We start from the raw sequence: 57,671 nt of genomic DNA on the forward strand, positions 1-57,671 counted from the left end.
AACGATTTAATTAAAGCGGGCTCAATTCAATCTGCTATTGCTGGTGGCATGGAGAGCATGACAAATGCACCGTACTTTATACCAAAAGCGCGTGGCGGTATGCGCATGGGACATGGCGAAATAAAAGATCACATGATGAGCGATGGCCTTGAAGATGCTTACGACAACAAAGCAATGGGTTGTTTTGCACAAGACACCGCCGACGAATACGGCATTGGCCGCGAGCAAATGGATGCGTTTGCATTAGGCTCATTAAGTAAAGCAAAAGCAGCAATACAAAATGGTAGCTTTGATAACGAAGTTGCACCCCATACAATGCAAACACGCAAAGGCGATGTAACAGTATCGATTGATGAGCAACCAGGTAACGCCCGCCCAGAAAAAATCCCTACCTTAAGTGCAGCTTTTAAAAAAGACGGCACTATTACAGCGGCTAATTCATCGTCAATTTCAGACGGTGGCGCAGCGCTTATATTAATGAGCGAATCAAAAGCAAAAGAGCAGGGCTTAACACCGCTTTGTAAAATTGTGGCGCACAGCACGCATTCTCAAAAACCAAGTGAATTTACAGTAGCGCCAGTAGGGGCTATGAACAGCGTGCTTGAAAAAGCAGGTTGGGCTGTAAACGATGTTGATCTTTGGGAAATTAACGAAGCATTTGCCATGGTAACCATGCTGGCTATTAACGAGTTAAAACTTGATGAAAGCAAAGTAAACGTTAATGGCGGTGCATGTGCATTGGGTCATCCAATTGGTGCAAGCGGCGCGCGTATTTTAGTAACGCTTATTCATGCCCTTAAAAACCGAGGCCTTAAAAAAGGCATTGCGTCTTTATGTATTGGTGGCGGTGAAGCGGTTGCTATGGCCGTAGAAGCGTATTAACTAGGTATTTAATAGTTATAAGAAAGCTGTACGAATAACTATAAAAGCGCTGCACTAATAATACTAACAAAGCGGCGCTACCAATTTTAAAAGAGAACACACAACTCACACACTAGGATTTAATCATGCACCAAGTACCACTACTTATTAATGGCGAATTTATTCAATCAGCATCAAAAGAGCTTATCGATGTTATAAACCCAGCAACTCAAGAAGTACTTGCACAAGTGCCATGTACCACAGAATCAGAAATGGACGCGGCAATTGCCTCAGCTTCTGAGACGTTTAAAACATGGAAAGACGTACCTATTACTGAACGTGCTCGCATTATGATGAAGTACGCGGCGCTATTAAAGGAACATCATGATGAGCTTGCTACCATTATTTGCCATGAATTGGGTAAAACATTTGAAGATGCAAAAGGCGATGTTTGGCGCGGTATTGAAGTAGTAGAACAAGCAGCAAACGCACCATCATTAATGATGGGTGAAACAATGGAAAACGTAGCGCGTAAAATCGATACGTATTCTTACATGCAGCCACTTGGCGTATGCGCGGGCGTAACCCCGTTTAACTTCCCAGCAATGATCCCTCTTTGGATGTTCCCGCTCGCTATTGTGTGTGGTAACACCTTTATTTTAAAACCGTCAGAGCAAGATCCACTTACACCAATGCGCTTAGCTGAGCTATTTATTGAAGCCGGCGCACCAAAAGGCGTATTACAGGTTGTTCATGGTACAAAACCACAAGTAGACCGCTTACTAGAAGATAAAGCAGTGCGTGCTATTTCGTTTGTAGGCTCGTGTGGTGTAGGTGCTTATATTTATTCTAAAGGCACACAAAATCTTAAACGCGTGCAAGCGTGTGTTGGCGCTAAAAACCACATGGTTATTATGCCTGATGCAAGTAAATCGCACGTTGTAAACAACCTAGTAGGCGCATCTGTCGGTGCTGCTGGCCAGCGTTGTATGGGTATTTCGGTTGCTGTGTTTGTAGGTCAAGCAAGTCAGTGGGTAGATGAAATAAAAGCAGGCTTTGAAAATGTACGCCCAGGCGTGTGGGATGATGCAAACGCGGCATACGGTCCACAAACATCAAAAGCAGCAAAGGCACGTATTTTATCACTCATTGCTGGTGGTAAAGAGCAAGGCGCTACCTGTTTAATTGATGGCTCTGACTTTACGGTTGAAGGGTATGAGCAAGGTAACTGGGTTGGTCCGACGTTATTTACCGATGTAACCAAAGAGATGGATTTATACAAAGAAGAAATATTTGGTCCAGTACTAGCGTGTATGTTTGTAGACACGCTTGAAGAGGCAATCGCCCTTATTAACGACAGCCCTTACGGTAACGGTACCTCGTTATTTACGTCAAGCGGCGCAGTGGCTCGTAAATTCCAACACGAAATTGAAGTAGGCCAAGTAGGTATTAATGTGCCAATTCCGGTGCCACTTCCGTTCTTTTCATTCACTGGTTGGAAAGGCTCGTTTTACGGCGATACTCACACGTACGGTAAGCAAGGTATTCGCTTTTACACAGAAACTAAAACAATTACATCGCGTTGGTTTGAAGACGACATTGCGTCGGGCCCAAACATGAGTATTAACTTAAAATAATCGTAATTAAAAAATGAGTAAATAAAAGAATAATTAATAAAAAAGATGGGCGCGAAGGCTACTTCACACACAACACACATAAGCCTTCGCCGCTCGTCACAAACTATCCCTGTAACGGGAAACACTAACAACACAACTAACACAATTAAAGAGGTCTACCATGGACTTTAACTTATCTGAAGATCAACAAGCCTTTGCACAAACTGCACGTCAATTTGCCGAGTCAGAACTTGCGCCCCATGCCGCAAAATGGGATCGCGAACATATCTTTCCTAAAGACACGATTAAAGCTGCGGGCGAGCTTGGTTTTTGTGGTTTATACACGCCAGAGGAAGCAGGCGGCCTTGGTTTATCTCGTTTAGATTCGAGCATTATTTTTGAACAACTTGCTATGGGTTGTACCGCAACAACGGCCATGTTAACCATTCATAATATGGCCACCTGGATGGTAGCAAGTTTTGGTACCGATGCCGTAAAAGACAAATACGTTGAGCAATTAGTAATGGGCGAGTTACTTGCCTCTTATTGTTTAACTGAGCCAGGGTCGGGCTCAGACGCCGCATCACTTAAAACCAAAGCCGTGCTTGAGGGCGATGAGTACGTTATTAACGGCTCAAAAATGTTTATATCGGGCGCTGGCGAAACTGAAGTGCTAGTTGTAATGGCACGTACAGGCGGCGAAGGCGCTGCGGGTATTTCGGCATTTGTAGTGCCTGCCGACGCAAAAGGCGTTGAATACGGCAAAGCTGAGGAAAAAATGGGTTGGAACGCACAACCAACACGCCTAATTAGCTTTGAAGATGTACGCATTCCTGCGCATAACTTGTTAGGCGCAGAAGGCGAAGGCTTTAAATTTGCGATGCAAGGCCTTGATGGCGGTCGAATTAACATTGCCACATGTTCAATTGGTACAGCGCAAGCGGCGCTTAATACAGCCCGTGAATATTTAAAAGAACGTACACAATTTGGTAAACCATTGGCTGCGTTTCAAGCATTGCAATTTAAAATTGCCGATATGAACACCGAACTTGTAGCTGCGCGCCAAATGGTAAGGCTTGCTGCATTTAAACTTGATAATAACGACGTTGAAAAAACCACTTACTGCGCCATGGCTAAACGTTTTGCTACCGATGTTGGCTTTACTGTGTGTAACGACGCACTGCAAATTCATGGTGGTTACGGGTATATAAAAGAATACCCGCTTGAGCGCCATGTACGTGATGTACGCGTTCATCAAATTTTAGAGGGCACTAACGAAATTATGCGTGTGATTATAGCGCGCCGTATTTTGGCTGAGTCTGCAAGCGACGTTTTATAAGGAGCAATGTATGTCAGAATCTAAATCTAATCCGAGTATTGAACTTACAACCGAAGGTCATGTTGCTATTTTAACTATGTCTAACCCGCCAGCAAATACCTGGACAAAAGACACCCTAGTTGATTTAAAAAATACCGTTAATGAGCTTAATAATAATAAAAATATTTATGCATTAGTACTGACTGGTGAAGGCGAGAAGTTTTTTAGCGCAGGTGCCGACCTAAACGTATTTGCTGGTGGCGATAAAGGCGTAGCCGCCGATATGTCGTGTGTATTTGGTGAAGCATTCGAAGCGCTTACTAATTTTAGAGGCGTGTCAGTCGCTGCCATTAATGGCTATGCAATGGGCGGCGGGCTAGAAGTGGCGCTTGCGTGCGATATACGTATAGCTGAAGAGCAAGCACAAATGGCGCTCCCTGAAGCTAAAGTTGGCTTATTACCCTGTGCGGGTGGTACACAAAATTTAGCATGGCTAGTAGGCGAAGGCTGGGCAAAACGCATGATTTTATGCGGCGAGCGCTTAAAAGCTGATAAAGCCCTACAAATTGGCTTAGTAGAAGAAGTAGTACCACAAGGTGAAAGCTTTGCGGCAGCACTAAAACTTGCCAACCAAGTGGCCGATCAAAGCCCTACCTCAGTTGCTGCGTGTAAAACATTGATTCAAAAGGGGCGTCATCAAGCAATGGCAAGTGTATTGCCTCTTGAGCGCGAGTTATTTGTTGGTTTATTTGATACCGAAGATCAACAAGAGGGCGTAAATGCCTTTTTAGAAAAACGCCACGCTAACTGGGTAAATGGCTAATGAGTGCTTTAACATTATTAAATAGCGCCGATGAGCCCGTGGTATTTGAAACCGCAACCGCAGAAAACGGCAGTTTAATTGGGCTTATTACACTCAATGCGCCAAAAGCCTTAAATGCACTTAATTTTGAGATGATCAAATTACTTGAGCCGCAATTGCGAGCTTGGCAAGACGATGATGCTATTGCAATGGTGTTGTTAAAAGGCGCAGGCGATAAAGCATTTTGTGCAGGCGGCGATGTTGTAAGCCTTCATCATGCAATGGCGCAAGGTAAACCAACAAGCTTAGTTGAAGAGTTTTTTACGCTTGAGTACAAGCTTGATTACCTTATTCATACCTTTGATAAACCAATCCTTGTTTGGGGTAACGGTATAGTGATGGGCGGCGGTTTAGGGTTAATGGCCGGTGCTAGCCATCGCGTCGTAACCGAAACATCTTGCATTGCCATGCCAGAGCAAACCATAGGTTTATACCCAGATGTAGGCGGCAGTTACTTTTTACATAAAATGCCACAAAACGTGGGGCTATTTTTAGGGTTAACGTCGGCATCAATTAACTGCGACGACGCGCGTTTTGTATCACTTGCCGATCACTTTATCGACAGCACTAAATATGATTCCATGCTTACGCAAATTTTAACTGCAAAGTGGGGCAAAACCGCAAGTTTAAATCATGAGCGTTTAACTAAGTTATTAACCGATTTAGACAACCAATCTGCGCGTATGCCAAAAGGCAATGTAAAAGCTAATCTCAAAACGATTCAAAAGCTGGGTGAGTTTACAACTTTGCAGGAGAAGGTAGATTATATTTTAGGGCTAACCACTGACGATAAGTGGCTACAACGCGCTCAAAAATCACTTAAACATGGCTGCCCACTAAGCTGTGCACTCGTTAGTGAGCAATTAAAAACAAGCAAAGGCAAAAGCTTATTAGCGTGTTTTAAAATGGAGCTGGGTATGTCGTTGCGCGCTGGCGAAGTAGGTGAATTTCAAGAAGGCGTAAGAGCGCTATTAATAGATAAAGACGGCGCGCCTAATTGGCAGTACAAAACACTTAGTGATGTACCACAAACAATAATCGACAGCTTTTTTGCTACCCGCTTTGGCGAAAACCACCCTCTCAATGGCTTAGACACGCCATCACACACATAAAGGAAAGACGATGACTAAACTCAATATCGGTTTTATCGGCTTAGGTAATATGGGCGGCCCAATGGCGGCTAACTTAATTAAAGCTGGGCATACTGTGAGTGTGTTCGATTTAAACCAGTCGGTCGTAAATAAGCTTGCAAGTAAAGGCGCAAAAGCAGCCGTTGATGCAAAGCAGTGCGCAACTAATGCTGACGTACTTATTAGTATGTTACCTGCGGGCAAACATGTTAAATCGCTTTATTTGTGTAATAACGACGACAGCGGTTTAATTAATGTGCTGAGCAAAAATACATTAGTAATTGATTGCTCAACAATAGATGCAGAATCAGCACGCACTGTAGGCAGCGCACTTGGCAAACAAGGCATAAGCTTTTTAGATGCACCGGTATCGGGCGGCGTTGCAGGCGCAACTGCTGGCACTCTTACATTTATTGTAGGTGGCGAAAAAGCAGCGTTTAATAAAGCAAATACAGTGCTTAGTGATTTGGGTAAAAACATATTTCATGCAGGCGATATTGGCGCAGGGCAAGTAGCAAAAATATGTAATAACATGCTACTCAGTATTTTAATGGCAGGCACCAGCGAAGCACTGCAAATGGGTATAAATAACGGCCTCGATCCTAAAGTACTTAGCGACATAATGACCGCAAGTTCGGGCCGTAACTGGACGCTTGAACTTTACAATCCTTGCCCAGGTGTAATGGATGCAGCTCCTGCAAGTAACGATTACAAACCTGGCTTTATGGTTGATTTAATGGCTAAAGACCTAGGCCTTGCCATGGAAGCCGCGCAGCAAAGTAATTCAACAACCCCAATGGGTTCAATGGCTAAAAATTTATACACTATGCTGCAGCACCAAGGTGCGGGTAGTGATGACTTTAGTGCCATTTTTAAACTGTTTTCTAAGTAGGAGCAACGCGTGGAAATTAAAAATAACACGGTAGTAATAACCGGTGGCGCACAAGGCTTAGGCTTTGCAATGGCGCAAAAGTTCGCTCTTATGGGCGCTAACATTGCTTTAATAGATATGGCACAAGACTTATTAAACACCGTATGCGAGCAACTCATGCAATTAACACAGCTTGAAGGTGTAACTAGCAATATTAAAGGCTATGCCGCAAACGTAACAAATGAGAGCGAAGTAGAGAACGTATTTAATACTATTAACAGCGATTTTGGCCACATTGGTGTGCTTATAAACAACGCTGGTATTTTACGCGATGGCATGTTTATTAAGGCTAAAGACGGCAAAGTCGTTAAAAAAATGTCTCTTGAGCAATTTCAATCAGTGATTGATGTAAACCTGACCGGTGTGTTTTTAGCAGGGCGCGAAGCTGCAAGCCACATGATTGAATCAGGCAAAGGCGGCGTAATAGTTAATATGTCGAGCGTAGCGCGCGCAGGTAACATAGGCCAAACAAATTACGCTGCATCAAAAGCTGGCGTAGTGGCACTTACCACCACATGGGCTAAAGAACTTGGCCGCTTTGGTATACGTGTAGGCGCTATTGCACCAGGTGTTATAAGCACCGCCATGACCGACGCCATGAAGCCCGAAGCCAAACAGCGTATGCTCGCAGTAACGCCAGTAGGGCGCTTAGGCGAAAGCGACGAAATTGCCCATACTGCACAATACATAATCGAAAACGACTTTTTTACCGGTCGCGTGGTTGAAATAGACGGGGGTATTCGTTTGTAAACCGAGCTAGATTAAGGTTGATTTAAAAAGCATGGCGCTTGTGGGCTATGCTTTTTTGTTTTAAATCGGGGAGATTTATAAACTTGAAAAAGGGCTGATGACGGCGTTGGCATTTTGTTGTGAAATTAGTTGCTCATTTGCTCTTAATAAAACCTAATGAGAGTGGCTTTTTAATCACTTCTTTAAATAAAAAGCTCAACGCATTTAAGGCTTGTGTTTGAGGTTATGAGCAACATTTTGTTGGTTGACTAAACGAGTTTAAAAAAGCTAAAAAAAGTTCGACCTCATTATTTCCCATCGTTGTTGGGTGCCTCATAGAATTAAATCAAATAAACGAAGCTATCCAGTATAAGTACGCTTTAATAGTACTTTTAGCATAACGCTTTAGATACATTTGTTCGGCTATCATAGTTAAAAAGGTGATTTCATGATATGAATCTCTAGTAAAAGTTAACTGTATATACAGACAGTGCTTGTTATTTTATCCAATATTACTGATCTCCACCATTTCGGTGCATTTGTGCATTGATTAAAAATATTTTCCAGTTAACTAATTGTTTACAGGTGTTTATTTGATGGTTAAGATAAATGCACTGTAATATATGGACATTTGTCGGTTTATAAAACGACAAATGTCGTAGACAAAATTGTTATGTGTGTATCAACTTTGAGCACCTGAGGTCTATATAAATGACAAAAGATGAAGTAGTCGTTTCAGATGCACTAGTTACTCATTACTTAAATAATGGTCATAAATCTGTAACTTATAGTGAACCACCACAAGATCCACCTGATGTTATTTTAAATATCGATCAGGTTAGTTATTCGGTAGAAATTACTAAAGTTGACGAAAACTCTATAAACAGGAGAACAAACTTAGCACATAGTTATCATGGTTTTATTAAAGAAGTGATTGCTAAAAAGCAAAGCGTATTGCCGAAAAATATTAGTTACTTTATTAGCGTTCGTCACTCAGGTATAAAAGTTGGAAAAATAAGAAAAAAATTCATTCGTTTCTTTGAACAAAGGGTTTTAGCTCAAGGGTTTTCAAATGATGAATATATATTTTTTGAAGACAGTGTGAAAATAACATTTAAAAAATTCAACACTTCAAAAAATGGTCAACATTTCCCTATGTCTTTTTCAAATTCTCCCATAAGAAAAAGCAATGACATTAATAGTTTTTTAAACAATATGATACAACCGTTAGACGTTATATTTGAAAGTATTGTTAGAAAAAGCATTTGTGTGAAAAAACAAAAATGTAGTGAAGTTAAGCCACCAGTTTGGCTTGCATTACATGATTTTTATGCAAACAAATTTAGTGACGACGATAATGAGCAAATATTAATGTATCAAGAGGCTATTGATAACATAATTGAAAAGAATTACTTTGATCGTGTATTAGTTGTGCTGGAAAGCGGTGTTGTTGCAAGTTTGTTCGATAAACACACATAACAAGACCTTCAAACGGACAAAAAACAGTTTGCTGTTTTCACTCCGTTCAACATTTTAGCAAACAATTTTTTGCCGCTTAAGGTGGCGTTATAACCAAAGGAGCTGTAGTGGATGGAATCAAAAGTAAAGTTAACTGGTGGCACGTTATTCGTAATAGCGTTAATTGTTCTCTTTTTGGGGAATGCACGTTCCATAGAAATTGTAGAAAAACTAGATGAGATACAGTCTGATGTTTCTAGTTTAAAAAGTGAAGTTGCATCTTACAAGCAGCAAGTTGAAATATTGAAAAATGAAAACCTTAACTTAAAAGAACAGCTTAGAAGTGGTAATTAGTTATAACAAGCTGTTAAACAAGGACAATGCTCCTGACCCGTTTTAGTGGACACCTCCTCATCACTTTGAGGAAAATAATGATTAGGATGACACCTATCCTAATCATTAGGAAAAAAGCCAACAAAAACAGTATGAAGAGTGCACTATTATAAATAATGAATCACGCAAAAAGCTGAGCTATGTAGACAAAATGAAAGTAAAAATAGACAGCACAATCGGGCTACGATATCTGTTTATTAAAGAATGGCAAACGACTCGGCTGTATTAAACCGGCTTTCCTTTAAATAAAAAGCGGAATATTACAGTGAACAAAGGCATGAATAAACTGACCTTACGGGGGCAAGCGAAAGTCAATGCCTTTACTTTATTGTGTGGCAACTGTATTGCCTTGCTCATAATATAGAAAAGCTGCAAAACACGATGAATTAAGAAGGGTAAGCCCTCTTACTCTAAATAAAAGCCACTCAACCACCCTTAATCCCTTCCAAAACGCCAATTAAAACAATATCAAACACTTCTATATTCTGTGTAAAAAGACAGTAATCAATTGAACCAAAATAGGAACTCAGCTATGGTTTGCTTATCAATAAAAACAAATAGAAACGAGTTAATCTACAGGCTCGTTAGGTAATTAAATGAATACTGCCATCGATGAAGTCACAAATAATTACCAAGACTGGAGCTTAGACAAATTATCGTATGTTGATGGGTTACTAACACTGAACCTTAAAACTTATATAAAAGGCGATGATCCCGTAAGGTTTATGGTTGTGTTTACGAATACCGTTTTATTTGAAACTTATGATGAAAGTAGCCATTTTCATGACTATCATCAAAACCGTGATTCGGGCGTAATCGGCGTGTATTCTGATTCAAGCTTATTGGAGTATGCTCAAACTAAAACGAATACTTTCAGTTTAAACAACAATAAGCTGTTTCATTATTCAGTAATGACTACAAATGAAATCATCCATGTTTTAACAAATATTGAGCCTCAGGTGATAAACGTTACCTAACAAAACGCGCTGAGGTGGGCGACTAGTAAAATTTGGCTATTAATTGTGGGAAGCTGAAAATAGTAAGTAAGATTTTAAAAACTTTATAACAAGGAACGTATATGAATTTATCTGAAGGCAAAACTGTAATTGAGTTTGAAATATCAGAAACAGGCCACCAAATTGTTGAAGCTAAAATTAACGGTAAATTGTTACGTTTTATTTTAGATACTGGCGCTGGAACATCTGTTTTAGACAGGGGATGCCTAAGTGAGTTAGGCATTGAAGAGACACTAAATGTTGAGAATGCAGCAGGCTTAGGCACTTCGGATCACGCTATGGGAGATATAGAAGTTCATTCAATTGAGTTTGGAAATGCCTTGTTTGAAAGTCCTGACTTTGTGTCACTTAATCTTGACCATGTTCAGGTAGCGGGTGGTGAAAAGGGAGTACATGGCTTGTTAGGCTCTCCCTTTTTTACCAAATACCAAGCAGTTATCGATTTTTCAAAAAATAGATTAGAGCTTTTTAATAAAAAAAAATAAAATAACTAACCTAAACTTTGTTCTTTAGTCGGTTTTAGCTAACGCACCATGTTTATGGATTTTACTATGGCATGGTGCGACAGTTGTTATTGTTTACAATTTGTATTTTAAAGCTACTTTTCTAGTTCTTTTCTTATAATTTCAGCCCCTGCGCTCAAGGCATTTAGTTTACCTCTGGCTATATGGTGAGGCAGTGGAGCCATGCCGCAGTTTGTACACGGGTAGAGTTTGTCGGCATCTACGAATTGCAGTGCTTTACGTAGCGTATTAGCTACTTCTTCTGGCGTTTCGATAGTATGATTTGCTACATCAATAGCGCCTACCATTACTTTTTTACCGCGAATGAGTTCTAGTAAATCCATTGGTACATGTGAGTTATGGCACTCTAGTGAGATAATATCGATATTAGAGTGCTGAAGCTTAGGGAATGCTTCTTCGTACTGTCGCCATTCATTGCCGAGTGTTTTTTTCCAATCTGTATTGGCTTTAATGCCGTAGCCATAGCAAATATGCACTGCGGTTTCGCATTTAAGCCCTTCAATTGCGCGCTCTAAACAGGCGATTCCCCAGTCGTTCACTTCATCAAAAAATACGTTAAACGCGGGCTCATCAAATTGAATGATATCAACGCCTACGGCTTCTAATTCTTTAGCTTCTTGATTAAGAATTATGGCAAATTCCCACGCTAGTTTTTCGCGGCTTTTATAATGATCGTCGTAAAGCGTGTCAATCATTGTCATTGGGCCTGGCAATGCCCATTTAATAGGTTGTTTGGTTTGCTTGCGTAAAAATTTAGCGTCTTCAACAAACACAGACTTTTGACGGCTAACAGGGCCAACAACTGTAGGTACGCTTGCGTCGTATCGGTCACGAATTTTTACTGTTTTACGTTTTTCAAAGTCAACACCGTTTAGGTGCTCTATAAATGTAGTTACAAAATGCTGCCTTGTTTGCTCACCATCGCTAACAATATCAATACCTACTTGTTGTTGGTCGAATAATGACAAGCGTAGGGCGTCGTGTTGTCCTTGGGTTAATTCATCACCTTGTAATTTCCAAGGTGACCAAAGTGTTTCTGGCTCTGCAAGCCATAAAGGCTTAGGTAAACTGCCAGCGGTAGATGTAGGTAGTAATTTTTTCATAATAAATAATGCCGTATATTTTAGTTAATTATTAAACGTATTGTTAAGCGCGTTATTACTGCTTGTTACTATTAGTTGTTATGACAGATAGCGAGTAGAGAATTGCTCAAGAACTCTTTGGTACGGCTTGATAAAATGCTCTTGCGCAAACTTGCCTTGCTCGTTTGCTAACTTGCCGCGCTCTTCTCGGTCATACACAATTTGCGTTAGTGAGTGGTCCAAGTTTTTTAAGTTTGGTTTATATGATTTACCCGCTGTTGCGTTGGCATTATAAATCTCTGGTCTGTAGATTTTTTGAAACGTTTCCATCGTACTAATGGTGCTTATAAGCTCAAGATTGCTGTAATCATTAAGTAAATCACCAAAGAAAAACAATGCTAAAGGCGCGGCACTATTTGGTGGCATAAAATAACGTACCTGTAAGCCCATTTTTTTGAAGTATTGCTCAGTTAAAGACGATTCATTTGGTTCGTATTCAACGCCAAGTACCGGGTGTTGGTTTTCAGTGCGGTTGTAGGTTTTGTTATCTGACACACTTAGGCATATAACCGGTGGTTTTTTAAAGTTTTGTTTATATGTATCCGAATTTACAAATGACTGAAATAGCTTGCCATGTAAAACCCCAAAGTCATCAGGAATACTAAATTGAGGCTTGCCTTTATTGTGCTCTTGTAGAAGTACGCTAAAATCGTAGTCGCGCACATACGATGAAAAGTTGTTTCCTACAATGCCTTCAATGCGCTTATTAGTTTTATGATCAACAATATTTGTTTTTAATATTTCGATTGATGGGAAGCTTTCGCCGCCGTCTTCAATACCTATCTCAACAGACACAATTTCAAGCTCAACAGCATAACGCTCACCTTTGGTGTTATCCCAATGGGCTAGGGCATTAAAACGGTTGTTAATCATGTTTAAGGCGTTACGCAAGTTTGCTTTGCGGTATTCACCTCTGGCTAAATTAGCAAAGTTGGTTGTGATACGCGTATTAGTTGATGGATGATAATTTTCGTCGAGTGAAACGCTCTTAATATTAAATGTAAAATCTTTTTTCATCGTGTTTATATCCAATTTTATAATTTAAACCTGATTGATGCTCTGCGCTTTATTAGCCTTGCAACTTACTTAGCTGGCTTAGCTGGTTTAGGTATTCAGCGGCTTTAAGTTGTTAGTAATAGTGTTTAGCGCTAAGGGATGAGTAATTTATACGTGGATTGGCATATGAAGAAAAACGGTTTAATTTCACATAAAACATGAGTCATATTCATTACACATTATTGTTAGATGCGATTACGTAGTAATTGACGAAAAAAAGGCATAAATCGATAAAAATAAAGGATGGATGTTTAGCCGTTTAGACTTCCTTTGTGTTAATGTGTACTTTATTCATGTTAAACGTGAGGAATATTCAAAGAGTTTTTTTGTAGCTATATCAGTGTATTAGTTGGTTTTTAGCATATTGCATCGCTGTTTATAATAAATGTCGTCACGGGTAAGTTCCAGCTAGCTATATAAGTAGATACCTTAGCTAATCTAATCTCAAAAGATAAACCGACTTTTCTGAGTACGTATATAAATGCCTGTAAATTAATAAAAGGCTATAAATCATATTAATAGCCATGGCAGTACGTTAAGTAAGTTATACTCGTTTTTCATCACCTCACCTATTGAGTATTCGTGGATATCAAAGGCACTTGTATTGCATCAACTATTGATGAGCATGGCCCTGTTTATGTATATCAAACAAAAAAGAATCTTATTCTCAGCTTTGACGGAAAAATTTATCAAAGCTGTATTAAATTAAATAATATTAACGGGTTAAGCTTAGCTTATACGCAAGCTATGATGGCTGCGCTTTTTTTTATACCGCACTTAAAAATCGCGATGATAATGGGGCTTGGGGCGGGCTCTATCGCAAAAAGTCTTTATCATGCGTTTCCCGCGCTGACTATACATACAGTTGAATACCGTAAAGCTGTTGCTGATATGGCTAAAAAATATTTTGAAGTTCCCGTGTCAGAACGTTTGTTTATTCATATTGATGATGCGGCAAACTACATGAAAAAAACGCAGATAAAAACGGACGTTATTTTTTCTGATTTATATAGCTCAGAAGGGATGGAGTCAGATCAGGTGCAATCATCCTACTTACGTGATTGTAAAAATGCGCTCACTTTAGATGGTGTTTTAGTACTTAATATTTGCCATACCAAAATTGGGCAAAGGGAAGTGTTTGATCAACTACTTGAGAAAGAATTTGCAGGAAAGATTCTTAGTTTTATTATTGAAGGCGGTAATAAAATTGTGTTCGCTTTTAACAATAAAATGCCTGCACTTAGTGAGGATGAATTACTGGTAAAAGCTCACGCGTTACAAAAATTAATAAACGTACCAATGACGCGCTATGCAGAGCTTTTATTCAATTAAAATGGTTAGTTTGATGTACTGTTAAATGATGCGTTTAAATCCATTCATCTATCTGTTGTTCATTTAAACTTGGTTAAACTAATCATACTCTGAATAAAAATAATAAAGTACGTACCCGTACGGAAACACTCATACATGGATTACTGTAAAAATATAATCGCTAAGTTTATAAGCGCGATGCAAAAGCGGCCTGGATTATTGGCTGTGCTGGCGTTTTTGTCGGGCGTTGCTAGCTTTGCACTTGTAGATAGAAAAGAGTCTTTTTCGCAATTTATTGCGATATTTTTACTTATTAGTTGGTTGTGGCTAATTATTGATAATTGGCTGCGTGATAAAGTAGAAGAAAAGTTTGGTGTGGCTGTATCTCCTAACGTAATGCGTTTTGCGCTACAAATGGTGCAACAAGAAAGCCTATTTTTTGCGTTGCCATTTTTTTTAGCGGTTACGCAGTGGGATCATCCTCAAGCAATTTTTACTTCCCTTATTGCTTTGTGTGCAGTTATATCGGTTATCGATCCCTTTTATTATAAAAAACTTGCTAGAAACCGCACGCTATTTAGCGTGTTTCATAACTTTTCTTTATTTGTTGTTTTGCTTGTTACGTTACCTATTTTGTTAAACCTTACAACGAGCCAAAGTTTAGCTGCAGCTCTTGTAACGGCTGTAGTGGTTACTCTTCCGAGTTTAAACAATTTAATGCCTAATGCTCGCTGGTGGCGTTTTCCTATTCTTGTATTGATTTTATGCGCTTTAAGCACAGCAGTGTGGCAATTAAGAAGCTATGTGCCTCCTGCAGCGCTGCGATTAACCGATATTACATTAGCTCATGAAGTTGATTTACAGCATAAAAAGCCAGTAGGGAGTATTAAACAGTTAGATTCTTATACGCTGCACCATCAAGGTTTATATAGTTGGACTGCTGTTAAAGCACCGAGAGGCTTAAACGAAAAAATATTTCATGTGTGGCTTCATAATAAAAAAGAAGTTGATCGGATCACGTTAAATATAAACGGTGGGAGAGAACTAGGTTATAGAGCGTGGACACACAAAGTAAACTTTCCTAAAGACTCTGTTGGTAAGTGGCAAGTAAAAGTAGTCACCGAATCAGGTCAGTTAATAGGTTTAACGAAATTTACTGTTACACCTTAATGATGGTAATAGGTTTGTAATCTAATAAATATTTGATAGGCTATTTTTACAGTGTTTATTGGATGAACGTTATGAGTTTTGCATTTGATCTGTTTATTTGGTTAATGGTAGAGACTATTTTAGGTTTTTTTATTTACTCAACAGGTTGTACTATTTTAAAAATAGTTACCTTTGGTAAGTTTAAAAGCGATATTACCGATTACGTATCGTTTAAGGCGAATAAAGCTAAAAATGTTTATTTAATTTGTGTGCTCGGGTTTAGCTTTTACGTGCTATTAATTGGCTTTGTTGCCTACATGAGTCATTAAATTATAATTACATGAATAACAATACGTTATTTACAGCAGGCATTTTAAGCTTTATAGCATCACTTTTACATGTAGCCTGTGTTTTTGGAGGGCCTGATTGGTATCGCCTTTTGGGTGCTGGTGAGCAAATGGCTCAAATGGCAGAGCAGGGCAGTATGTATCCTACTTATGTAACTTTAGCTATTTCAGTTATTATTGCTATTTGGGGCTTTTATGCGCTCTCTGGTGCAGGCGCCATTTTAAAACTGCCATTTTTAAAAACTGCACTCGTATTAATAACCGCAGTGTATTTAATACGAGGTATTGCGGGTTTAATCATTCCTTTTTTAACTTCAAGCCAAATCGTTCATCAGAATTCTATTCAATTTTGGATTATAAGCTCGATAATCTGCTGCATTTATGGGTCATTTTACTTATTTGGTACCCTTAAATTGTGGCGAATAAAAAATGTATGAATGCTAGATTTCCTGATCTTTTAAATTCAAATTATTAAATACTGATAGCTTATTTTTATATTGCGAAATACTATGTGCGACTATTTTTTACGCGCATATATTTTGGCTTTAGGTATCTATAAATGAATAAAACGTTATTGAGTACTTTGCTTGCAGCTCTTATTTGTACATCTCTTTTAGCTAAAGTGCAGGCCCAAGACGTTCATGCACTTGAGCCTGAATTAGGTGTTGGCGGAAATATTAAGCTAGATGAGGCAAGTACAGCTTATGTTGATGACGGTTTTTATTTTCATGTGCATCCACTTTGGGAAAGCCGATATGTAAGTGAGGGCCGTGACCATTTAGCGGGTAAAGGTACTGCCTCAATCGCAACTGAATTCAATTATAATGAAATAGCTATTATTCCGTGGGTTGCAACGGGTGTTGATAGCGATTATACCGAGTTTAACTTAAATGCTATTTATGCAACTCAGTTATTTAATACCGTTGATATGTTTATTGGTTACAACCATTTAAGATCGCGTGAAAATACCTCTAATGATCACGACAATGAGGTTAGCTTAGATTTTTCGTATTTTTACGATGATAAATTTCAGCTCACTAGCAGCGCATATTATTCGTTTGATTCTCAAGGCATATTTATAGAGCTTACGATAAATAAAGGCTACGAGATAAATGAAGCTGTTAATATCGATTTTCAAACGGGGCTAGGGTTTAATGCAGGTTATGTAAGTGATGGCCATAATGGTATTAACAACCTTAAGCTTACAGCTGACGTGTCGTATAAAGTTATTAAGCAGCTTGAAGTATACGCATATACTAGCTACACCATGGCAATTAATAAAAACGCTGAGCGCTTTGTGGGTGATCAAACCTTTAAAAACGTGTTATGGAGTGGTATTGGTCTGAGCTATCTATATCGTTAAAAGTTAGCAGCACAATAAAATGGTTGTGCTGCTTATTAAGAGTTTATCAATAAAAACTAGCCCTAAATTTACATAGCTTTATTAACGTTGGTTTTTGACTCATTCTTTTCTTTTACGTGAGTGTGGCTTTTTATAGGGGCGGAAATTCCATTATCAATTTTTTGAATCGGCTGGCTTCGTACACACATTAAATCATCAGCCATATACTGGCAGCTGCCAATATATAAATCGTTATGGCCGCCTTCGTATTTACATGATTGAGATTTTACTTTATCTGCGCAGGCTTTAACTGCAACACCATTTAACGGTCCTGAATGAGCATTTAAAAATGTGGGTGCTGCAAGTAAAGCCATACCAAACAAGCTTAAACAACTACTTTTTATAAACATAACAACTCCTTTTTAATGTTTTTCAGGATCATGGCCTGGCGGTGGACCATTATGATCACCCGGTGGTCCACCTGCAGGCCTAACTGATTCTCCATGTAGGCAGCCTATAAACATATTTTCACTAGGACTAGCTGCGTGGTAGTGATAACCCCTTACTTCATCTGTATTACCTCGGCATTCATCAAGTAACTCTTCTTTACCGCTTGTATCACGCATTGCATAAATACCATAACCGTCTATTGCATAACCTATAAGAGGTGCATGTCCAACTTCTGTAGCAGCTGAGTCAGTACAACCAGTGGTAGAATGATAGTGATAACCTTGGTGTAAATTTATATGGCCACCACAATCATCAAATGCCGCAATGGTATAGCTCTCTAAAATTGCATTAATTGGAGCAGGTCCAGATAGTTCAGTACCGTCTAGTGCTATACCTACTGTTCTTAAGCGGCCAGTATCAGATGTTGGAATAGGTGTAACAGGAATTAAATACGTTAATGAAAAATTATCTTCTAAATACGAAAGTTCACACTCAATACAATTTTGTTTATATTGCTCTTCAACATCAGGGCGAGCTGCACCAGCGCAAGACTCTTTTGTAGCTGTATATCTAATTTCATTTGTTTTAGTGTCGTAAAGTACCCACTTTTCATCGCCGTAGTATTCATCAAGCTTTAGGACAAATTGGCCTGTTAAATCAACTAAATCACCAGTACCTTCTTTACTAAACCAACTGCCAGTTACATCAGCGCCATCGGTCGATGTGCGCGGGCAAAATGGACCCGGCTCTCTTCCTGCAGGTGCGCCTGATGTAATTAACTCATAACACTTAGTTTTAGTTCCTTGCGCCGTTTCGCAATCAACAATGTTAGGCTCAGATAAAAAGGCCCCTTTTTTAAACATAGATAAATTTATTGTTTGATTCGTTTTTTGTACTTCACTAAGGGAGCTACTGACTTGCTTAGTATTTTTATTAGTTGGTGAGTCGTCGCAGCCACTTAGAGTTAAAACTGTTGCGGTAATAATGATTGCAAACGCGCTGTAATTATTTGAGCCCATTACTTGTATCCTTTTCAGTATAGGTTTTGGTGTACTTATACTGTGGCATATTACTGGCTAAATGTGCAAAAAGTATGGAGAACGACAAAATAAGCACATGATAAAAAACCTTTAACAGTGTGTGGTTGCTAAAGCGCAGTTTTAAATTTAATTATTAGTGTTCAAAATTAATAAAAACGGATATGTGTAATACACATTAGCTAAAAGTGTTAGTGTTTAGATGTTATTCAAATACATATGAGGATTACATATGAAGTTTTTAGTGTTTTTAGGGACAGTGCGTAACAGCACGCCACCAAAACCTGCTCGCTTAGGTGAGAGAGTGTCTAAAGCCTGCATGGAGTGCTTAAACGAGCAATTCTCCGAACATGAGTTTGAGCTTATAGATGCACTTGATTACCCAAGTGAGCAAGTTTTTAAACCACATTTTGCCTATGCTCAGGGTAAGGCGCCTTCAATGCTAAATACTTTAGCTGATAAAATTAAAGCGGCTGATGGATATGTAATGGTTAGCCCTGAGTATAATCACAGTATGAGCCCAGCCCTCGCTGACTTACTTAATCACTTTGGTAGCTCACTATTTTCATATAAGCCCAGTGCTATTGTTACTTACTCTGCTGGGCAGTGGGGTGGACTCAGAGCGGCAATTAGTATGGGCTCGTTTTTATCAGAGCTTGGCTGTTTGCCTGTATCTGCAATGATCCATGTTCCAAAAGCGCAAGAAGTATTTAATGATAATGGCTCTGTGCAAGTTGGTGAAGAGCAGTCATCGTGGTTTAATTATTTTCACCGTACTTTTGGGCAATTGGTTTGGTGGGCGCAAGCGGCTAAAAATCAGAGTGGCGTTGAAGATCCTGAGCAGATGCTAAAAAGCTTTAAATCAAATCCATCGCAGCGAAATGCCCCATAACGAATACTTTTAAAATATAACTAATTTAGCCTTTAATTGGGCTAAATTTGTTTCTTTTATAGAAACTTAAAATATATAAATGTTACTATTAACATCTACTTATAAAAAAGGATGTTATATCTTGAAATACCTTACTCTTTTAAGTGTATTAACACTTAGTGCTTGCAGCTCTGTACAACACTTACCGGCGCTTGGCGAAGGCACTATTGCTAATATGAATTTAATAGCTCTTTCGGAGCAGAGCGCGCCACAAGGTGTTAGCGGTACATTTCAGTTTTATATTAAAACTGCAGGCTCTCAGTACGGTGACGTATTTTTAAATACCGAAGCTGACTATCGTGATCGACGTGCTATTACAATTTCAATTGATTCAAAAGTAGCAGCTAAACTCACAGAAAAATACGGACAATCAGCAGACACATTTTTTATTGGTAAAACAATTGAAGTAACAGGTGAAGCGAAGCGGGTAACTATCGACTTTTTAAGTAAAGGCAGAAAAACCAATAAATATTACTATCAAACACATGTTGCTGTTAACTCAATAAATCAACTTCGCATTGTTGAGTAACATCAGCTAGCTTGTTGAGGCATCGGATTAATTACTAAGATACTTATTGGCTAAGGGTATGTTTTACAGTGGCACTGTTTTTATATACAGTGCCACTGTAAATCTCAATGAATACTAAAATAACAAGCTTAATGTTAGTCGCGCTGTTCTTGGCTCTATTGGATGAAAGTGGTTATCTTCAACGCCTTGTGCTGATTCGCCAGGTAAACGCGATGCATAATAGTAATCTATATCGTGGTCGGTACTATTAAATAAGTTAAGTAATTCAAAGTTTACTTTCCAGTGAGTCTGCTCATAGCTAATAGCGCTATTTACTACTGTTAAAGGCTCCGAACGCTCGTCACCATCGCTAGTTAATGTACGTTTGCCAATATGGCGAACTCTAACTGATGACTGCCATTGCTCACTTAAGTGCCAATTTAAACCTGTACTTGCAACAACCGGAACAGCACCTTCTATATAATCATTATTGTCATTAATATCTAAACGCGAATGCGTAAACGAGGCTTCTGCGTCGATACTAAAGCTGTCGTTAATCCAATAATAAGCGCTTATTTCTAATCCGTAACGCTTAGATGCATCACTTGGTTCTGTATTACCCGCATCGCCAACAAATAAAAGCTCTGAGTCGAGTGTTAGCCACCAAAGTGCAGCTGATAGATTAAACTTTTGCTCATCAGCAAATCGGACGCCTATTTCAGCGCCTTCACTTTTAACTAATAAGTCAACTTGCTCTGTTTGATCACCGGTAACGGGGTCAATATTAATAGTAGATCCGCGCGCATCATTTGAATGAAAAGATTGTCCCCAATTAGCATATGCAGCTACTAAATTTGTAAAACGGTAATTTAAACTCCCTTTAAAACTTACTAAATCATCCTTTGCTTTTCCTGAATTTACGGCGGTAATACTAGTCACGTTTGTATCAAAATAGTCGTACCTAACGCCAACGGTTGCTTCAAGTTTTGGAGTAAGTAAAAGTTTAGACTCCCAAAAGCTTGAGTAGCTCGTTTGCTTTAGTTCATCTTGCCTAACCGTACTAAGTCGCTCTCTTGCTTGTGTGTTATAAAGCCCTACGTTATCTATGTCGTCGTGGCGAAGCTCAATACCTACGGTATGTTGTATGTTTATATCTGATGTTTTGGTTTCAAACTGGTAGCTTATATCTGTTCCATAAATATTTCGGCTATCTTGCTGATTAAACTGATCGCCATTAATTGGATCATTTAAAAAATAACTAAAATTAGAATACAGGTTTAAATCGTAATTAATTACATAAGCGCTGGCTTTTATATGCTCGCCCTGCCAGTTACTCGATAAGCTATAACGGCTAGAGCTACCGCCAAGTGTGGTGTCAAGAGAGCCTAATTGAGTAATTAAATTTTGTGATATAGCGCGCTGTGGAATTTGATCTGCTGAATTCCATGTATTGTCGTACGCCATGGCACTTATTGATAAGTCACCATCAAAAGCTTTACCAACATAGCGCAGTAGGGCATTCTTTTTATTTACATCTTCGTTTATATCATCCCATGGGCCGTCATAGCCTTGCCATTCTGCCGCTGCAATGAGCTTGCCTGTTGCAATGTTAGTAGATCCCAGTACAACAGCGCGTTTATAATTATCTTCTCCTATGCTGAGTTCAACTTGGTGATGTTTTAGGTTATCAGCAAGTTGAAATTGAGCACTACCAGCGGTTGAAAAGTCACCTTGGCTTGCGCTATATGAGCCTTTTTGATAGTTAATAGTTGAAATAGACTCAGGGATTATAAAGTTTAGGTCGGTGTAACCTTGTCCGTGGCCATGGCTGCGCATATTAATTGGCATTCCATCTATGCTGGTGGCAAAGTCGGTGCCGTGATCTAAATTAAACCCCCTAATAAAGTACTGATTAGCTTTACCAGAGCCGCTATGTTGAGTGACCGCCATACCTGGGATTAACTCTAACATTTCGGCGCTTCTTAACATTGGGCGCTGCTGAATTTCACCTTGACCAATAATACCGCTAGATGCGCTGATTGACTCACCAATTAGCCCATCTCTGTGACCATAAACGGTTAATTTTTCTATGTTTGCATAGCTATAACCACTATACAAAGTGCCTAGCGCTAAAATTGCTAATGTTCTCATGACTAAAATCCCTATCTAATGTATTTGTTATTAATGCAGCTATGTTAAATACGGCTTAGATAATTTATTGGATGCAACATTTGTTGGTTATTTGTAATTATTTAGGGGTGAGTAAAGATGGGTAACTTAAAAACTACGCCGCACGCTATTGTAATCTTATTACATAAAATTAATAATCGAGTGCTTTAAATGACTACATAACACTAACAAAATAGAGAGCCCGTATTGAAAGCCAAAGAAATCCGCAATTTTTACATTAACGAAGAGCAATCTGTTTATTTGCTTTCGCACCGCGATGCTAAAAAACACCGTCAGTGGCTTAACATTTGTATTAAGCAGTTAACAGTGTTGGGCTATAAAAACGTTGAAATGATTGGCTCGGGTGCTTTTGGTTTTGTGTTTGCAGGAGATGACGATAACGGCTTACCTTGGGTATTTAAGTTTTCGCGTATTACCCTTGCCCAAAGTGTGCGTGACCGCTTAGAAGATGAAGCGTATATGCTTTCGCAAATTGATAATCCGTTAGTGCCTACCTTTTATGCTTTTGAACGTATTAAAAAACAAGGGATTTTAATGATGGCACGCGCCATTGGTGAAGACCTTGAAAAAGTATCGCTTAAAACAGGGCGCTTTAGTGCCGCGCAAATAATGGCGCTCGCGGTTAGGCTTCGTAATGTGCTAGTTGATTTACGCAGTCATAAAAATGGCATTAGCCCACAACCTATAGTGCATGGCGATATAAAGCCTTCAAACCTTGTATGGGATGCAAGCACTGATGCGCTGTCGTTAGTGGATTGGGGTAGCTCTGTGTATGCACAGTTAGATAGTGATGGTAATCCTGTTGCGAGTAACTTTATGGATTTAATGTCGGGCGATTTAAGCACAACGAATGCGCGTATGGGCGATGTGTACTTTATTGGTGAAGCGCAAATGTCGGGGGAGCAATCATCCCCACGATTTGACGAACAAGGTGTAGCCGCTACGTTATATGCGCTAGCGTCGGCGCAGTCGTGTCGCTTTGGTGCACAAGCTATCCCAGCAAGCAGCTTAGGACTTCCAAAAGAGCTGGCTAAAGTCATTGACGGTATGCTTTCTAAAAGTAAAGCTCAACGTGATGGTGCTGGTGATTACTTTATGCGTAACATTACAACTATGGCGAAAGCGTATTTACCTGAGTTTGCTAAAAAACAAAAAAAAGCAGATATTCCTTTTTGGTATGGTAGCGATGAGCAGCCAGATACGGTTGTGTATAGCTCACGAAAACAATTTTTACGCCAGGCTGATCATAATCAACAATTACTAGATATAAACGACGCGCAACTTGACCGTTATTACAAAGAGTTTTTGTTTGATACAGGCGATACCGAAAAAGCATTTTTAGCATCAATAAGCCGATTAGCTAAGTATCCGGTGGTTGGTGGACTTAGTTTTCATTGGAGGGATGATTCGTTGTTTGTTGAATCGTCTTTAATTATGCATGACGAATCATTGGGTGATGCGTTTAGTGATGCGATTAATAACACGGTGATGCTTGCGCAAGCGATTAATCAAAAAGGGCTATTTAAGTGCTGTTTGTTTGATGCCCGTAAAACTATTCAACTAGAGCGAGATGGCACGGGGGCATTTAAGTTTGATAGCCTACCAGAGCTTGAATACGAAGTAGTAAGTATGAAAGCAAATGACATAACCCGCCCGCATTCATACTTTGAAGACGGTAAAGACCCTGACGAGCAACTACAGCTACCTAAAAAAGTTATTAAGTGCGTATTTGAGCTTAACCAAATTCATCATACCGGCTGTATTATTTTTGAAGCACTGCCGGACAGAATGAAAATTCACCATTACTACCGATTACTCGATTCGACCAAAGAAGTTGAGTTTAAACGCCTTCTTAATAAACTCATGCAATACGCGGTAAATATTACTGACGTTGGTGTTGCGGGCTTTATGAAACTCCCTTATAAAAACACCCGTGAGTTTAGTTTATGTGAGCAGCAAGAAGAGTATTACTTTCCTAAAAATCCCAAGCTTGTACCTTTGCAGAAATAGCCCTTAAATAAAGAGAGCTGCATAAAAAGACAAAGATAAAAAAAAGAGCACAAGTTTGTTCAACTTGTACTCTTTGCTACTTAATTATTTGGTAAGTATTACTAATTATTAAAACACCTTACTAAAGGGCGACGTTGGTGATAGCTCAAATTGGTGAGTAAGTTTTTGCGTTTTATTAGTCGCTGTTATTTGATAATGCTGCTTGTGCTCATTGTTACTAAATAGCTTAACGTTAAAGTTAACTTTGGTTAATTTACTGGGCATAGAGTAGCGCCCAGTAATGGTTACTTGGTCTATATTGTCGCTTTTATGTGTATGCGACGCTTCTGGGTTTAGCAAAAGTCCGTCAATAGTAAATTTATACTGATGATCCGCTAAATAAACGTTCTTTGTAACTCGCTTACTTATTTGTTTTTTGTGAGCATTAAACTCAACTATTGATATTTTGCCATCTTTATTTTCATCAACCCCTTTAAAAGCCGACATAGGGATTGAAAGTACAATAAACACGTTATTATCTACAAAGTTTAGCGTGCCGTGCTCTGCAACCATTAAATGTGCGTTTGCTAAATTTGGCATAATCAACAAACCCAAGGTAGTCATACTTAGCAGATGTGATTTTATATAAGGCATAGCTTACTCCTAACTAAACTTCGCCTTTAACGCAGCGTTGAAAAAACGGGTAAGTGTCTGTTGCGTAATAGTGGTATATCCCATCGGGAAACTCAGGTGTTACACCAACGCGGCCATTACATTCATCTAAATCACCAGAGCCTGCTATGTATTCCCAATCTTGTCCAAATGTACCTAAGGGATATATATCGGTAGAAGGGCGGTTTGCGCTTACGGTTGTTACGTGTTGGTAGCTACCGGTCATTGCAGTTAGGGCTGACGTTGCATCACTTGAGTCCGAATAGCCGTAACGTGCATAAATAGGAAAGCCGTCTGCTGCCCAGCCTATTAAAGTCATAGTGGTGCTATTGCCACCTCGCAGTGCTACAAAGCCTTCAGGCATACCGTGATAGTGGTATGTACCATCGGGTTGCACGTGTGCGTTGTTGTCGTCTGTTCCAAAACTAAACGTGTCTTGGCTTAGGGCTTCAATGTTCCAGTTTCCGCTGTTGTCGCCCAAATCGCAATCGGTGCCCGAATCATCGCAACTCCCGCCTGTGCCTGCGTCTATTTTAATGCCGTTAAGTACAACGCCTATCATTCCACGAGGACCACCAAGCATAGTTGCTTGTGTTGTTTCTATAGGCTCAAGTGTGTAGCTTTCATTTACTGATTGTTCAGAAATAGTATTTGGGTTATCGGCATTAGGGAATGTACCTACTTCGTGATCAGGTATGCCATTAGCTACTAAGTCACGTGTAGTTCCTGTGCATGACCAATCTGCCACGCTGGTGGCCTGTACTGACTCTGACTCGTTATATTCACTGTAGCTATATTCACAAAACACGCCTGGGGTTGAGCTACTCGTACCTGTACCGTTATCTGAGGTGGTTGATGATGAATCTGTAGTTGTTGAGGTATCAACTATGCCTTCTTCACCTCCACAAGCAACTAACGGTAAAACAACTAGAGCCAAGGTGCTTAGCTTTATAGCATTTACCCTATTTGAGTTTTTAATATTAAGTGCGTGTAGTTTCATTGCTGCTTACCTGATCAATTAAGTTACTTAAACAATAATCAGCAATTGTGCAAATAGTGTGTAAACAATGATGACAAATTAGCAATGATGTAAATAGGCGAAGTATTAAAGCTAAGTTGAGATTTAACTTTATTGGATTGTGTTTTATTTTAAAATTTCAAAAAGTTAAACTAATGCAAAAATAGCTAATATAAAAGGTTACCTTAATGGCTAAAACAAAACCTGTAGTGACGTTACAAAGTCACGGTATTTACTCTAAGTGGGACAGCGAAAGTAAAGCATTGCCACAAATAGAGCAATTTACAACAAATGTAATAGCTGAGGTAGATGTTGAGTTTGGCTTAATCGTAAATATTAAAAAGGGTAAAGGCGAAAAGCTTCACTATTGTATATACCATCCAGATATTCCAGACAGTGAAGGTGATGTAATGGACCCCTTTGAAGGCGATGTATACGTTAAAAACAGTGATTGGAACTTTTATTTAGGCGACACGCTTTGGTTGCCAATAGAGAATAAATTGGGTGATTGGCGTATGACTATTGAGCTAAATGGGAAAATTATTGCTGATAAAACTTTTAAGGTGGCATTAGAGGCAGAGCGTACTGAAACAGATTTTTGGAAAAACCGAGGGTATTGATTTCTATTTGTTAGCTATATGGTGTGGATGTAATAAAAATTAATAAAAGAGAATTGTAGAGCCATTTAAAATAGCTCTACAAAATTAAATTAGCGTGTTTAGTTACCCCAAGGGTTACTAGAATTAGAGCGTTGTTTACGATCGCGAGCACGTTGCTTTGATGCTTTTTTTTCCATAATACGTTTTGCATCACTAAAACTTAACTCACATGGCTCACCAGGTTTATGATCAGCTGGGATCACGCGATCGCGTGGCGGTAATTCGTATTGCACATCATCAGGTCTAGGTAAGTTTTTAAGACGATAAAGGTAAAAGTTATCTACTTTTTCTTGTGCCCATTGTGTTTTACGTAAAAATTTAACCGCTGACTTTATATCAGGATTGTTTTTAAAGCAGTTAAGTTGTAAATAAGCGTGTAGGAGCTCCCACCCGTATTGTTCAACCAGCTCTTCAACCACTTGTTCTAATTTAACGCCTTGCAGTGGATTATTACTGAAAAGTTCTTGGTTGCTCATAGGTGTTGCCTCGTTATTAAAATACAAATTGCATTATAAATTTAATAACGAGGCTTTAACAGAGTAAATAGCTTAACTTTGACAATTAACTACAACACGACCGCGAATTTTGCCTTGCATAAGTAGCTCTGCGTTATCAATGGCGTGTTCTAGTGATATTTCTGTCGAAATTTTATTTAAGTAATCAGCGCTAACTAATTTTGCTAAACGATCCCACGCTTCAATTCTGTCGGCTTTAGGGCGCATTACGCTATCAATGCCTATTAGTGACACTCCACGTAATATAAATGGGGCAACTGAGGCAGGTAAATCCATGCCTTGGGCAAGTCCGCAGGCGGTTACTACACCACCATATTTTAATGATGCACAAATATTGGCAAGTGTATGGCTACCTACTGAATCTATTGCCGCTGCAAAGCGCTCTTTTTGCAAAGGCTTACCAGGATTTGAAAGCTCGTTTCTGTCAATTACCTGTTTAGCACCTAACTCTTTTAAATATTCACTTTGATCTAATCGAACAGTAGCTGCTGTTACGTTGTAGCCAAGCTGGTTTAATAAATAAATAGCAAAGCTGCCTACGCCACCATTGGCACCTGTTACCAGTATTTCGCCAGATTCAGGAGTTATTCCTTGTTTTTCAAGTGCTATAACACTTAGCATAGCGGTATAACCGGCTGTACCTATTTGCATCGCTTGTTTTGGAGAAATACCTGCAGGCAAGGGGATTAGCCAATCGCTATTAAGTGCCGCTTTTTGAGCAAGCCCGCCCCAATGTTTTTCGCCTACACCAAAGCCATTTAATATTACGTTATCGCCGTTTTTAAATTCATCGCTGGTGGAATTTGTAACCGTACCCACTAAATCGATACCTGGCACCATTGGAAAACTGCGTACAACGGGGCCTTTACCAGTAATTGCTAAACCATCTTTATAGTTAAGTGTGCTGTATAGCACGTCGATAAAGACGTTTTCGTTTGGTAAATCACTGCTTTCGATAGTCGATAATGAGGCGCTGTAGTTATTATCTTCTTTATTAATAACAATGGCTTTAATTGCGTTATTCATAGGATATCCTTTTAGACCGATCGTCTTTTAATTGGTAAATAAAAACGCATTAGGTTAGTAATGCGCGTAAAAACATTTCTGTATATAAAGTAAGTGGGGTATTTGATTTTGTGAGCTTGGCGCGCATAACCGCACCTTCCCAGCCAATCCAAAAGTACTCACTCATCAATTTTGTATTTACATGGCTTGCAATAGTGCCTTGTTGCTTAGCTTGGTTTAAGCAAACCTCTACATGGTTTTGCCAAGCGGTGTAGCTTTGCATTAATCTGGCTTTAAACTCACCACTTAAATGGTTAAGCTCTTGATTTAAGTTACCGACTAAACAGCCACGTTTGTAATCGTATTTTTTCATTCCTTTAATTGCGCTTTGGGTAAAATTAACGATTCGCTCAAGTGGGGGAATATCTTCTTGCTGTAGGTAATGGGTAAGCTTTGCAATAAAGTAACTGTCGTATGCATCAACGAGGGCAATGCCGTAGGCTTCTTTACTTTTAAAGTAATGATAAAAGGAGCCTTTAGGTACAGCCGCTTTTTTTAAAATAGTATCGAGCCCCGTGGCGCTAAAGCCAAATTCAGTTAAGGTTTCTAGGCCCGTGCGAATAAGTAACGCTTTGGTATCGGCGTTCTCTCTGGCTATTTTAGGTGGGCGACCACGGCGTATTGGTGTTGATGTATTTTTGTTCATGCACACATATTAGACCGGTCGACTTTAAATAATCAAGTATAATATTTAATTGTTCAAAAAGAATGCAAATCGGGTGAATAAAAATAACTGAAATAAAAGTGTCACGATTACATTTTTGTTTGGAACTTAGTCAATATTAGTCGGTCACAAATAAAGCACATAAGTGCTTTTTAGCGATTATTGAGTCGCATTTTATTTAGCATAAAACCGGTCAAATTAAATGTTGTATGACCACTTACTTTTTTAAATGTTAATTCATTTTTGCATCAGCAGCTTAGTTAAAGTCAAACAATTTAATTGCTTTTACGATTTGAATTTTACATTTTTATTAACTATTCATTAAATGTAGATTTCACTAATGCTACACAATATACAAATAAAAAGGTGAGGATATTACCGATGAAGAGACAGAAAAGAGATCGTTTAGAAAGAGCTCATTCTCAAGGTTTTAAAGCAGGTTTAGCAGGTCGCTCAAAAGAGCTATGCCCTTATCAACAAGTAGATCCCAAATCAGAGTGGTTAGGAGGTTGGCGTGAAGCGATTGAAAACCGCAACATGTACAAAACCTAAAATCAATAATCGAATTTAAGCAAAAAGGCCTCCACGTTGGAGGCCTTTTTGTACGCATTTAAAAATTAAAATGCACTAGTGTCTTGGAACAAGCCCACTTTTAAATCTTTTGCTTCGTAGATTACTCGGCCATCTACTTCTACAGTGCCATCGGCAACGCCCATAAACAATTTACGTTTAATTACGCGTTTCATTACAAGACGGTAAGTTACTTTTTTATTAGTTGGTAAAATTTGGCCAGTAAATTTAACTTCACCCACACCTAGGGCACGACCAAGACCAGGGCCACCAGACCAACCTAAGTAAAAGCCAACTAGTTGCCACATAGCATCTAATCCTAAACAACCTGGCATTACTGGGTCGCCTTTAAAATGGCAATCGAAAAACCACAGGCTAGGGTCAATATCAAGCTCAGCAACAATTTCGCCTTTACCATGAATTCCGCCATCAGCAGTAATAGAGGTAATGCGGTCCATCATTAACATGTTGTCACTTGGTAAACGGCAGTTGCCTTCACCAAACATTTCACCTTGACCACACAGGATCAACTCTTCTTTTGTATAGCTATTTTTAGGTTCCATAACACTTATCTTCGCTTAGAAATTGCCAAGTACTTTAGCGTACACTTGTACGCTAAACAACTCGGAGCAGTTAAAAAATCAAAATATTGCATATTAAATCATCAATCAATCAACGCGATTGGTTTTTGCACTATAAAACCGCGCAATTACAATCAGAAATCATTATAATTAACGCTGTCTTATAACCAGTCTAAAGGAAGTTTATGATCCTTTTTGTTAACTCACTAACTGTGATTGATTTTTCTTACTTATGTAACAAACGCGGCGCCGTTGGCGAGAGCTGGATTGTTGATTTAACTTTGCACGGTAAACTTAACGAAGAGTCTATGGTTTTAGACTTTGGTTTAGTTAAAAAGCAAATTAAAGGCATTATAGATGAGTGTATTGATCACCGTTTAGCAATTCCTACGGGCCTTAATGGCACTGTATCTGAATTTGACGAGCATAAAACACTCGACTGTACATTTGGTGAAAACAACCACTTAGCTATGAGTGCTCCTCATCAAGCTTATTGCATGATTAACGCAGACGAAGTAACGGTTGAATCGGTTACTGAATTTTTAATTGCGACTATTTTACCGAAGCTACCAGATAACATTGAAAAAATTGAGCTGTCTCTTAAGCCAGAGCACAGCCAAAGTTTTTACTATCATTACAGCCATGGCCTTAAAAAGCATGACGGTAATTGCCAGCGTATTATTCATGGGCATCGTTCTCAAATTGGTATTAGCCTAGATGGCATCTCTATGCCGCGCTTGCAAAAAGAATGGTCTCAAAAGTGGGAAGATATTTACTTAGCCACCAGTGAAGATCAAATTAACGCAGCTGATTTAAAACACATAACAGCCAAAGCGGGTGATGTATGTTTTGCTTATACATCGGCACAAGGCTATTTTGAAATGGCTATTAGCGAGTCTCGTTGCGATATTTTACCAGTAGATACCACTGTAGAATGTATTGCTGAACATGTAGCTGGCCAAATTAAAGCCCAATATCCAGAAAAAGCAGTGAAAGTAACCGCTTATGAAGGTGTTGGAAAAGGATCGATTAGTTATGTTTAAAACACTTTTAGCAACAGCGCTTGTTGCCTCTGCTAGTTTTAGTGCTATGGCGCTTGAGTTAAAAGGGCATTTAACTCAGGGCGGTTTAGTTACTGGAAAGTTAGAAAATGTTAAATCAGTAAGCTTGGATGGCAAAGACTTAAAAATTTCAGCAAATGGTGATTTTGTATTTGGCTTTGGTCGTGACGCTGATACTACTCATACTTTAAAATGGGTAGATAACAATGGTAAATCGCATTCTCAGCCAATAGCTATCACTAAGCGCGAATATAAAATTGATAAAATTACCGGCGTAGCTAAAAAATATGTCTCTCCGCCAAAAGAAGTTAGTGCGCGTATAAGCCGCGAAGCAGTTGCGGTACGAAAAGCCAGAGAAGTAGAGTCTGATTTATTGTACTTTTTAGATCCTGTTTTAAAGCCTGCAGAAGGGCGCATATCGGGTGTTTATGGTAGTCAGCGCTATTTTAATGGCGAGCCTCGTCGTCCGCACTTTGGCTTAGATATTGCGAATAAAACAGGCTCACCTGTTTACGCGCCTATTAGTGGTACCGTGGTATTTGCTGAACCTGATTTATACTACTCTGGCGGTACATTAATTATTGATCATGGCCATGGTATTACCTCAACTTACATTCACTTAAGTAAGCTTGATGTAAAAGTGGGTGATAAAATTGAGCAAGGTAACAAAGTGGCTGAAATTGGTGCAACAGGGCGTGTAACGGGTCCTCACCTAGATTGGCGTTTTAACTGGAAAGGCGAACGCCTTGATCCTGCATTACTAATGCAAGATACATTAGCAAACAAAAAGTAGAGATTATGACTGACGTAAATCGCGATGCAATAATTGCTCAGCGTATTGAAGACTCAACCACATCGGTAACTAAAACCGTGTTTCCAGGGCGTACTAATCATCACAATACTTTATTTGGTGGTGATGCACTGGCGTGGATGGATGAAGTGGCATTTATAGCAGCGACTCGTTTTTGTCGTAAGCCTTTGGTAACTATATCTTCTGATAGAGTCGACTTTAAAGAAGCCATACCAGCAGGTACTTTTGCAGAGTTAATAGCTAAAGTAGTGCATGTAGGTAACACCAGCTTAAAAGTTGACGTAGATATATTATTAGAAACCATGCACAAAGACGATAAGCATTCAGCCATTAGTGGCAGCTTTACGTTTGTTGCAGTTGATGATAACCACAGACCGACTCCGGTAGTATGCGACAAAATGATTTATGGTTTTGATTAACTTAAAGCTTTGAATATGCGCTAAAGTAAATTTATATAAGCACCTTAATTGGTGCTTATATAAATCCTTTAAAAGAACACATCATACTAGGTGTTCATTAAATATAACCTCAACAACAGAGTTAGTATTAACTAAAAAGTAATCATACAAGGGGGATTGATAGGGGTGAGAGTTGTTGGGTTTGGATACTAAAAAGGTATGCTTTTAACATACCTTTTTGGTTATATTTAGCTTTTAATTACATTTATTAAACTTACATAAATGTGATTAAAGTACCATTGCTGCAATCCAGCCAAATATCAGCAGCGGAATGTTAAAGTGAATAAACGTTGGAATAACAGAGTCTCTAATATGGTCGTGCTGGCCATCGGCATTTAAACCCGATGTTGGGCCAAGCGTTGAGTCTGAAGCAGGGGAGCCTGCATCACCTAGAGCGCCCGCAGTACCAACAAGCGCAGCGGTAGCCATAACAGAAAAGCCAAGGTCTAAACATAAAGGAACAAACAAAGTTGCAATAATAGGCACTGTTGAAAACGAACTGCCAATTCCCATTGTAATTAATAACCCGACTAACAAAATAACACCAGCGGCCAAAGGTTTATTACCATCAAAAAGGGCGGCTGCGCTGTGTACTAAGCTTGCTACATCGCCAGTGGCTTGCATAACCGATGCAAAACCTTGTGCTGATATCATAATAAAGCCAATCATGGCCATCATCGCAACGCCTTTACTAAATACGTCGCCGTTTTCTTCCCACTTAACTACACCAAAAACACTAAATATCATTACACCTACTAAGCCACCTAAAATCATTGAGCCACTTAGGTTTTGTGCAACAAGTGAGGCAAGTACTGCAAAAAGTCCTACAATCATTACTTTTTTAGGGTTTTCTACCTCAGCCGATTTACTCACAGTTGTTAATGGGAGCTCTGTGTATTCGCGGCGTTTTTTGTAGGTAATAAATACCGCAATAAGTAATCCAATAAACATACCTAATGCAGGAATTATCATCGCCACGGGTACTTGGGTATTTACAATATCTAGGCCGTTATCAACTAGGTTTTTGTGCAAAATAGAATATAAGTAAATCCCCCCAAAGCCATAAGGAAGCACCATGTAAGACGTTGCTAATCCAAATGTTAAAATACACGCTATAGCACGCCTGTCTAATCTTAGCTGATTAAAAACAACGAGTAACGGCGGGATTAAAATAGGAATAAACGCTATGTGTACAGGGACTAAGTTTTGTGAAGAAATTGCACAACCCAAAATAATTAATAAAATGAAGTAACTTAAAAATGTTTCATTACCGCAGCCTTTTGCATTTACTTTAGCAAGTAGCTTATCAGCGAGAATGCGTGTTAAACCCGACTTAGAAATAGCAACGGCAAACGCACCGAGCATAGCATAACTTAGTGCAATTTCAGCTCCGGCAGAAAGGCCAGAATTAAATGCATCAACACTTTCTTTTATACCCAAGCCTGCGGTTAAACCAGCAACTAAAGCACTTATGATCATGGCAACAATGACGTTAACGCGAGCCAGAGATAGCCCGAGCATTAAAATAACGCCTATAACAACAGCATTCATAGTATTCTCTATTTGGAAATTTTGATTAATTTTATCAGATCTTTAGCCTGAGTTTTACGCTCTTTCGTAAAAGGTTTTTTACTATAGCGTACTTGGTTAAATAACTGACTAAATGTGTTTATAGATTGTGCAGAATGAGGGAATTTGTCAGAAAAAAAATGTAATTGCTGACTCGGTGTTAAATTATCGGGTGTATTTATTTTTTGTTTTTTAGCCCATGTTTTTACTTCATAAAACTCTTTAACCATAGGCGCTAATTTAGCCGGGCGTTTTGGTAAGTTTAAATAAACAAAATAACCTACAAAACAAAAACCAGCTGTTAGTAAAACCATTAATGGTACAAGCCAAATATTTTTACTACCAAAAATTGATTTTAAAAAATCATTTTGTTTTTCTTCGTCAAAACCAAGTACCCAGCTAGACCATTGATAATCGAGGTTTTCAAGTTCCAACCTTAACCAATTAATAGCGGGGAAATTACTTAAACTCACTAAACCAAAATCAAGGTTACTTTTAAATTCGTCATTCAGCTCTTCGTTTTGCGAAAGTGAGCCATTTAAACGCTCCGGTGCTACAACAGCGGTTGCATCAAAAATAACCCAACCTTCGTTTTGTAAATATACTTCTACCCACGCATGCGCATCGTACTGGCGAACTGTTAGCGTATTATTATCTTGGTTTAATTCACCGCCTAAATAACCACTTACTAATCGAGCGGGTATACCTGCGGTTCTAAAAATGTACGCAGCGGCACTGGCATAGTGGCCACAAAAGCCACGTTGATTATCAAATATAAATTGATCTATGGTGTTATCGCCGCTCATAGGAGTGGGTGTTAATGTGTAAGTAAATCCCGTACCTGCAAAGTATTGTAATAAGCGGTTATAAAAATCGCGATCAGAGTGTGTATTTTGCTTTAAGTTTTTAGCAAGTAATGATGTTTTTATATTCTTTTTATAAGCGAGGTATTTGTAGCGTTTTTCTTCAAATTCGCCAAGCGGTAAAGCTGTGAAGTTAAAGCTATTTACATCGTATTGTAAGTTTTTAGCTTGGCGACTTTTTTTACGCAATAAACCTAGTGAATTACCTTCAACATTTGGTGAGTTACTACTGGAATACGCTAAACCATAGAGCCATTTTTGTGTCGCAGGCTCTGTAATAACTGAGTAGCTTGCAATAAGTTGCTCATCATTTTCGCTCTGCGTATTTGTTTTTACATTATTATATTTTAAAAAGTCAGACGTAAGCCACGCATTACCATTAAACTCATCATGGACTATTGCTCGCCAATAATAAGGCGCTACAGGTTTTTCTTCGTTAAATTTAGTTCTAAACACAAGTTCATCTGAGTTTGAAAGCTTTGCAATATCGAATGGATCGACTTGTTCAGAAAGCCCTGTTTTAGCAAGCTTAGGCCCAGGAAGCTGCCAAAAGGCGGGCATTTTTGGCAAAAAAAGCAGTAAAAATATAGCTAAAGGAAGCGCTAAAAGTAGCAGTTTACCGCTTTGTTTAGAGGCTATTTTTAAATTATGTTTGGACTCGAGTAAGCCAAGTACTGCAAAGTTTAATATGTATAAACCACTTACAGTTAAAGTTGTTAAAATGCTTTGGTTAAATAAATACACCGATGAGAGTGAAAAAAACGTAAGCGTTGTAATTACATGATAGTGTTTTTTGGTTTTAGCCTGTAGCAGTTTAAATAAACTAGCAAGTAGCAGCATGGCCACAAATAAAATAACCGTATCCGACATGCCTACTGTGTAGAGCATTAAACCGAGTGACACACCTGCGAGTATATTTGCCAGCCAAGCATTTGGCTTTGGTTTATTACTCAGCGTTATGTAAAAGTTCCATGCACAAATAAGTGAAAGTACACCTACAAAAACAAGCGGTAAATGTGATACAAAAAATACAATCAAACATGCATATATAAAAGACAGCGAATAATTTATTACTTTTTCGTTTTTAAGTATGTCCATTACGCATCACCATTAAATGAGCATAATACTTCTAAGCATTGCTGCTTATGATGCTGTCCGGTATTTGTATTTATTGTTTTATTCGGTAGCTTTAACATAAAAGGGGTGTTTTTCTCGGTTGCTTCACACACTAAAAAGCATAACTGGCTTAACCGTTGTTCTGTATCTCCATTCATTAACGTAAAATCGAAGAGTGCATATGCTGTTTTAAAGTCTACAAATTCTTTAACTAACAACTGCTGTGTTTTTGCGTAATGCTTCCACGACACTCTTTGCAAGCCCATTTCAGGTAAATGTGGGATAAGAGACTCAAACTCTTCGCTACCAGATTGTGTAGAAATACCTTTATCGGCTTGCTCATCAAGCATAGAAACATGCGCGTCACAGTGAACTTGTTCAAGCGACGGGTATACAAATACATCTTCTTGTAATTGAATGTAGCTCCAAACAGTTATCAAACCAAAGGGATAGTTACTCGCTATTTTAATACGTTGCACTGAGTACTTACCGCGTGAGCTGTAAGGTAAGTGGAGTGTAAGTAACTGAGGTTTACTATCACCTTGGCCGGTATATTTGTGAGTTTGCTCACTCCCTTGATATGTTAAATTAATAGATTGGGTTACTGAAGGGCTTTGTAATTCAAATATAATACTCGGTTTTTGAGGAGCGTAGCTATTAAATGCATCTTTAAATTTAACTGTTAAGCCTTTAGCGTTACTGTAGCCCATTAATACAGCAATAATCATTACCACAAACATAAGATAAGACATTATTAAAATTAAATTATTTTGATAATTAATGCCCATCACAAAGTTTAAAATAGCTACAACTATAAAATACCAACCAAGGGATGATGGCAATACATAAATTGTTCTGTGTTCAAGTGTAATTGAGTTTTTTAAATGTTTATTTTTTAATAACTTATTAAATACACTTTGCTTAAATGATTTAAATAAAGAAGGGCGCTTAGCTGTTTTTTTTGGCATAAAAGTTTATACCGGAACTAATACGTTTTTTAAAATATCGTTTACTTGCGCTTCACCTGACTCATTATGCAAACCTAATCGATGCTGACACACACTTGTAAAAACGGCTTGAACATCTTCTGGCATTACAAAATCACGACCATCAATAAAGGCCCACGACCTAGCCGCTTTAGCCAGAGCCATACTAGCACGAGGTGATAACGATGATGCAAAAGCGTTGCTTGTGCGTGTGTAATTAACAAGCTCTATAATGTAGTCAATAACCGGGCTACTTAAAGTAATTTGGCTTATCTGGGATTGAATTGCCGCTAACTCTTGTTGGTTAATACGCTTAGGTAATTGGCTGTAATCTCGTTTTTGCATATTCAAAATTAAGCGTTTTTCGGCTTCTTTAGGTGGAAAACCTAAGCTAATGCGCATTAAAAATCGGTCTAATTGCGACTCAGGTAACGGGTAGGTACCTGATTGATAAAGCGGGTTTTGTGTTGCTATCACAAAAAATGGATTTGGCAGCGTATATTTTTTTCCATCAACTGTCACTTGTTGCTCTTCCATTGCTTCAAGCAACGCACTTTGTGTTTTGGGCCCTGCGCGGTTTATTTCATCAGCTAAAACAACTTGGCTAAAAATAGGGCCTTTATGAAATGTAAAACTGTGCTCAGTAGAATTAAACACGTTAGTACCCAAAATATCAGCAGGGAGAAGATCACTGGTAAATTGTATACGCTGATACGATAAGCCTAACACAGCTGACAATGCATGAGAAAGAGTGGTTTTTCCCATGCCAGGCAAATCTTCAATGAGTAAATGCCCTTCGCTAAATAAGCATGTAAGTGCCAGTTTTATTTGTTGTTGTTTACCAAATATAACACTCGAAAGATCGTCTATAATCGCAGTAACAGTACTATGCATGCTAACCTTATTATTATTCTATTATTTCAAGACGCTTCATTACAGTGTCTACTTTTTTTGTATTAAAAGGTTTTGCAATAAAACCTTTAGCGCCCATTTCCCACGTGTTTTGTACGTTTTCGAGACTATTGTGGCCCGAACACATAACAACATGAGTGTGTGGGTAAGCACTATTAATGTATTCCAATATCTCTGCACCGTTAGAGTCTGGTAAATCTACATCTACAAATATAACGCCTGGCGGTTTATTGTCCATAATAGGTTTGGCAGAGCTAAAATCAGCACTTTCTAATATATCTTCAAACCCTAAGTCAGTTAAAATTTGGTTTAGATAATCACGAATTTCCTTAACGTCATCAATAATGAGGATGGGCTCTAGCGGGCGAACAAATTCCATATGTAGGTTACTTCTATTTTGAATACATCTAAGTGCTTTAATACTAAGCTAACCCCATCATAAGCTCAAGAACGTTACTTAAAAAACACCAATAAATAAACTGTTTATAGGTTTGCCCAACAACGTATTTTTAAAGGATTATCTGCTCTCATATCTTCTACTAACTTATATTTTCATTAATTGTAATGAACAATAATGACGTATTCATAAGAAATTCCTTAATCCAATACAACATTCCATCAAAATTTGATGTAACAAATTTGCTACTTAACTTATTGATTCAAAAATATTTACATATGAATTCGATTTTTTATAAACGTTTTGTAATAAAAAATCGTTGACCTTCTAAATTCATTCTGTGATTATGCTCAGTAGATGGGCTTATGCTCACAAGCGCAGTTTCATTAACTACTCAATGTTTTGCTCAGTCAGCCTCATCTATACACACTGAATTAATACCAATTTCATTAAATGAAAATGCAATTTAATAAAGTTGGCATCACACACCACACTAAATAAAGAGCTTATTATGTTGAATAATAAAAAGACTAAATTTGCAATTTCTCTCATAGCGGCAGCTATGGCTACATCGGCTCCAGCACAGGCTGATATTTCTGAATATTTAGATCGCGTTGACGTAGACTTTTTACTAATGCAAAACTTTCAGTCAATTCAGGCTAAAGATGGTGCATTTCGTCCAGAAGATGAGAAGAACAAGAATCAGGATTTGGCCGTATTAGAGCTAATCTAATGCTTAAATTTCATATTAACGAGTTCATCACTGCCGATATAGATATTGCAGAAGAGCCTAATGACTTTGGTGGCGAAGATCGTGACTTTTCATTTCACAACGATTTTGCAGGTGTTGAATTTGACTTACTAGGTCTATATGGCACACCAAAAGAAAACGCAAATTTAACACTGCGTTTGGGTAATATTGGTGGCTCACCATTTCAATTTAAAGGCTTTCAAGACGGCGCAGATAACCAAAGTAATGCACTTATTGGTAATGGTATTACCGATTACGCAACCGCAGAAAACGGCGCACAGCTAAGTTACAGCGAAACTTTCGATAGTGGTGTAGTACGTGCTTATAATGTTACAGGTCACATTACGACTTCAAGTTTCGGTGAAGCATTTCAAGAAGACAGAGGTTATAACTACCGACTTCAAGGTACTCTAGAATTTGAAGGTGGCTTTAAAGCAGGCTTAAACTTATTAAAAGCGAATCAAGGCGACCAGTTACGTTTTGAAAATGGCGTAGCAAGTCTTGATGGTGTAACCTCAACAAACTAGCTTAATTTTTATGGTTGGTAAATCGTCTGATGATTACACATTTGCAGATGCCGCTGGTAATGCAGTTGCCGGTATTACCTACTTTGGTACAAACGGCATAGCTGATGAAAATGGCACTACTTTTGATTCAAACAGTGTAATAGAAGGCGACTCATCGGTTGAGTACTTCGTGTTTGAAGCACAACAATATCTAATCCCTAAAAAGCTATATGTAGCGGCTCGTTATGCAGAAGCCGATAACACTTCCGACTTAATTGAACAAACAGACAACACAGTAGAGCGTATTCAAGTAGCCGCAGGTTACTGGTTTAACGATAAAACGCTTTTAAAAGTTGAGTATGTTAACCAAGAAGAAGGTGTTAATTCGGGCGGCCAAATCGGTAAAGGATTTGACGGCTTCACTTCTGAAATATCTGTTAAATTTTAAATCATTATCCAACTAGTCTAACTATTTAAACAAAGGACCTAAAAAGGCACTTTGCGGGCAGTTTTATGCGTTAAAACTGCCATAAATAGAATTGGTAATAGATTGAAATTTAATAGCACTTGTTAAAACATAACGTGTATGGGGAATACCCGATGAAAAATAAATTAATTATGCTCGCGTGTGGCTTTATAAGCATGGGCGCTGCGGCAAAAGAAACAATCACAATAGCGACTGTTAACAATGGTGACATGATCACCATGAAAGAATTAAGCAGTGACTTTACCAGCCAAAACCCGGATATAGATCTAAAATGGGTTACTCTAGAGGAAAACATTCTTCGCCAACGTGTCACAACCGATGTTGCAACAAAGGGCGGCCAATACGATGTTATGACCATAGGTACTTATGAAGTACCAATTTGGGGCAAGCAAAATTGGCTAAAAGAGCTGGATAATTTAGGTGAAAACTACGATTTAGACGATTTAATTCCGGCAATTCGAAGCGGTTTAACGATTAACGACAAGCTTTATGCTGCGCCATTTTATGGCGAAAGCTCAATGGTTATGTACCGCACTGACTTAATGGAAAAAGCAGGGCTGACAATGCCTAAAGCCCCAACATGGGACTTTATACGCAAAGCTGCTAAAGCGATGACAGATAAAAAAGAAGGTGTTTATGGCCTTTGTCTACGTGGTAAAGCAGGTTGGGGCGAAAACGTTGCGCTTATTACATCCATGGCAAATTCGTTTGGTGCGCGTTGGTTTGATGAAAATAGGAAACCTCAGTTTAATACCCCAGAGTGGGAAAATACCCTTCAGTATTATGTCGATGTGATGAAAGAATCTGGTCCTGCTGGTTCATCTGCAAACGGTTTTAATGAAAACCTTGCACTTTTTCAAACCGGAAAATGTGGTATTTGGATTGATGCAACCGTTGCAGGCGCATTTGTTACTAACAAAAAAGATTCAGAAGTTGCCGATAAAGTAGGGTTTGCACTTGCGCCAGATAACGGTCTAGGTAAACGCGGTAACTGGTTATGGTCTTGGACTTTAGCCGTACCGGCAAGCAGCAAAAAACCAGATGCCGCAATGAAATTTATTAGCTGGGCAACATCTAAAGAATACACACAACTTGTAGCCGATAAAAAAGGTTGGGCAAAAGTACCGCCAGGTACACGTAAATCACTTTACAGTAATCAAAAGTACATGGACGCAGCACCGTTTGCGCAAATTACTTTAGATTCTATTCAATCTGCAGATCCTAAAAATCCAACCGTTAAACAGGTGCCTTATGTAGGTATTCAGTTTGTTGCTATTCCTGAGTTTCAAGGAATTGGTACAGCTGTTGGGCAACAATTCTCAGCAGCATTAACTGGCCAAATGACCGTTAAGCAAGCGCTTAGTACGTCTCAGCACCTCGTTGAGCGAACAATGCGTAAAGCTCGCTATCCTAAATAGCATGTAATGGGCGGGTAAGTACTCAAACTTACCCAATATTTTATGTCAATTCTATTTACTTGTTAGTTATAAACGCTATCAAGGGTTTCTGATTTTCACTTGATAGTTAACAAGTAAATAGAATTGGCTTTTTTAAGGTCACCTTTATGGCAACAACTAACTCGCGCACGCTTGCTCGGTTTATGCTTCTTCCAACTGTAATTTTATTACTAGCTTGGATGATAGATCCGCTGTGTATGACAATGTATTTTTCTTTTATTGATTACAACTTACTCGTTCCAGGGGATAAAGAGTTTGTAGGCTTTTTAAACTATGAATTTTTCCTAACTGATCCGGCTTTTTTTGAATCATTTTTTAACACGCTCTACCTAGTAACTGGGGTTTTACTTATCACTATTTGTGGTGGTATTGGCTTAGCTATTTTACTAGACCAAGCAATATGGGGACGAAACTACGTTCGCATTATGGTACTAGCCCCATTTTTTGTAATGCCAACTGTGTCGGCATTGGTATGGAAAAACATGCTAATGAACCCAGTTAATGGCTTATTTGCACACTTTGCTATTTGGCTTGGCTTTGAACCTATCGACTTTTTTGCTCAAATGCCGCTATTTTCAATCATCATAATTGTGTCTTGGCAGTGGTTACCGTTTGCAGCTTTAATACTGCTAACAGCAATACAATCACTCGACCGTGAACAATTAGAAGCGGCTGATTTGGACGGAGCTGGCCCATTTAGTAAGTTCTTTTACATCGTTTTACCGCACTTATCGCGCGCTGTAACTGCGGTTATATTAATCGAAACTATATTTTTACTGTCAATTTTTGCTGAAATATTAGTTACAACCAGTGGCGGTCCTGGTTATTCGTCAACCAATATAACGTACTTAATTTATACGCAATCGCTACTTCAGTTTGATGTAGGCGGCGGTTCGGCAGGGGGCATAGTTGCAGTTATTATTGCAAATATAGTCGCTATATTTTTAATGCGCTTAATTGGCAAAAACTTGGAGGGTTAATTATGACTATAAAAGATAGCCGTCGTTCCAAACTAATTTATACCATTGCTGCATGGACAATAAGCGGCATGATTTTCTTTCCAATTTTATGGACGTTAATCACCAGTTTTAAAACGGAAGCCGAAGCAATTTCAGCAAGCCCAAGCTTATATGCGTTTGATTGGACGCTCGAAAATTACCGCGATGTACTGTCGCGCTCGCCATACTTTAACCATTTTTGGAACTCTGTAGTTATATCACTAGGTTCAAGTTTACTGGGGTTATTAATTGCGGTTCCTGCTGCGTGGTCTATGGCTTTTGTACAAACTAAAAAAACAAAGCACTTATTAATGTGGATGCTTTCAATCAAAATGTTACCACCAGTAGGCGTACTTATTCCTATCTATTTATTGTTTCGCGACTTTGCATTACTCGATACAAAATTAGGTTTGGTTATTGTAATGACACTCATTAACTTACCAATAATGGTATGGATGCTTTACACCTACTTTAGAGAAATACCAAACGAAATACTTGAAGCTTCTCGTATGGATGGTGCAACAATTGGTGAAGAAATATTCCATGTTTTATTGCCAATAGCCTTACCGGGTATAGCCTCAACGCTATTACTCAATGTTATTTTGTCGTGGAACGAAGCGTTTTGGACACTTATTTTAACCGCTGCAAATGCTGCAAATGCTGCACCTTTAACGGCATTTATTGCCAGTTACTCAAGCCCTGAGGGGTTATTTTACGCTAAGTTATCGGCAGCATCTGCCATGGCCATTGTGCCAATTTTAATACTTGGTTGGTTTAGTCAAAAACAATTAGTGCGTGGATTAAGTTTCGGCGCAGTAAAATAGGAGAATACACATGGGCAGCATCACACTAAAACAAGTCACTAAAAACTTTGATGAAGTTAACGTAATTAAACCGCTCGACTTAGAAATTAAAGACGGTGAGTTCATCGTTTTTGTTGGGCCATCGGGCTGTGGTAAATCTACATTACTTCGTATGATCGCAGGTCTTGAAGATACAACCAGTGGCAATATAGAAATTGATGGCATTGATGCCACAAAAACACCGCCTGCAAAAAGAGGCTTGGCAATGGTGTTTCAGTCCTATGCGTTATACCCGCATATGAGCGTACGTAACAATATTGCTTTTCCTTTAAAAAGAGCCAAGGTAAGCCCTGCAGAAATTGAGAGTAAAATTGCTAACGCTGCTAAAATTCTTAATTTAACCGATTATTTAGATCGAAAGCCTGGGCAATGATCGGGCGGTCAACGTCAGCGCGTAGCAATAGGGCGCGCAATTGTACGTCAGCCTTCAGCATTTTTATTTGACGAACCACTTTCAAATCTTGATGCGTCACTACGTGTAAATATGCGTTTAGAAATATCTGAATTACATAAAAGTTTAGCTACAACAATGATTTATGTTACACACGATCAGGTTGAAGCCATGACAATGGCAGATAGAATCGCGGTATTTAATGCCGGTATTATTGAACAAGTAGGCACACCTTTAGAGCTTTATAAAAACCCTGTAAACAAATTTGTAGCTGGTTTTATTGGTTCGCCAAAAATGAATTTTATAGATGCTCCACAAAATGAAGATGCGAATGTTAGCTGTATTGGTATACGACCAGAGCATATAACACTCTCTACTGAGCAAGGTACTTGGACTGAAACTGTAGGTGTAATTGAGCATTTAGGATCGGAGAGCTTTTTACATATAAATATTGAAGGCAAAGGGACCGTAACAGTAAAAGCGGATGGTGATTGCCCATTAAAATATGGCGACAGTATTTACCTAAGCGCACCGGCAGATAAAGTATTAAAGTTTGATAATAACGGTTTAACAATTCGCTAGAGCCATCTTTAATTACCTTAAATAGCACCTTTATAAGGGTGCTATTAACTAAATTCTAATTACATAATCCTATGAAACCGAGGTATTTTTTATTAAGGAATGGTATATTTACAACTATAAATAACAAAAACGTTATTGATAAATAGATACTCAAAAATTAATAAAATAATTTATATAGCAGCACATATAATTGAAATTATGTAATGAAAATAAGGACTTGGTTTTCCTTCTATTTTAAGAGGTTTACGTGGTAAAGCTATCAAATACAGAAATTAGAAAGCTAGATGATGCAGCCAGAGCAGGGTGGTTATATTATGTTGGCGGTAACACACAAGATGAAATTGCTAAAAAGCTAAATATATCTCGTCAATCTGCACAAAGAATGGTGGCATTATCTGTGAGCCAAGGATTAATTAAAGTTAGACTTGACCACCCGATTGCCAAATGCATGGATTTAGCTGAAAAATTAAAAAGCCGTTTTGGGTTAGATTCGTGTGAAGTTGTACCGAGCGATCCCTCAGAACCATCATCTACATTAGGTTTGGCTCAAGCTGGCGCGGCAGAAATAGAACGTCATTTAAAATCAGAACAACCCAAAGTACTTGCTATGGGAACCGGTCGAGTTTTACGTTCATGTGTGGATGAGCTAAGAACCGTTGATTGTCCGCAACATAAAATTGTAGCCATGCTAGGTAATATGGCTTTGGATGGATCGGCTTCACCTTATGATGTTGTAGTAAGAATGGCCGAACACACCAATGCAAAACATTATCCAATGCCATTGCCAGTTTTACCAAGAAGCATTGAAGAAAAAGAACAGTTGCACGCACAACAAAATATTACCGGTAATTTAAAACTCGCTAAAGATGCCGATGTAACATTTGTGGGTATTGGTAGCTTAGGTGAAAAGTCGCCATTACATATAGATGGTTTTATTGATGCGCAAGAACTTAAAGAGTTACAAGATCTTGGTGCTGTTGGTGAAATGATTAGTTGGGTGTTTGATAAAAACGGTAAGATTTTAGATTGCACAGTTAATCAGCGTGTAGCAAGTACGCCATTAAAAACAAATGCTAACAAACAGATTTATGCGATAGCTGCTGGTGAAGAAAAAGTGTTAGCCATTTTGGGCGCAGTAAGGTCAAGCATGATCAGTGGATTAATTACTAACGAATATACAGCTGAGCGTTTATTAAGTATTGATTAAACAAATTGATAAATAAAGTATCTGTATTAGTAATACCTGTTACTGTAATAAAAACACTTAATGTCCGATACCGTCTAGTATTGGACATAGCAAGGGCGCATTTAAGCGCTCTTCCTATATATACATTAACTACCTATAATTTATATTATGTTAAATAGGGTAAATAAATACATAACTAAGTTACTCACCTTCATGAATTAACGTATAAACGCGATATTTTGACTATTTAATAAGCATTAACCTACTTATTTTAAAAATTAATGTTTTGCCTCTTTTCGCTATTTGTTACTTAAACATATAAAAATACCGCTTGGTTATTAATATAATCAAGCGGTATTACACTGATTGCCTATTCGCTACTTTATGCAATAAAACTTAACATATTGAAATAAATAGATTTTAAATTATCCTAGTAATTCACTAGAATAATTTATCATTCATAAAATCACTAATAAGCTCAGACACTTTATCTGGATGTTCATCAATAACCCAATGTGCGGCTTTATCTATTCAAACCAATGACGAATTTGGAATTGCTTCTTCTAACATTGGTGCATACTTTGGCTTTTGAAATTTGTCTTCTTTACCCCATATTATGAGTGTTTCATGAGGTAAGCTTTTAAGATCGCCTGTAATAGCTTCGGTATATTCTTTATTGAGCCTGCGCATGTTACTAAATAAAGCGGCTTTTCCTTTTTCATTACTCCATGGTGTTAAGTATATTTTCATCAACTCTTCAGTCATTACGTTCGAGTCGTAAACACCTTTGGGCATGAAATCTCTTAATGTATCAACAAATTCATCTACAGATGTTTTTTCTTCTACGCCTGGTTCTAGTAAAGGTTCAAATTCTGGTATTGGCCAAGAATCAAAACATACACTATCAAGTAAAACCAACCCGTTTACTTTATCCGGATGATTTACAGCCATTAATTGAGCAACACCACCACCAATATCATGTGCAGCAATATTAACTTTAGAAATACCGAGCTCTTCTATAAACTTACACATTATTCTACATTGCGCATTTATAGATACATCAGTGTTACTTGGCATATCTGGTGCTATTACCCGATATTTTGATGCAAGTTTGGCATCACATTTCGCCATAAAAATTTATTAGTCGGAATACCGTGTATCAATAATAAAGGTGTACCTTGTCCCATTTCTTGATAAGCAATTTGATGACCTTCTACTGTAACGTACTGTGTTTTGCTCATGCTTGTGCCTCGTTAACTTTAAAAATTATAATATTTCGTGAACTATAAAATTGGAATATAACCTTATAAAGCAAATTCCATCCCAAGATGAGTATTTTTTAGTTATTCAAAAATTATAATAATTTAAAGTCAAACCCAAACCCTTGTAATACTTGGGCTCTAGGCTAAGTAAGTTTATTTGTTTTTTATTATTATAGAGTTTGATAATTGTGATTGTTAAACCACTTTATGAAGTGTGAAGCGTTTGCTCTTAAATATGCAACAATTACAAAAGCGAAGTTGCTACTAATTTGAAGAAATTATTCTTATTAAATAGTTTTTAGTAAGTAATAAGTAATAAGTAATAAACAGCGAACCGCCCTACTATTGCTATTAATCACTTTAAGAAAGATCTAATATTTTCAATTAATACACCTTGCTTAACTGGCTTTAATAACAAACCATTAAACCCAAGCTTTATATATTTATTATTACTATTTTCGTTTTCACTAAATGTATGCGCAATAATTTTCGTTGCTGATGCATCAGCGTGCTTTCTTATTTTTAGCATTGCGTCGGTGCCCGTAAACTGTGGCATGACTATGTCCATTAAAATAATATCGTAAATATTTTGAGAAACCATTAATAGCGCCTCTATTGCACTGGATGCAAAATCTATTAATATGTTTTCTTCTTTAAGCATTTTTCTTATTACAATTTCTATTAGTAAATCATCATCGACTAAAAGCAGTCGTGTAGTTTTATTTATAGGTTTTACTGTATTAAATCCGATAACTTCCATCGTATCTTCAATCGTTTTTTTCATTTTTTACCTCGAATATATTACGCTATATGTAACACCAACCGGCATTAATATTTTATCGTTACATAAAATCTACATTAAGGCGGTTGGTATAGCGGCCTATCTTTTTAAAATACGTGCTATTTGGTTTATTAATATGCCTTGTTTTACAGGTTTTAATAGCATGTCATCAAAGCCCTGGTTTACATATTTAGATTCTGGATCGGGTGTCGATGTATGTGCAATTATTTTAGTTTTAGAATTATCACTGTGTTTTTTAATTTTTAACATAGCATCAGTTCCTGATAATTCTGGCATTACTATGTCCATTAAAATAATGTCGTAACTGTTTTGAGATACCATTAACATTGCTTCTATAGCACTGCGCGCGTAATCTATTTTAATGCTCTCATTTTTTAGCATTGCCCTAATAACAATTTCAACCAGTGGATCGTCATCAACCAGTAATAGCGTGTTTTGTTCTTCATTAGTTAATGGATTAATATTTACTAAATCGGTAGTTATTAATGGACTGTTTAATACTTCTTGTTCATCATCTTTGTTTTGTTTACTCGCTAGGTTTACCAACATAGAAAGTGATATCGTCGTTTTATTTGCATTACTGCTAATAATTATCGCTTTCCCACCAAGCATTTTAAATATCGAGATAAAAAACTTTAACTCTAATGATAAGTCTTTATCATCTATAAAGCGTGTTATATTATCACCCGAAATGCTTTTAAGTTCAGTTATAAAATGGTTAGTGTTGATTAAATTACTTAATGAAAAGTCGAGGTTTAAGTAATTACGAGTACTTTCTTTTTTAATCTGAGCGTCAATTGAAAGCGTTGTATTATTTGATGAATCCAAAACCTCAGTAACTAACTGAATAACCAGTTGAGAAATTAACTTTTCATCGCTTGCTACCGTTAACTCTGATGTAATATTATTTTTCAAAACTATTTTATTATTTTCAGCCTCTTTCGTTAAAATTGACATGTTATTATTGATCAGTTTCTTTAGATTTACGTTTTTGGCTTGAAGCTTTAACTTACCTATCTCTGATTTATTTATATTTACGAGCTGTTGAATCACACTTTCAAGCTGGTCGCACACATCAGAAATATTCCCTACATTGTTTTTAAATTCGTTAAAGCTTATAGGATCTTTTGATATTTCAATTAATGACTTTAAAGATGATAAAGGCGTTTTTAATTGACGGCTAAGCCTTGAAACAAATTTTTCTTTTAATTGATTTGTCTGTTTAGATTTTTCGAGAACATCAGCGAGTAAACATTCTTTTTGATGTGCCTCTGTATCATCTCTAAAGTAGCAAACAAAACCATTAAAATCTGTATGTCTTTGTAATACAGTTATCCACTTCCCGTCTGTAAAACCTATATCTATTAATTGGTTACGATCATCATCAAGCTTATGATGCTCATGGTAATGATTTATAATATTATGCTGTTGCGCAATACTTATCAGCTGGCTATACGATAGCTGACTGTTTTGTTTATTCACCTGTGGAAATAAAAGATTAAATGCATTGTTAGTAATCACAGGAAATTCGTGGCTATTAAAAATAGCAAACCCATGTGGCAATGCATCAAGAGAACTTGAAAATAGCTCTTCCCTATTAAGTATTAACTGATTTTTTTGTTTTATTTCATTGTGTAAACGCCTAGGCAAACGTAAAAAATAGTACACGAATGCGAATACACAAAAGGCGATCAGTCCTAATCTAATTAGGATATATTTAGTTATTTGTGGACGTACTATTTTATTCATTGGTTGCACATGTAAACGCCAAGTAGGTGGAAAACGACTGCTCAAAGCGCTAATACTATTTTTAATTATACTGGGGTTTACTTCTCCTTGTTTTCCTAAAGTAAACTGTGGTGTTGCTATAAAAACGTTATAATTTTCAGTGTTTAATTTGCCAATAACGGCTTTTAAAAACTTACTTAAATCAAATGCTGTAAGTGTATAAATAGAGCCTTGTTTAATTTTTATTTCAGAAATTAAGAAGGCCGTATCTGCAACAGTAAATACTTCTACTGCTTGTTTATTCGCTCTATTATTGAATTTTTCTAACCAGTTTTTAAATCCATACGCGGCTAAATCAAAATTATTTTTTGACCAAAGTGCAAGTTGGTTATACTCAGAATCAAACACAACATACCCTTTATAAGTTAAGCTTTGTGAAACCTGACTCTGTACTAAATCATTAAGCTGCTCTTTTGTATAGCTATTTTGGCTTTGTAAAAAGCCTGCGATAACTAAATCTTTTTGCGATATATATAATCCTTGATTATCAAATCGCTCTAGAGCATTAAATAACGTTTTACGTAATTGCTGAGTTTGTTCATTGTAATTACTTTGCAGCTCCTTTTTTTCTATAGTATAAAGCAGTAATGCAGTGAATGAGCATAATACTAATGCAATTAAGAATGCCACGGGCGCTAAACTAAATACATGAATATACTTTTCCCCATAATTTTTTTCACAGGATTAGTACTTTGATTACTTACTGAATCTGAATTTTTATTTAACTGTGTCTGTAATAATTGAGCAAATGAAATAAACTGATTTTTTTGTGAACCTATTAATGTTTTAGGTGCTAAATCAGCCATCAGCACTACGCCAATGAATTTATTAGTGACACTATAAATTGGATATTGTGCATAAAAACGAATTAATTTGTGCGTGTTGTTTGATACATCATCAAAAAAGGTATCTTCAAATAAATATAGTTTTTCTTGTGTGCAGCGTTGTTGATAGCTTAATAACTCATTTTCGACACTTTCTTTATCGTTGCAGGTTATTAACTGCTCTGAATAAACCTCTCTAAAATCGATAAATTTAACAATTGGAACATCATAAAACTGTTTTAGTAGCGTTAGCGTTTCTTTAATTTCTGTTGATATTTCATCAGTTGGTGTATCTGCTAAATTAGCATGTGAGGTAAATATATTTGAGGCGTTCATTGACGTTCTCCTTCCCCTTTTGGGGGAGTATGTATCCACGTTGTACTGTTTTGGCCGCTATGTACTGGCAGTAAAACTTTAAATGGTGGCGTTAAACTACTAAGAGCAGGTTCGCCTGTGGTGATATTAATTACTTGTTCTGCATTAACTAAATTAAGTGATGTTTTGCAATATGTAATACCTGGCTCAATCCCTATTAAGCTCAGTGTTTCACTAATGATAAGGTTATTTACTAAATCGATACCGACCAGCTCAAATGTGGTTTGCAAAATAGTGAAATGTTTCCGAGCTTTTATCGTCGTACCACACCATCATAGATGTACGGCCCAACTTTTTAGCTAAAATTAGTAGCTCGCGACCATTAACCACGTTCACATCAAGCGTTGTTTCGTGGCCAAGTGCAATACGAGAAATATCACGGGTAAACACAAAGCGAGTATGCGTCCATTTAACTAAGTGCGATACTTTTTGTACCCGCTCACCATTTGCATTTTCTATATAATCTAAATGACTTTCACTGCCCATAGCGGTAAAAGATATTAGTAATAGTATAAAAATAAATTTTAACATAAGCCTTTCCCTCAATTTGCTTACTGTATAGGTAGCAAGTATGAGACCAAGGGTTTTTGTATTTATAATCAGTGGATTAAGATGTATAAACGTGTTTTTTATTATTTTGATTCGCAAATTGCAAATCAACAATTCATGAAGAGGTTAACAAAGAAATAAGAGCAGAGGTGTGTGGCGCAAAGCGAGTGAAAATACGCTTTACGCTAGTTTTAATTAATGCAAAGCGGCTGTAAACGGGATGCTTTCACAGATTTTAGCTTCAGCTATAAGCAGCTCTTCTAGGCGAACATCAACTTCTTCTTTTTCAAAGTATTCGTAAGCTAGTTCTACAAATAGGTTTTTATGTTTTTCTTCTGACTTAGCAATAGCAACATAAAAATCTTTTTCTTTACCCTCAGGAAGTGCTTGTGCAACTAAAGAAAAACGCTCGTGGCCACGTGCTTCAATTACACCGCCAACCAGTAATCGGTCCATTAAAAAACCATCACGACCATGTCTAAACAGTGCACGTATTTGTTTTATGTACGGGTCTTTTTTGTCGTCACCTAAGTTTACATCTCGCTCTAAAAGCAATCTAAGTACTTGTTTAAAGTGTATTAATTCTTCTAGCGCTAAGTCGGTCATAGCTTTTACTAATTTACGTTTGTCTGGATAATGCGAAAGCATAGACATAGCCATACCCGATGCTTTTTTTTCCGCAGCGGCGTGATCTTGTAAAAAAGTATTAAAGTCAGCAAGGACAACTTCGGTCCATTCAAATGGGGTGTGGTATTTTAATTCAAACATGTTCTGTACAACTTAAATAATAATGCGGGGATTTTAACGTATTTGATTTAAAAAATCTTGTAAGGCAGTAATTTATCTATGCGCCCTTTAGCCGTAGACTCAACTTTTAACGGGTGTTTAATATCGTTCCATGCGGTGACTTTTCCGCCCACATTCATTTTTTCAAAATCAGTTTTATCACTTTCTAACCCTAAAAAATTACACAACTTTTTGTAACTATTAGGCTTTGCTATATCAATGGATAAAAAATCGTCGTCACGGTTATTAAAGTACGTTTGAGCATCATTAAAATGTGTATCATAACAGTCTGCTAAGTAACTATCGTCGCTAATATTATCAAGCGAAAGCTCACTAAACGTATTTAAATAACAGCGTTTTATATGAATATTAAAGCCCCCGTCTGCACGGGTTAAATTAGTGTGCATACGCGTTAAAAGCTGTTTTATTGATACAAGCCATGCACTCAATTCGCGCTCTAAATAAATAAACTTAGAGTCTGGGTAATGAATATCAAGTGCTTTAAAGTCGTTAAATATGGGAGTGTCGGCAATCGCGTTAGCATTTTCAAAACAAGCATTAGTATACGCGGTATGCGCCGTTGTAATGCCGAGCTCTAAAAATGCGTGGCACACACTGGTTGTGCCGGTACGCGGTAAACCTATTATAAATATTTTGCTCATTAGCTTTTCTTTAATTAGCCACGTGTTACTAGCAATAAAAAGGCGCTAACAATAATCACCAAAAATGTAGCAATAGTACCAATTTGGCGATATTTCAGACTTTTTTCTACTATGCCTAAATTTTGAAATACACGCCCTATTAATAACGCACCACCTAATATATGGCAGTAATGGCTAGCAAGTCCTTGGTACTCTGCCAAAAAGAGTAAAATTAAAGCAATTGGCACGTATTCCATAAAGTTAGCGTGGGCACGTACAGCACGTTGCAGCGTTGCGTTACCGTTATCACCAAGTGATATCTGCTCAGCGCGGCGCACTTTTATTACGTTAAAGCTCAAATAAATGTAAAAGAAGGCAAGTAATGCAGCATAAGTTGAAATGATCACGGCGTTTTCCTGTTATTTTTATCGCATAAGCATGCGCTTTATTATTGTGGGCGTGATAATAACATATAAATTTGAGCAGCATTATCAGAAGTTTAATAAATGCCTATGCTAAGCTAGGGTATTAAGTAAGTAGAAATTACATAAGGATTTTATGTTTGTACCTCGCAAAGTAGCCGACAGTTACCGTGAAATGATTAACAGTATTGGCTTTTACCCTTCGATGCTTTCAGTGGGCTTTTTAGCATTTGCCATTATTACTATGTCGGTTGAATATTTAGCGCCTATTGAGCAGCTAAAATCGTTTATATCGGTTGTACTTGTTGATAGCGCTGAAAACGCACGTACTATTTTAAGCACCTTAGCGGGGAGTATTATTTCGCTTACCGTGTTTAGTTTTTCAATGGTAATGGTCGTTTTAAATTCGGCCAGTGCGAGTTTATCGCCCCGCGTAGTACCTGGGCTTATTACGCGTAAATCACATCAAATGGTTTTGGGCTTTTATTTAGGCAGCATAATTTACTCAATTATTATGCTTATAAATATTAATAAACTTGAAGGTGGCAGTACGGCTATTCCTTCAATTGGTGTGTTATTCGCACTTGTTTTTGGATTGATTTCATTAGGTTTATTTGTATTTTTTATACATTCAATCTCTCGTGCTATTCAGGTTGATAACGTATTAAATGGCTTGTTTAGCCAAACTAAAAACGAAATTAAAACAATAATACAAAGACAACAAGAGAACCCACTTGAAGACTTTCCAGACTTTAGCAAGTGGCATTCGGTTAGCAGTAAAACGGAAGGGTATTATAAAGGCGTACATATCGATAAGCTGTGTGCCATTTTGGCAGAGCAAGATATAAAGGTGTATATATCTGTAAACCAAGGCTATTTTACAGTTAAAGGTTACCCGTTTTTAAAATGTAATAAAGAGATAGCAAACGATGAAGAGCTGATTAATAAAATTCTCGACTGCTTTATTTTTTATATAGAAGAGTACATTAGCGATCATTACCGTTATGGATTAACGCAAATATCAGAAATTGCAGTTAAGGCAATGAGTCCAGGTATCAACGATCCCGGTACTGCGGTTAAATCAATTGATATGCTGAGTATTTTACTTATTCAACGACTTTCAATTAACGATATTAACTACTCGTTTAAGCACAGTGATAATGCCCCATTGTTGTACCTTCATGAAACAAGCTTTGATGAGTTATTACACGACAACTTTACACCGCTGCGTAATTACGCCAAAGGCGATGCATACGTAATGACAAACGTGCTTGAGGCATTCAAAAATATTTTGTTTGTAGCCCATAAAGATACCGATGCACGAAACAGTTTATTTAATTATTTAAATGCGATTGTTGATGACATAAATGAGCATGTAACTAATGAATACGACAGACGCGAAGTGACTAATATGCTCAACTCTATAGCGCGTATCAGCCAAGAGCAAGGTGAGAAGTTGGTGGCACGTTTTGAGCACCACTAGGGCGTGTTGAATTATTTGGATTGAAATTTGTTCAATCTAGGGGCGATTAAATCGCGGCGCGAGGTTTGTAACCTAGTGGGCTAAGTAAAAACCGAGCAACATAGAGTTAATCGTCCCTAGGAAGAACCTATATTTTAATCTATGTAGTACACAGCATAGCTTGAGGCTGTTACTTTAATCTCTCCAGCATGGTAGGCATCAGGTACATAGTTACTTGGTGCGCTATCAGCCATCATTACTTTTTCTGCGCGCATATAAGGCTGCGACTGCACATTGAGTGGACTTAGTGACGCGCTGTATAATCCTTTTAAATCAACGTCATAATCCTCACTAAACTCTTTTGCAGCATCCCGTGCGTCTTTAATTGCTAACTTTTGCGCTTTTTTATGCAGCTCGTTGTAGTTGCTTGCTAAAAATTGCGTTTGATTAATTTCGTTAATACCGTTGTTAACTAAGCTTTGTAGTAACTCAGGGTATTTATTTATATCGCTGAGTTTTACTGTTAACGTACGAGAAACCTTAAAGCCTTTAAATTCTTGATTACCGGTAGTGCGGTTGTATTGGCTATCACGGTTTATTGAAATTTGCCCTGCGTTTATATCTCCCTCTTTAACACCAATCTCTTTTACGAGCTTAATTGCCTTGGCGATAGTTAAGTCGGTTTTATTTTTAGCAGCAATTAAGTCTTTATCAACTTCGGTAATACCTACACTAAGCTGTACGTAATCTGGCATTGTAGTAAGAGTCGCTTCGCCCTTAACATAAATATGAGGAGCATCGGGAGTCGCTGCCGCAAGTGCATCAAAGCTAAGTACGTTTAAAGCCAGTGCACTACCTAAAACAAGAGTCAGTGTTTTCATTAAGTCGATCCTTTAATTATATAAAAGCAAGTAAACACCGTACGTGGTTAATTAAATATGAACAAGCACAAAAAACAGGCAATTGCCTGTTTTTTGTTAAGCATTGTAACTGTGCCTACAACGTTATTTATTTTTAATTACTTATAAACCTAATTAAACACTACAACGTTTATAGTTACGGTATTTTGGTAACCAGTAATTTTTGTCGATTGCTGCCCATAACGCATCATCCGTAATCTCAAGAGCAACGCCCTCTTCGATTGCCTTTTTAGCGATGGCAAATGCAATACGTTTACTTAGCGTTTCAATTTCAGTCAAGGCTGGTAATAAACTACCTTTACCTGTGTTTGCACGCGGCGACGACTCTGCAAGCATTTCGCTAGATACACTTAACATTGCATCTGTAATGCGTGTCGCTTTAGCGGCAATAACCCCTAAACCAATACCCGGGAAAATATAACTGTTGTTACATTGTGGGATTGGGAACGTTTCGCCATTGTACTCAACAGGATCAAATGGGCTACCTGTGGCAACAAGTGCTTTACCGTCAGTCCACTTAATCACATCAGCAGGATGCGCTTCTACTTGCTTAGATGGATTACTTAATGGGAAAATAATTGGCTGTTCACAACCGGCATGCATAGCGCGTATTACTTGTTCTGTAAATAAGCCAGGTTGACCAGAAACACCAATCAAAATGTCAGGCTCAGCACAGTGCATAACATCCAGAAGTGATGCGTACTCGCCGCTGTACGTCCAATCACTTAACGAGCCTGTAGGTTGTGCAAGTGCTTGTTGGAAATCGCGTAAGCCTTCCATACCCTCACTAAGCAAACCAAAACGGTCAACCATAAATACTTGGCTACGCGCTTGTGCTTCTGAAATACCTTCAAAAACCATTTGGCTAATAATTTGCTCAGCAATACCACAACCAGCAGAGCCTGCACCCACAAAAACTACTTTTTGCTGGCTTAGGGTTGAATTTTTAACACGACACGCAGCAAGTAAAGAACCGACCGTTACAGCCGCAGTACCTTGAATGTCATCGTTAAAGCTACAAATTTCATTGCGGTAGCGCTTAAGTAATGGCATTGCATTTGGCTGTGCAAAATCTTCAAACTGAAGTAATACATTTGGCCAGCGACGTTTAACCGCTTTAATGAATAAATCTAAAAACTCATCATATTCGTCTTGAGCAATTCGCTTATGGCGTGCGCCCATGTACATAGGATCGTTTAAAAGCTTTTCGTTATTAGTACCCACATCGAGCATTACAGGCAATGTGTATGCTGGGCTTATACCACCACACGCTGTGTAAAGTGACAATTTACCAATTGGAATACCCATGCCACCAATACCCTGATCGCCAAGGCCTAAAATACGCTCGCCATCGGTTACAACAATAACTTTTACTTTACCTTTGGTAGCGTTGCGTAAAATGTCGTCAATTTGGTAGCGATCTTCATACGAAATAAATAAACCACGTGCGCTGCGATAAATGTCAGAGAATTTTTCACAAGCATCGCCCACTGTCGGTGTGTAAATGATTGGCATCATTTCTTCAAGGTGGTCACGCACTAAACGGTAGTAAAGTGTTTCGTTGTTATCTTGAATCGCACGTAAGTAAATATGCTTATTAAGGTTGTCGGTAAAGCTAGAATACTGCTGATAACAACGCTCAACTTGCTCTTCTATTGTTTCAAAGCGAGGAGGAAGTAAACCAGCAAGATTGAAATTTTCGCGTTCTTTTTTACTAAAGGCGCTGCCTTTATTTAATAGCGGTGTTTCAATTAGGCCAGGGCCAGAATGATGAATATATAAGTAGTTAGGATCAGTATTAGTTGTCATATTTCCAGGCTTTAACGGAGTCTTAAGTTATGATCTGTCATTATCAGTGTTAGAGGTTTAATTGCAACGACAATTAAGCTAGTCAGACCATTGAGAGAAAATACATGCGGGCTTCACTGCCCGCATGTATATTATACATAATTTAAAATTTGATAGTGGCGCTATTATCAGTTAAATCAGATAACGCAACACCTTCACGGCGCGGATCAGCGCCACCATATAAGGTATTATTTTTAACTTCAACTGCGTGTAAGCCTGAGTTTAAATCAATAATACGTACATTGTGGCCGCGTTTAGTAAGCGCAGGCGCAATGGCTTCAATGGTTGTGCCTTTTTCAAGGCTGGTGTAATCGTTACGATTTGTTGTACGCGGTAAGTTAATGGCGTCTTGCGCTGATAAATTCCAGTCAATAACACCCACAACAACTTGTGCAACGTAATCGATGATACGGCTACCACCAGGTGAGCCTACGATTAAGCGTAAGCTACCATCTTTATTAAATACCATTACCGGTGACATAGAGCTACGCGGGCGTTTACCAGCCTCTACACGGTTTGCTACAAGCTTGCCGTTTTTACGTGGCGATAACGAAAAGTCAGTTA

56 protein-coding genes and 3 pseudogenes (2 of these 59 cut by a window edge) are annotated in these 57,671 nt (G+C 38.0%); 31 read left to right on the forward strand and 28 right to left on the reverse strand.

Annotated features, from left to right (window positions below):
- From QL998_RS01795 to QL998_RS01845, 11 genes are all read left to right on the forward strand, one after another.
- Positions 1-882, forward strand: partial view of an acetyl-CoA C-acyltransferase gene (locus QL998_RS01795; protein WP_290192041.1) — the 3' portion only. 300 nt of this gene lie to the left of the window's left edge; only the last 882 of its 1,182 coding nucleotides appear in the window; its start codon lies off the left edge, out of view; its stop codon occupies positions 880-882.
- 125 nt (positions 883-1,007) lie between these two features.
- Entirely contained in the window at positions 1,008-2,498 is a 1,491-nt protein-coding gene (locus QL998_RS01800) for a CoA-acylating methylmalonate-semialdehyde dehydrogenase (RefSeq protein WP_024604003.1), read from the forward strand.
- A 160-nt stretch (positions 2,499-2,658) separates the two neighbouring features.
- Positions 2,659-3,816 carry an acyl-CoA dehydrogenase family protein gene (locus QL998_RS01805; protein WP_002961869.1) on the forward strand — a complete coding sequence of 386 codons (1,158 nt, stop codon included), beginning with the start codon at positions 2,659-2,661 and terminating at the stop codon, positions 3,814-3,816.
- Positions 3,817-3,826: 10 nt separating this feature from the next.
- Entirely contained in the window at positions 3,827-4,618 is a 792-nt protein-coding gene (locus tag QL998_RS01810; protein ID WP_290192042.1) for an enoyl-CoA hydratase, read from the forward strand.
- Positions 4,618-5,769 (forward strand): enoyl-CoA hydratase/isomerase family protein, encoded by a 1,152-nt coding sequence (locus tag QL998_RS01815; RefSeq protein WP_290192043.1) that lies wholly within the window; start codon positions 4,618-4,620, stop codon positions 5,767-5,769. The genes QL998_RS01810 and QL998_RS01815 overlap by 1 nt, the downstream gene beginning before the upstream one ends.
- Positions 5,770-5,779: 10 nt before the next feature.
- Positions 5,780-6,679 (forward strand): 3-hydroxyisobutyrate dehydrogenase, encoded by a 900-nt coding sequence (gene mmsB / locus QL998_RS01820; RefSeq protein WP_290192044.1) that lies wholly within the window; start codon positions 5,780-5,782, stop codon positions 6,677-6,679.
- A gap of 9 nt (positions 6,680-6,688) precedes the next feature.
- On the forward strand, positions 6,689-7,468 hold the full coding sequence (locus QL998_RS01825; RefSeq protein ID WP_165721573.1) for an SDR family oxidoreductase: 780 nt from the start codon (positions 6,689-6,691) through the stop codon (positions 7,466-7,468).
- Positions 7,469-8,158: 690 nt separating this feature from the next.
- Positions 8,159-8,926, forward strand: a complete 768-nt coding sequence (locus tag QL998_RS01830; RefSeq protein ID WP_024605402.1) for a hypothetical protein — start codon at positions 8,159-8,161, stop codon at positions 8,924-8,926.
- A gap of 111 nt (positions 8,927-9,037) precedes the next feature.
- The gene (locus tag QL998_RS01835; RefSeq protein ID WP_002961860.1) at positions 9,038-9,259 is read left to right on the forward strand and encodes a hypothetical protein; all 222 of its coding nucleotides are present in this window, start codon (positions 9,038-9,040) and stop codon (positions 9,257-9,259) included.
- A gap of 635 nt (positions 9,260-9,894) precedes the next feature.
- Positions 9,895-10,275, forward strand: a complete 381-nt coding sequence (locus tag QL998_RS01840) for a hypothetical protein (protein ID WP_024593617.1) — start codon at positions 9,895-9,897, stop codon at positions 10,273-10,275.
- A 101-nt stretch (positions 10,276-10,376) separates the two neighbouring features.
- Complete coding sequence (locus QL998_RS01845) at positions 10,377-10,799, forward strand: retropepsin-like aspartic protease (RefSeq protein WP_024604412.1); 423 nt, start codon at positions 10,377-10,379, stop codon at positions 10,797-10,799.
- 113 nt (positions 10,800-10,912) lie between these two features.
- Here QL998_RS01845 and QL998_RS01850 read toward each other — a convergent pair whose 3' ends face one another.
- Together QL998_RS01850 and QL998_RS01855 are read right to left on the reverse strand one after the other, a co-directional pair.
- Positions 10,913-11,941 carry a methionine synthase gene (locus QL998_RS01850; protein WP_290192045.1) on the reverse strand — a complete coding sequence of 343 codons (1,029 nt, stop codon included), beginning with the start codon at positions 11,939-11,941 and terminating at the stop codon, positions 10,913-10,915.
- 78 nt (positions 11,942-12,019) lie between these two features.
- Positions 12,020-12,997, reverse strand: a complete 978-nt coding sequence (locus tag QL998_RS01855; RefSeq protein ID WP_290192046.1) for a DUF1852 domain-containing protein — start codon at positions 12,995-12,997, stop codon at positions 12,020-12,022.
- A 621-nt stretch (positions 12,998-13,618) separates the two neighbouring features.
- Between QL998_RS01855 and QL998_RS01860 the strand changes: the two genes are divergently transcribed.
- From QL998_RS01860 to QL998_RS01880, 5 genes are all read left to right on the forward strand, one after another.
- Positions 13,619-14,368, forward strand: coding sequence for an ATP-binding protein (locus tag QL998_RS01860; RefSeq protein WP_290192047.1), 750 nt, complete (start codon positions 13,619-13,621; stop codon positions 14,366-14,368).
- A gap of 135 nt (positions 14,369-14,503) precedes the next feature.
- Positions 14,504-15,517: a DUF5924 family protein gene (locus tag QL998_RS01865; RefSeq protein WP_290192048.1), complete on the forward strand. Its 1,014-nt coding sequence runs from the start codon at positions 14,504-14,506 to the stop codon at positions 15,515-15,517.
- A 71-nt stretch (positions 15,518-15,588) separates the two neighbouring features.
- Positions 15,589-15,825, forward strand: coding sequence for a hypothetical protein (locus QL998_RS01870; RefSeq protein ID WP_182711272.1), 237 nt, complete (start codon positions 15,589-15,591; stop codon positions 15,823-15,825).
- An 11-nt stretch (positions 15,826-15,836) separates the two neighbouring features.
- A complete protein-coding gene (locus QL998_RS01875) occupies positions 15,837-16,280 on the forward strand; it encodes a hypothetical protein (protein ID WP_182721194.1) in 444 nt (147 codons plus the stop codon).
- 122 nt (positions 16,281-16,402) lie between these two features.
- Positions 16,403-17,206 carry a hypothetical protein gene (locus QL998_RS01880; RefSeq protein ID WP_290192049.1) on the forward strand — a complete coding sequence of 268 codons (804 nt, stop codon included), beginning with the start codon at positions 16,403-16,405 and terminating at the stop codon, positions 17,204-17,206.
- Positions 17,207-17,274: 68 nt separating this feature from the next.
- On the opposite strand, the gene QL998_RS01885 is transcribed toward QL998_RS01880, so the two are convergent.
- Positions 17,275-17,595, reverse strand: coding sequence for a hypothetical protein (locus QL998_RS01885; protein ID WP_290192050.1), 321 nt, complete (start codon positions 17,593-17,595; stop codon positions 17,275-17,277).
- A 12-nt stretch (positions 17,596-17,607) separates the two neighbouring features.
- Positions 17,608-18,654, reverse strand: a complete 1,047-nt coding sequence (locus QL998_RS01890) for a YHYH protein (protein ID WP_290192051.1) — start codon at positions 18,652-18,654, stop codon at positions 17,608-17,610.
- 250 nt (positions 18,655-18,904) lie between these two features.
- Here QL998_RS01890 and QL998_RS01895 point away from each other — a divergent pair, with 250 nt between their 5' ends.
- Both QL998_RS01895 and QL998_RS01900 read left to right on the forward strand, forming a co-directional pair.
- Positions 18,905-19,564, forward strand: a complete 660-nt coding sequence (locus QL998_RS01895; protein WP_290192052.1) for an NAD(P)H-dependent oxidoreductase — start codon at positions 18,905-18,907, stop codon at positions 19,562-19,564.
- A gap of 121 nt (positions 19,565-19,685) precedes the next feature.
- Positions 19,686-20,132, forward strand: a complete 447-nt coding sequence (locus QL998_RS01900; protein WP_170070926.1) for a hypothetical protein — start codon at positions 19,686-19,688, stop codon at positions 20,130-20,132.
- 114 nt (positions 20,133-20,246) lie between these two features.
- On the opposite strand, the gene QL998_RS01905 is transcribed toward QL998_RS01900, so the two are convergent.
- Positions 20,247-22,262 carry a TonB-dependent receptor gene (locus QL998_RS01905; RefSeq protein ID WP_290192053.1) on the reverse strand — a complete coding sequence of 672 codons (2,016 nt, stop codon included), beginning with the start codon at positions 22,260-22,262 and terminating at the stop codon, positions 20,247-20,249.
- A gap of 225 nt (positions 22,263-22,487) precedes the next feature.
- On the opposite strand from QL998_RS01905, the gene QL998_RS01910 reads away from it, so the two are divergent.
- Positions 22,488-24,311, forward strand: coding sequence for a serine/threonine protein kinase (locus tag QL998_RS01910; RefSeq protein WP_290192054.1), 1,824 nt, complete (start codon positions 22,488-22,490; stop codon positions 24,309-24,311).
- A gap of 108 nt (positions 24,312-24,419) precedes the next feature.
- Here QL998_RS01910 and QL998_RS01915 read toward each other — a convergent pair whose 3' ends face one another.
- Together QL998_RS01915 and QL998_RS01920 are read right to left on the reverse strand one after the other, a co-directional pair.
- Entirely contained in the window at positions 24,420-24,944 is a 525-nt protein-coding gene (locus QL998_RS01915) for a hypothetical protein (protein ID WP_170070923.1), read from the reverse strand.
- Positions 24,945-24,957: 13 nt separating this feature from the next.
- Positions 24,958-25,962 carry a YHYH protein gene (locus QL998_RS01920; protein WP_290192055.1) on the reverse strand — a complete coding sequence of 335 codons (1,005 nt, stop codon included), beginning with the start codon at positions 25,960-25,962 and terminating at the stop codon, positions 24,958-24,960.
- A gap of 206 nt (positions 25,963-26,168) precedes the next feature.
- Here QL998_RS01920 and QL998_RS01925 point away from each other — a divergent pair, with 206 nt between their 5' ends.
- Positions 26,169-26,600: a DUF3859 domain-containing protein gene (locus tag QL998_RS01925; RefSeq protein WP_290192056.1), complete on the forward strand. Its 432-nt coding sequence runs from the start codon at positions 26,169-26,171 to the stop codon at positions 26,598-26,600.
- 98 nt (positions 26,601-26,698) lie between these two features.
- Here the strand turns inward: QL998_RS01925 and QL998_RS01930 are convergent, their stop codons facing one another.
- The 3 genes from QL998_RS01930 to QL998_RS01940 form a co-directional block, all read right to left on the reverse strand.
- Positions 26,699-27,115: a VF530 family DNA-binding protein gene (locus QL998_RS01930; protein WP_002960902.1), complete on the reverse strand. Its 417-nt coding sequence runs from the start codon at positions 27,113-27,115 to the stop codon at positions 26,699-26,701.
- 72 nt (positions 27,116-27,187) lie between these two features.
- On the reverse strand, positions 27,188-28,180 hold the full coding sequence (locus tag QL998_RS01935; RefSeq protein WP_290192057.1) for an MDR family oxidoreductase: 993 nt from the start codon (positions 28,178-28,180) through the stop codon (positions 27,188-27,190).
- Positions 28,181-28,229: 49 nt separating this feature from the next.
- A complete protein-coding gene (locus QL998_RS01940) occupies positions 28,230-28,865 on the reverse strand; it encodes a TetR/AcrR family transcriptional regulator (RefSeq protein ID WP_290192058.1) in 636 nt (211 codons plus the stop codon).
- 399 nt (positions 28,866-29,264) lie between these two features.
- On the opposite strand from QL998_RS01940, the gene rmf reads away from it, so the two are divergent.
- Positions 29,265-29,435 (forward strand): ribosome modulation factor, encoded by a 171-nt coding sequence (gene rmf, locus QL998_RS01945; protein WP_002960897.1) that lies wholly within the window; start codon positions 29,265-29,267, stop codon positions 29,433-29,435.
- Positions 29,436-29,500: 65 nt separating this feature from the next.
- Here rmf and fabA read toward each other — a convergent pair whose 3' ends face one another.
- Positions 29,501-30,016, reverse strand: coding sequence for a bifunctional 3-hydroxydecanoyl-ACP dehydratase/trans-2-decenoyl-ACP isomerase (fabA, locus tag QL998_RS01950; RefSeq protein ID WP_002960896.1), 516 nt, complete (start codon positions 30,014-30,016; stop codon positions 29,501-29,503).
- A 203-nt stretch (positions 30,017-30,219) separates the two neighbouring features.
- On the opposite strand from fabA, the gene QL998_RS01955 reads away from it, so the two are divergent.
- Genes QL998_RS01955 through QL998_RS01965 form a run of 3 tightly spaced genes read left to right on the forward strand, consistent with a single transcriptional unit; the run spans position 30,220 to position 32,325 of the window.
- Positions 30,220-31,077: a 6-carboxytetrahydropterin synthase gene (locus QL998_RS01955; RefSeq protein WP_024595367.1), complete on the forward strand. Its 858-nt coding sequence runs from the start codon at positions 30,220-30,222 to the stop codon at positions 31,075-31,077.
- Positions 31,070-31,888, forward strand: a complete 819-nt coding sequence (locus tag QL998_RS01960) for a M23 family metallopeptidase (protein ID WP_182194524.1) — start codon at positions 31,070-31,072, stop codon at positions 31,886-31,888. The genes QL998_RS01955 and QL998_RS01960 overlap by 8 nt, the downstream gene beginning before the upstream one ends.
- A gap of 5 nt (positions 31,889-31,893) precedes the next feature.
- Positions 31,894-32,325 carry an acyl-CoA thioesterase gene (locus QL998_RS01965; RefSeq protein ID WP_002960891.1) on the forward strand — a complete coding sequence of 144 codons (432 nt, stop codon included), beginning with the start codon at positions 31,894-31,896 and terminating at the stop codon, positions 32,323-32,325.
- A gap of 267 nt (positions 32,326-32,592) precedes the next feature.
- Here the strand turns inward: QL998_RS01965 and QL998_RS01970 are convergent, their stop codons facing one another.
- From QL998_RS01970 to QL998_RS01990, 5 genes are read right to left on the reverse strand one after another with little or no spacing between them, the layout of a single operon-like run.
- A complete protein-coding gene (locus tag QL998_RS01970) occupies positions 32,593-33,915 on the reverse strand; it encodes a Na+/H+ antiporter family protein (RefSeq protein WP_182194527.1) in 1,323 nt (440 codons plus the stop codon).
- Positions 33,916-33,923: 8 nt separating this feature from the next.
- Positions 33,924-35,894, reverse strand: coding sequence for a DUF3488 and transglutaminase-like domain-containing protein (locus QL998_RS01975; RefSeq protein WP_290192059.1), 1,971 nt, complete (start codon positions 35,892-35,894; stop codon positions 33,924-33,926).
- Positions 35,894-36,880 (reverse strand): DUF58 domain-containing protein, encoded by a 987-nt coding sequence (locus QL998_RS01980; protein ID WP_290192060.1) that lies wholly within the window; start codon positions 36,878-36,880, stop codon positions 35,894-35,896. Before QL998_RS01980 ends, QL998_RS01975 begins: the two co-directional genes overlap by 1 nt.
- A gap of 6 nt (positions 36,881-36,886) precedes the next feature.
- Positions 36,887-37,792 (reverse strand): MoxR family ATPase, encoded by a 906-nt coding sequence (locus QL998_RS01985; RefSeq protein WP_290192061.1) that lies wholly within the window; start codon positions 37,790-37,792, stop codon positions 36,887-36,889.
- Positions 37,793-37,805: 13 nt separating this feature from the next.
- Positions 37,806-38,189, reverse strand: coding sequence for a response regulator (locus QL998_RS01990; RefSeq protein WP_002960883.1), 384 nt, complete (start codon positions 38,187-38,189; stop codon positions 37,806-37,808).
- A 529-nt stretch (positions 38,190-38,718) separates the two neighbouring features.
- Here QL998_RS01990 and QL998_RS01995 point away from each other — a divergent pair.
- From QL998_RS01995 to QL998_RS02020, 6 genes and pseudogenes are all read left to right on the forward strand, one after another.
- A pseudogene (locus QL998_RS01995) lies at positions 38,719-39,912 on the forward strand (hypothetical protein).
- A 152-nt stretch (positions 39,913-40,064) separates the two neighbouring features.
- Entirely contained in the window at positions 40,065-41,369 is a 1,305-nt protein-coding gene (locus QL998_RS02000; protein ID WP_290192062.1) for a sugar ABC transporter substrate-binding protein, read from the forward strand.
- 146 nt (positions 41,370-41,515) lie between these two features.
- On the forward strand, positions 41,516-42,388 hold the full coding sequence (locus QL998_RS02005; protein WP_290192063.1) for a sugar ABC transporter permease: 873 nt from the start codon (positions 41,516-41,518) through the stop codon (positions 42,386-42,388).
- A 2-nt stretch (positions 42,389-42,390) separates the two neighbouring features.
- Positions 42,391-43,230, forward strand: coding sequence for a carbohydrate ABC transporter permease (locus QL998_RS02010; protein ID WP_290192064.1), 840 nt, complete (start codon positions 42,391-42,393; stop codon positions 43,228-43,230).
- Positions 43,231-43,240: 10 nt separating this feature from the next.
- Positions 43,241-44,242 (forward strand): annotated as a pseudogene (locus tag QL998_RS02015) (ABC transporter ATP-binding protein).
- A gap of 247 nt (positions 44,243-44,489) precedes the next feature.
- Positions 44,490-45,449 (forward strand): sugar-binding transcriptional regulator, encoded by a 960-nt coding sequence (locus tag QL998_RS02020; protein WP_290192065.1) that lies wholly within the window; start codon positions 44,490-44,492, stop codon positions 45,447-45,449.
- 420 nt (positions 45,450-45,869) lie between these two features.
- On the opposite strand, the pseudogene QL998_RS02025 reads toward QL998_RS02020, so the two are convergent.
- The 9 genes and pseudogenes from QL998_RS02025 to QL998_RS02065 form a co-directional block, all read right to left on the reverse strand.
- Positions 45,870-46,669: pseudogene (locus QL998_RS02025) on the reverse strand (alpha/beta hydrolase).
- Positions 46,670-47,045: 376 nt separating this feature from the next.
- Positions 47,046-47,474 (reverse strand): response regulator, encoded by a 429-nt coding sequence (locus QL998_RS02030; protein ID WP_024604388.1) that lies wholly within the window; start codon positions 47,472-47,474, stop codon positions 47,046-47,048.
- Positions 47,475-47,570: 96 nt separating this feature from the next.
- Positions 47,571-49,910, reverse strand: a complete 2,340-nt coding sequence (locus QL998_RS02035) for a response regulator (protein WP_290192066.1) — start codon at positions 49,908-49,910, stop codon at positions 47,571-47,573.
- Positions 49,911-49,915: 5 nt separating this feature from the next.
- Entirely contained in the window at positions 49,916-50,440 is a 525-nt protein-coding gene (locus tag QL998_RS02040) for a hypothetical protein (RefSeq protein ID WP_029753284.1), read from the reverse strand.
- Positions 50,437-50,709: a hypothetical protein gene (locus QL998_RS02045; protein ID WP_259365569.1), complete on the reverse strand. Its 273-nt coding sequence runs from the start codon at positions 50,707-50,709 to the stop codon at positions 50,437-50,439. Before QL998_RS02045 ends, QL998_RS02040 begins: the two co-directional genes overlap by 4 nt.
- Positions 50,693-51,010, reverse strand: coding sequence for a pilus assembly protein N-terminal domain-containing protein (locus QL998_RS02050; protein ID WP_024596619.1), 318 nt, complete (start codon positions 51,008-51,010; stop codon positions 50,693-50,695). Before QL998_RS02050 ends, QL998_RS02045 begins: the two co-directional genes overlap by 17 nt.
- A 213-nt stretch (positions 51,011-51,223) precedes the next feature.
- Positions 51,224-51,796: a tRNA-(ms[2]io[6]A)-hydroxylase gene (locus tag QL998_RS02055; protein ID WP_024604387.1), complete on the reverse strand. Its 573-nt coding sequence runs from the start codon at positions 51,794-51,796 to the stop codon at positions 51,224-51,226.
- Between the two features lie 47 nt (positions 51,797-51,843).
- The gene (locus QL998_RS02060; RefSeq protein WP_290192067.1) at positions 51,844-52,476 is read right to left on the reverse strand and encodes a sulfotransferase; all 633 of its coding nucleotides are present in this window, start codon (positions 52,474-52,476) and stop codon (positions 51,844-51,846) included.
- Between the two features lie 14 nt (positions 52,477-52,490).
- The gene (locus QL998_RS02065; protein ID WP_024604385.1) at positions 52,491-52,862 is read right to left on the reverse strand and encodes an MAPEG family protein; all 372 of its coding nucleotides are present in this window, start codon (positions 52,860-52,862) and stop codon (positions 52,491-52,493) included.
- 151 nt (positions 52,863-53,013) lie between these two features.
- On the opposite strand from QL998_RS02065, the gene QL998_RS02070 reads away from it, so the two are divergent.
- Positions 53,014-54,360: a DUF2254 domain-containing protein gene (locus QL998_RS02070; RefSeq protein ID WP_290192068.1), complete on the forward strand. Its 1,347-nt coding sequence runs from the start codon at positions 53,014-53,016 to the stop codon at positions 54,358-54,360.
- A gap of 134 nt (positions 54,361-54,494) precedes the next feature.
- On the opposite strand, the gene QL998_RS02075 is transcribed toward QL998_RS02070, so the two are convergent.
- From QL998_RS02075 to ggt, 3 genes are all read right to left on the reverse strand, one after another.
- Complete coding sequence (locus QL998_RS02075; RefSeq protein WP_024596616.1) at positions 54,495-55,220, reverse strand: SIMPL domain-containing protein; 726 nt, start codon at positions 55,218-55,220, stop codon at positions 54,495-54,497.
- Between the two features lie 153 nt (positions 55,221-55,373).
- Complete coding sequence (locus QL998_RS02080; RefSeq protein ID WP_002962527.1) at positions 55,374-57,068, reverse strand: NAD-dependent malic enzyme; 1,695 nt, start codon at positions 57,066-57,068, stop codon at positions 55,374-55,376.
- Positions 57,069-57,210: 142 nt separating this feature from the next.
- Positions 57,211-57,671, reverse strand: the final stretch of a protein-coding gene (ggt, locus tag QL998_RS02085; protein ID WP_165723467.1) for a gamma-glutamyltransferase. It continues 1,318 nt past the right edge of the window; 461 of the gene's 1,779 nt are visible here — the last part of the coding sequence; its start codon lies off the right edge, out of view; its stop codon occupies positions 57,211-57,213.

Origin of the sequence: Pseudoalteromonas sp. APC 3691, from assembly GCF_030408135.1 — a bacterium.
Taxonomy (GTDB): Bacteria; Pseudomonadota; Gammaproteobacteria; order Enterobacterales; family Alteromonadaceae; genus Pseudoalteromonas.

Coding starts and splice junctions, on each gene's coding strand:
- QL998_RS01800 (WP_024604003.1), top strand. CDS start 1,008: ATGCACCAAGTACCACTACTTATTAATGGCGAATTTATTCAATCAGCA.
- QL998_RS01805 (WP_002961869.1), top strand. CDS start 2,659: ATGGACTTTAACTTATCTGAAGATCAACAAGCCTTTGCACAAACTGCA.
- QL998_RS01810 (WP_290192042.1), top strand. CDS start 3,827: ATGTCAGAATCTAAATCTAATCCGAGTATTGAACTTACAACCGAAGGT.
- QL998_RS01815 (WP_290192043.1), top strand. CDS start 4,618: ATGAGTGCTTTAACATTATTAAATAGCGCCGATGAGCCCGTGGTATTT.
- mmsB (WP_290192044.1), top strand. CDS start 5,780: ATGACTAAACTCAATATCGGTTTTATCGGCTTAGGTAATATGGGCGGC.
- QL998_RS01830 (WP_024605402.1), top strand. CDS start 8,159: ATGACAAAAGATGAAGTAGTCGTTTCAGATGCACTAGTTACTCATTAC.
- QL998_RS01835 (WP_002961860.1), top strand. CDS start 9,038: ATGGAATCAAAAGTAAAGTTAACTGGTGGCACGTTATTCGTAATAGCG.
- QL998_RS01840 (WP_024593617.1), top strand. CDS start 9,895: ATGAATACTGCCATCGATGAAGTCACAAATAATTACCAAGACTGGAGC.
- QL998_RS01845 (WP_024604412.1), top strand. CDS start 10,377: ATGAATTTATCTGAAGGCAAAACTGTAATTGAGTTTGAAATATCAGAA.
- QL998_RS01850 (WP_290192045.1), bottom strand. CDS start 11,941: ATGAAAAAATTACTACCTACATCTACCGCTGGCAGTTTACCTAAGCCT.
- QL998_RS01855 (WP_290192046.1), bottom strand. CDS start 12,997: ATGAAAAAAGATTTTACATTTAATATTAAGAGCGTTTCACTCGACGAA.
- QL998_RS01865 (WP_290192048.1), top strand. CDS start 14,504: ATGGATTACTGTAAAAATATAATCGCTAAGTTTATAAGCGCGATGCAA.
- QL998_RS01870 (WP_182711272.1), top strand. CDS start 15,589: ATGAGTTTTGCATTTGATCTGTTTATTTGGTTAATGGTAGAGACTATT.
- QL998_RS01875 (WP_182721194.1), top strand. CDS start 15,837: ATGAATAACAATACGTTATTTACAGCAGGCATTTTAAGCTTTATAGCA.
- QL998_RS01880 (WP_290192049.1), top strand. CDS start 16,403: ATGAATAAAACGTTATTGAGTACTTTGCTTGCAGCTCTTATTTGTACA.
- QL998_RS01885 (WP_290192050.1), bottom strand. CDS start 17,595: ATGTTTATAAAAAGTAGTTGTTTAAGCTTGTTTGGTATGGCTTTACTT.
- QL998_RS01890 (WP_290192051.1), bottom strand. CDS start 18,654: ATGGGCTCAAATAATTACAGCGCGTTTGCAATCATTATTACCGCAACA.
- QL998_RS01895 (WP_290192052.1), top strand. CDS start 18,905: ATGAAGTTTTTAGTGTTTTTAGGGACAGTGCGTAACAGCACGCCACCA.
- QL998_RS01905 (WP_290192053.1), bottom strand. CDS start 22,262: ATGAGAACATTAGCAATTTTAGCGCTAGGCACTTTGTATAGTGGTTAT.
- QL998_RS01915 (WP_170070923.1), bottom strand. CDS start 24,944: ATGCCTTATATAAAATCACATCTGCTAAGTATGACTACCTTGGGTTTG.
- QL998_RS01920 (WP_290192055.1), bottom strand. CDS start 25,962: ATGAAACTACACGCACTTAATATTAAAAACTCAAATAGGGTAAATGCT.
- QL998_RS01925 (WP_290192056.1), top strand. CDS start 26,169: ATGGCTAAAACAAAACCTGTAGTGACGTTACAAAGTCACGGTATTTAC.
- QL998_RS01930 (WP_002960902.1), bottom strand. CDS start 27,115: ATGAGCAACCAAGAACTTTTCAGTAATAATCCACTGCAAGGCGTTAAA.
- QL998_RS01935 (WP_290192057.1), bottom strand. CDS start 28,180: ATGAATAACGCAATTAAAGCCATTGTTATTAATAAAGAAGATAATAAC.
- QL998_RS01940 (WP_290192058.1), bottom strand. CDS start 28,865: ATGAACAAAAATACATCAACACCAATACGCCGTGGTCGCCCACCTAAA.
- rmf (WP_002960897.1), top strand. CDS start 29,265: ATGAAGAGACAGAAAAGAGATCGTTTAGAAAGAGCTCATTCTCAAGGT.
- fabA (WP_002960896.1), bottom strand. CDS start 30,016: ATGGAACCTAAAAATAGCTATACAAAAGAAGAGTTGATCCTGTGTGGT.
- QL998_RS01955 (WP_024595367.1), top strand. CDS start 30,220: ATGATCCTTTTTGTTAACTCACTAACTGTGATTGATTTTTCTTACTTA.
- QL998_RS01960 (WP_182194524.1), top strand. CDS start 31,070: ATGTTTAAAACACTTTTAGCAACAGCGCTTGTTGCCTCTGCTAGTTTT.
- QL998_RS01965 (WP_002960891.1), top strand. CDS start 31,894: ATGACTGACGTAAATCGCGATGCAATAATTGCTCAGCGTATTGAAGAC.
- QL998_RS01970 (WP_182194527.1), bottom strand. CDS start 33,915: ATGAATGCTGTTGTTATAGGCGTTATTTTAATGCTCGGGCTATCTCTG.
- QL998_RS01975 (WP_290192059.1), bottom strand. CDS start 35,894: ATGGACATACTTAAAAACGAAAAAGTAATAAATTATTCGCTGTCTTTT.
- QL998_RS01980 (WP_290192060.1), bottom strand. CDS start 36,880: ATGCCAAAAAAAACAGCTAAGCGCCCTTCTTTATTTAAATCATTTAAG.
- QL998_RS01985 (WP_290192061.1), bottom strand. CDS start 37,792: ATGCATAGTACTGTTACTGCGATTATAGACGATCTTTCGAGTGTTATA.
- QL998_RS01990 (WP_002960883.1), bottom strand. CDS start 38,189: ATGGAATTTGTTCGCCCGCTAGAGCCCATCCTCATTATTGATGACGTT.
- QL998_RS02000 (WP_290192062.1), top strand. CDS start 40,065: ATGAAAAATAAATTAATTATGCTCGCGTGTGGCTTTATAAGCATGGGC.
- QL998_RS02005 (WP_290192063.1), top strand. CDS start 41,516: ATGGCAACAACTAACTCGCGCACGCTTGCTCGGTTTATGCTTCTTCCA.
- QL998_RS02010 (WP_290192064.1), top strand. CDS start 42,391: ATGACTATAAAAGATAGCCGTCGTTCCAAACTAATTTATACCATTGCT.
- QL998_RS02030 (WP_024604388.1), bottom strand. CDS start 47,474: ATGAAAAAAACGATTGAAGATACGATGGAAGTTATCGGATTTAATACA.
- QL998_RS02040 (WP_029753284.1), bottom strand. CDS start 50,440: ATGAACGCCTCAAATATATTTACCTCACATGCTAATTTAGCAGATACA.
- QL998_RS02050 (WP_024596619.1), bottom strand. CDS start 51,010: ATGTTAAAATTTATTTTTATACTATTACTAATATCTTTTACCGCTATG.
- QL998_RS02055 (WP_024604387.1), bottom strand. CDS start 51,796: ATGTTTGAATTAAAATACCACACCCCATTTGAATGGACCGAAGTTGTC.
- QL998_RS02060 (WP_290192067.1), bottom strand. CDS start 52,476: ATGAGCAAAATATTTATAATAGGTTTACCGCGTACCGGCACAACCAGT.
- QL998_RS02070 (WP_290192068.1), top strand. CDS start 53,014: ATGTTTGTACCTCGCAAAGTAGCCGACAGTTACCGTGAAATGATTAAC.
- QL998_RS02075 (WP_024596616.1), bottom strand. CDS start 55,220: ATGAAAACACTGACTCTTGTTTTAGGTAGTGCACTGGCTTTAAACGTA.
- QL998_RS02080 (WP_002962527.1), bottom strand. CDS start 57,068: ATGACAACTAATACTGATCCTAACTACTTATATATTCATCATTCTGGC.